Annotated in this window: 59 protein-coding genes and 1 tRNA gene (1 of these 60 only partly in view); 24 read left to right on the top strand and 36 right to left on the bottom strand. The window is 69.3% G+C overall.

The genetic code is table 11. The features are described 5' to 3' along the window. The 8 genes in view from ccoO to AAIL17_RS13035 are tightly spaced (at most 55 nt apart) and all read left to right on the top strand, a layout consistent with a single transcriptional unit that may run on beyond the window. Positions 1-19: the final stretch of a cytochrome-c oxidase, cbb3-type subunit II gene (gene ccoO, locus AAIL17_RS13070; protein WP_424683285.1), read on the top strand. It extends 635 nt beyond the left edge of the window; 19 of the gene's 654 nt are visible here — the last part of the coding sequence; its start codon lies beyond the left edge, outside the window; it ends in the stop codon at positions 17-19. Beyond that, positions 16-237, top strand: coding sequence for a cbb3-type cytochrome oxidase subunit 3 (locus AAIL17_RS13065; RefSeq protein ID WP_424683284.1), 222 nt, complete (start codon positions 16-18; stop codon positions 235-237). The genes ccoO and AAIL17_RS13065 overlap by 4 nt, the downstream gene beginning before the upstream one ends. Then, the gene (ccoP, locus tag AAIL17_RS13060; protein ID WP_424683283.1) at positions 234-1151 is read left to right on the top strand and encodes a cytochrome-c oxidase, cbb3-type subunit III; all 918 of its coding nucleotides are present in this window, start codon (positions 234-236) and stop codon (positions 1149-1151) included. Before AAIL17_RS13065 ends, ccoP begins: the two co-directional genes overlap by 4 nt. Then, positions 1126-1398, top strand: coding sequence for a hypothetical protein (locus AAIL17_RS13055; protein ID WP_424683282.1), 273 nt, complete (start codon positions 1126-1128; stop codon positions 1396-1398). Before ccoP ends, AAIL17_RS13055 begins: the two co-directional genes overlap by 26 nt. Beyond that, positions 1395-3620 (top strand): heavy metal translocating P-type ATPase, encoded by a 2226-nt coding sequence (locus tag AAIL17_RS13050; RefSeq protein WP_424683281.1) that lies wholly within the window; start codon positions 1395-1397, stop codon positions 3618-3620. Before AAIL17_RS13055 ends, AAIL17_RS13050 begins: the two co-directional genes overlap by 4 nt. Beyond that, positions 3617-3832: a cbb3-type cytochrome oxidase assembly protein CcoS gene (ccoS, locus tag AAIL17_RS13045; RefSeq protein ID WP_424683280.1), complete on the top strand. Its 216-nt coding sequence runs from the start codon at positions 3617-3619 to the stop codon at positions 3830-3832. The genes AAIL17_RS13050 and ccoS overlap by 4 nt, the downstream gene beginning before the upstream one ends. Beyond that, positions 3832-4281: an azurin gene (azu, locus tag AAIL17_RS13040; RefSeq protein ID WP_424683294.1), complete on the top strand. Its 450-nt coding sequence runs from the start codon at positions 3832-3834 to the stop codon at positions 4279-4281. Before ccoS ends, azu begins: the two co-directional genes overlap by 1 nt. Before the next feature lie 55 nt (positions 4282-4336). Further along, the gene (locus AAIL17_RS13035) at positions 4337-4741 is read left to right on the top strand and encodes a group III truncated hemoglobin (RefSeq protein WP_424683279.1); all 405 of its coding nucleotides are present in this window, start codon (positions 4337-4339) and stop codon (positions 4739-4741) included. Positions 4742-4790: 49 nt separating this feature from the next. Here AAIL17_RS13035 and tpx read toward each other — a convergent pair whose 3' ends face one another. The 6 genes from tpx to AAIL17_RS13005 form a co-directional block, all read right to left on the bottom strand. Continuing rightward, positions 4791-5291 carry a thiol peroxidase gene (gene tpx / locus AAIL17_RS13030; protein WP_424683278.1) on the bottom strand — a complete coding sequence of 167 codons (501 nt, stop codon included), beginning with the start codon at positions 5289-5291 and terminating at the stop codon, positions 4791-4793. Positions 5292-5315: 24 nt separating this feature from the next. Continuing rightward, complete coding sequence (locus tag AAIL17_RS13025) at positions 5316-5753, bottom strand: CopD family copper resistance protein (protein ID WP_424683293.1); 438 nt, start codon at positions 5751-5753, stop codon at positions 5316-5318. Between the two features lie 73 nt (positions 5754-5826). Further along, complete coding sequence (locus AAIL17_RS13020) at positions 5827-6309, bottom strand: endonuclease domain-containing protein (RefSeq protein ID WP_424683277.1); 483 nt, start codon at positions 6307-6309, stop codon at positions 5827-5829. A 199-nt stretch (positions 6310-6508) separates the two neighbouring features. Beyond that, complete coding sequence (locus AAIL17_RS13015; RefSeq protein ID WP_424683276.1) at positions 6509-7066, bottom strand: SCO family protein; 558 nt, start codon at positions 7064-7066, stop codon at positions 6509-6511. A gap of 4 nt (positions 7067-7070) precedes the next feature. Next, entirely contained in the window at positions 7071-7889 is an 819-nt protein-coding gene (locus AAIL17_RS13010; RefSeq protein ID WP_424683275.1) for a formylglycine-generating enzyme family protein, read from the bottom strand. A gap of 128 nt (positions 7890-8017) precedes the next feature. Further along, a complete protein-coding gene (locus AAIL17_RS13005; RefSeq protein WP_424683292.1) occupies positions 8018-9256 on the bottom strand; it encodes an NnrS family protein in 1239 nt (412 codons plus the stop codon). Positions 9257-9426: 170 nt separating this feature from the next. On the opposite strand from AAIL17_RS13005, the gene AAIL17_RS13000 reads away from it, so the two are divergent. The 4 genes from AAIL17_RS13000 to AAIL17_RS12985 all read left to right on the top strand — a co-directional run bounded on the left by AAIL17_RS13000 (position 9427) and on the right by AAIL17_RS12985 (position 14663). Continuing rightward, entirely contained in the window at positions 9427-10188 is a 762-nt protein-coding gene (locus AAIL17_RS13000; protein ID WP_424683274.1) for a glucose 1-dehydrogenase, read from the top strand. A gap of 14 nt (positions 10189-10202) precedes the next feature. Next, positions 10203-10640, top strand: a complete 438-nt coding sequence (locus tag AAIL17_RS12995; protein ID WP_424683273.1) for a universal stress protein — start codon at positions 10203-10205, stop codon at positions 10638-10640. A gap of 4 nt (positions 10641-10644) precedes the next feature. After that, the gene (locus AAIL17_RS12990; RefSeq protein WP_424683272.1) at positions 10645-13179 is read left to right on the top strand and encodes a cation-translocating P-type ATPase; all 2535 of its coding nucleotides are present in this window, start codon (positions 10645-10647) and stop codon (positions 13177-13179) included. A gap of 92 nt (positions 13180-13271) precedes the next feature. Beyond that, complete coding sequence (locus tag AAIL17_RS12985) at positions 13272-14663, top strand: MBL fold metallo-hydrolase (RefSeq protein ID WP_424683271.1); 1392 nt, start codon at positions 13272-13274, stop codon at positions 14661-14663. On the opposite strand, the gene AAIL17_RS12980 is transcribed toward AAIL17_RS12985, so the two are convergent. The 7 genes from AAIL17_RS12980 to hmgA form a co-directional block, all read right to left on the bottom strand. Next, positions 14650-15249 (bottom strand): DUF2238 domain-containing protein, encoded by a 600-nt coding sequence (locus AAIL17_RS12980; protein ID WP_424683270.1) that lies wholly within the window; start codon positions 15247-15249, stop codon positions 14650-14652. The two genes, AAIL17_RS12985 and AAIL17_RS12980, sit on opposite strands and share 14 nt — an antisense overlap. An 8-nt stretch (positions 15250-15257) precedes the next feature. After that, entirely contained in the window at positions 15258-16019 is a 762-nt protein-coding gene (locus tag AAIL17_RS12975; protein WP_424683269.1) for a helix-turn-helix domain-containing protein, read from the bottom strand. 20 nt (positions 16020-16039) lie between these two features. Then, positions 16040-17440: an oxygen-independent coproporphyrinogen III oxidase gene (gene hemN / locus AAIL17_RS12970; RefSeq protein WP_424683268.1), complete on the bottom strand. Its 1401-nt coding sequence runs from the start codon at positions 17438-17440 to the stop codon at positions 16040-16042. 293 nt (positions 17441-17733) lie between these two features. Beyond that, positions 17734-17973: a hypothetical protein gene (locus tag AAIL17_RS12965; protein WP_424683267.1), complete on the bottom strand. Its 240-nt coding sequence runs from the start codon at positions 17971-17973 to the stop codon at positions 17734-17736. A 74-nt stretch (positions 17974-18047) separates the two neighbouring features. Next, positions 18048-19034, bottom strand: coding sequence for a fumarylacetoacetate hydrolase family protein (locus tag AAIL17_RS12960; RefSeq protein ID WP_424683266.1), 987 nt, complete (start codon positions 19032-19034; stop codon positions 18048-18050). A 104-nt stretch (positions 19035-19138) separates the two neighbouring features. After that, positions 19139-19735 (bottom strand): lectin, encoded by a 597-nt coding sequence (locus tag AAIL17_RS12955; RefSeq protein WP_424683265.1) that lies wholly within the window; start codon positions 19733-19735, stop codon positions 19139-19141. Next, complete coding sequence (gene hmgA, locus AAIL17_RS12950; protein ID WP_424683264.1) at positions 19735-21042, bottom strand: homogentisate 1,2-dioxygenase; 1308 nt, start codon at positions 21040-21042, stop codon at positions 19735-19737. The genes AAIL17_RS12955 and hmgA overlap by 1 nt, the downstream gene beginning before the upstream one ends. Before the next feature lie 122 nt (positions 21043-21164). On the opposite strand from hmgA, the gene AAIL17_RS12945 reads away from it, so the two are divergent. Next, positions 21165-21557: a DUF5362 domain-containing protein gene (locus AAIL17_RS12945; protein WP_424683263.1), complete on the top strand. Its 393-nt coding sequence runs from the start codon at positions 21165-21167 to the stop codon at positions 21555-21557. Positions 21558-21576: 19 nt separating this feature from the next. Here the strand turns inward: AAIL17_RS12945 and hppD are convergent, their stop codons facing one another. After that, on the bottom strand, positions 21577-22671 hold the full coding sequence (gene hppD, locus AAIL17_RS12940) for a 4-hydroxyphenylpyruvate dioxygenase (protein WP_424683262.1): 1095 nt from the start codon (positions 22669-22671) through the stop codon (positions 21577-21579). Positions 22672-22808: 137 nt separating this feature from the next. Between hppD and AAIL17_RS12935 the strand changes: the two genes are divergently transcribed. After that, the gene (locus AAIL17_RS12935; protein ID WP_424683261.1) at positions 22809-23288 is read left to right on the top strand and encodes a MarR family winged helix-turn-helix transcriptional regulator; all 480 of its coding nucleotides are present in this window, start codon (positions 22809-22811) and stop codon (positions 23286-23288) included. A gap of 81 nt (positions 23289-23369) precedes the next feature. Here AAIL17_RS12935 and AAIL17_RS12930 read toward each other — a convergent pair whose 3' ends face one another. From AAIL17_RS12930 to AAIL17_RS12920, 3 genes are all read right to left on the bottom strand, one after another. Further along, a complete protein-coding gene (locus tag AAIL17_RS12930; protein WP_424683260.1) occupies positions 23370-25514 on the bottom strand; it encodes a choice-of-anchor tandem repeat GloVer-containing protein in 2145 nt (714 codons plus the stop codon). Positions 25515-25590: 76 nt separating this feature from the next. Then, positions 25591-27096: a peptide MFS transporter gene (locus tag AAIL17_RS12925; RefSeq protein WP_424683259.1), complete on the bottom strand. Its 1506-nt coding sequence runs from the start codon at positions 27094-27096 to the stop codon at positions 25591-25593. A 102-nt stretch (positions 27097-27198) separates the two neighbouring features. After that, positions 27199-28041, bottom strand: coding sequence for a tryptophan 2,3-dioxygenase (locus AAIL17_RS12920; RefSeq protein ID WP_424683258.1), 843 nt, complete (start codon positions 28039-28041; stop codon positions 27199-27201). A gap of 282 nt (positions 28042-28323) precedes the next feature. Here AAIL17_RS12920 and pdhA point away from each other — a divergent pair, with 282 nt between their 5' ends. From pdhA to AAIL17_RS12900, 4 genes are all read left to right on the top strand, one after another. Continuing rightward, positions 28324-29424, top strand: coding sequence for a pyruvate dehydrogenase (acetyl-transferring) E1 component subunit alpha (pdhA, locus tag AAIL17_RS12915; protein WP_424683257.1), 1101 nt, complete (start codon positions 28324-28326; stop codon positions 29422-29424). A 3-nt stretch (positions 29425-29427) separates the two neighbouring features. Beyond that, on the top strand, positions 29428-30408 hold the full coding sequence (locus AAIL17_RS12910) for an alpha-ketoacid dehydrogenase subunit beta (protein ID WP_424683256.1): 981 nt from the start codon (positions 29428-29430) through the stop codon (positions 30406-30408). 181 nt (positions 30409-30589) lie between these two features. Continuing rightward, positions 30590-31978: a dihydrolipoamide acetyltransferase family protein gene (locus tag AAIL17_RS12905; RefSeq protein WP_424683255.1), complete on the top strand. Its 1389-nt coding sequence runs from the start codon at positions 30590-30592 to the stop codon at positions 31976-31978. Between the two features lie 128 nt (positions 31979-32106). Then, positions 32107-32490 (top strand): VOC family protein, encoded by a 384-nt coding sequence (locus tag AAIL17_RS12900; RefSeq protein ID WP_424683254.1) that lies wholly within the window; start codon positions 32107-32109, stop codon positions 32488-32490. Here the strand turns inward: AAIL17_RS12900 and AAIL17_RS12895 are convergent. From AAIL17_RS12895 to AAIL17_RS12830, 14 genes are all read right to left on the bottom strand, one after another. Continuing rightward, complete coding sequence (locus AAIL17_RS12895; RefSeq protein ID WP_424683253.1) at positions 32487-34049, bottom strand: hypothetical protein; 1563 nt, start codon at positions 34047-34049, stop codon at positions 32487-32489. The two genes, AAIL17_RS12900 and AAIL17_RS12895, sit on opposite strands and share 4 nt — an antisense overlap. A gap of 4 nt (positions 34050-34053) precedes the next feature. Next, on the bottom strand, positions 34054-34410 hold the full coding sequence (locus tag AAIL17_RS12890) for a hypothetical protein (RefSeq protein WP_424683252.1): 357 nt from the start codon (positions 34408-34410) through the stop codon (positions 34054-34056). Beyond that, positions 34407-35108 (bottom strand): WbqC family protein, encoded by a 702-nt coding sequence (locus tag AAIL17_RS12885; RefSeq protein WP_424683251.1) that lies wholly within the window; start codon positions 35106-35108, stop codon positions 34407-34409. The genes AAIL17_RS12890 and AAIL17_RS12885 overlap by 4 nt, the downstream gene beginning before the upstream one ends. Positions 35109-35115: 7 nt before the next feature. Beyond that, complete coding sequence (locus tag AAIL17_RS12880) at positions 35116-36756, bottom strand: HAD-IA family hydrolase (RefSeq protein WP_424683250.1); 1641 nt, start codon at positions 36754-36756, stop codon at positions 35116-35118. Continuing rightward, positions 36747-37487 carry a class I SAM-dependent methyltransferase gene (locus tag AAIL17_RS12875; protein WP_424683249.1) on the bottom strand — a complete coding sequence of 247 codons (741 nt, stop codon included), beginning with the start codon at positions 37485-37487 and terminating at the stop codon, positions 36747-36749. Before AAIL17_RS12875 ends, AAIL17_RS12880 begins: the two co-directional genes overlap by 10 nt. After that, complete coding sequence (locus AAIL17_RS12870; RefSeq protein WP_424683248.1) at positions 37477-38463, bottom strand: glycosyltransferase family 2 protein; 987 nt, start codon at positions 38461-38463, stop codon at positions 37477-37479. Before AAIL17_RS12870 ends, AAIL17_RS12875 begins: the two co-directional genes overlap by 11 nt. A gap of 122 nt (positions 38464-38585) precedes the next feature. Continuing rightward, positions 38586-39212 carry a DUF6348 family protein gene (locus AAIL17_RS12865; RefSeq protein WP_424683247.1) on the bottom strand — a complete coding sequence of 209 codons (627 nt, stop codon included), beginning with the start codon at positions 39210-39212 and terminating at the stop codon, positions 38586-38588. Between the two features lie 4 nt (positions 39213-39216). Beyond that, complete coding sequence (locus tag AAIL17_RS12860; RefSeq protein ID WP_424683246.1) at positions 39217-39546, bottom strand: hypothetical protein; 330 nt, start codon at positions 39544-39546, stop codon at positions 39217-39219. A 12-nt stretch (positions 39547-39558) separates the two neighbouring features. Then, entirely contained in the window at positions 39559-40920 is a 1362-nt protein-coding gene (locus AAIL17_RS12855; RefSeq protein ID WP_424683245.1) for a tryptophan--tRNA ligase, read from the bottom strand. Between the two features lie 118 nt (positions 40921-41038). Then, the gene (gene rocF, locus AAIL17_RS12850; protein ID WP_424683244.1) at positions 41039-41953 is read right to left on the bottom strand and encodes an arginase; all 915 of its coding nucleotides are present in this window, start codon (positions 41951-41953) and stop codon (positions 41039-41041) included. 41 nt (positions 41954-41994) lie between these two features. After that, a tRNA-Thr gene (locus AAIL17_RS12845) sits at positions 41995-42070 on the bottom strand. Between the two features lie 66 nt (positions 42071-42136). Next, positions 42137-42811, bottom strand: coding sequence for an SPOR domain-containing protein (locus AAIL17_RS12840; RefSeq protein WP_424683243.1), 675 nt, complete (start codon positions 42809-42811; stop codon positions 42137-42139). A 27-nt stretch (positions 42812-42838) separates the two neighbouring features. Further along, positions 42839-43594, bottom strand: a complete 756-nt coding sequence (locus tag AAIL17_RS12835; protein WP_424683242.1) for a type III pantothenate kinase — start codon at positions 43592-43594, stop codon at positions 42839-42841. Then, a complete protein-coding gene (locus AAIL17_RS12830) occupies positions 43591-44562 on the bottom strand; it encodes a biotin--[acetyl-CoA-carboxylase] ligase (protein ID WP_424683241.1) in 972 nt (323 codons plus the stop codon). The genes AAIL17_RS12835 and AAIL17_RS12830 overlap by 4 nt, the downstream gene beginning before the upstream one ends. Before the next feature lie 191 nt (positions 44563-44753). On the opposite strand from AAIL17_RS12830, the gene AAIL17_RS12825 reads away from it, so the two are divergent. Continuing rightward, positions 44754-45071 carry a hypothetical protein gene (locus AAIL17_RS12825; RefSeq protein WP_424683240.1) on the top strand — a complete coding sequence of 106 codons (318 nt, stop codon included), beginning with the start codon at positions 44754-44756 and terminating at the stop codon, positions 45069-45071. Positions 45072-45116: 45 nt separating this feature from the next. Here the strand turns inward: AAIL17_RS12825 and AAIL17_RS12820 are convergent, their stop codons facing one another. The 5 genes from AAIL17_RS12820 to AAIL17_RS12800 form a co-directional block, all read right to left on the bottom strand. Beyond that, entirely contained in the window at positions 45117-46493 is a 1377-nt protein-coding gene (locus AAIL17_RS12820) for an ATP-binding protein (RefSeq protein ID WP_424683239.1), read from the bottom strand. Positions 46494-46571: 78 nt separating this feature from the next. Next, positions 46572-47264, bottom strand: a complete 693-nt coding sequence (locus tag AAIL17_RS12815) for a response regulator transcription factor (RefSeq protein WP_424683238.1) — start codon at positions 47262-47264, stop codon at positions 46572-46574. After that, a complete protein-coding gene (locus AAIL17_RS12810) occupies positions 47264-47644 on the bottom strand; it encodes a PepSY domain-containing protein (protein WP_424683237.1) in 381 nt (126 codons plus the stop codon). Before AAIL17_RS12810 ends, AAIL17_RS12815 begins: the two co-directional genes overlap by 1 nt. Beyond that, positions 47641-48624: a tRNA dihydrouridine(20/20a) synthase DusA gene (gene dusA / locus AAIL17_RS12805; protein WP_424683236.1), complete on the bottom strand. Its 984-nt coding sequence runs from the start codon at positions 48622-48624 to the stop codon at positions 47641-47643. Before dusA ends, AAIL17_RS12810 begins: the two co-directional genes overlap by 4 nt. Before the next feature lie 66 nt (positions 48625-48690). After that, a complete protein-coding gene (locus AAIL17_RS12800; RefSeq protein WP_424683235.1) occupies positions 48691-49311 on the bottom strand; it encodes a TMEM175 family protein in 621 nt (206 codons plus the stop codon). Between the two features lie 228 nt (positions 49312-49539). Between AAIL17_RS12800 and AAIL17_RS12795 the strand changes: the two genes are divergently transcribed. The 5 genes from AAIL17_RS12795 to AAIL17_RS12775 all read left to right on the top strand — a co-directional run bounded on the left by AAIL17_RS12795 (position 49540) and on the right by AAIL17_RS12775 (position 54770). Then, the gene (locus AAIL17_RS12795; RefSeq protein WP_424683234.1) at positions 49540-50316 is read left to right on the top strand and encodes a ferredoxin--NADP reductase; all 777 of its coding nucleotides are present in this window, start codon (positions 49540-49542) and stop codon (positions 50314-50316) included. Between the two features lie 100 nt (positions 50317-50416). Next, positions 50417-51559: a DUF3182 family protein gene (locus tag AAIL17_RS12790; protein ID WP_424683233.1), complete on the top strand. Its 1143-nt coding sequence runs from the start codon at positions 50417-50419 to the stop codon at positions 51557-51559. Then, positions 51546-52319, top strand: a complete 774-nt coding sequence (locus AAIL17_RS12785) for an alpha/beta hydrolase family protein (RefSeq protein ID WP_424683232.1) — start codon at positions 51546-51548, stop codon at positions 52317-52319. The genes AAIL17_RS12790 and AAIL17_RS12785 overlap by 14 nt, the downstream gene beginning before the upstream one ends. A gap of 127 nt (positions 52320-52446) precedes the next feature. Continuing rightward, positions 52447-52926, top strand: coding sequence for a DUF456 domain-containing protein (locus AAIL17_RS12780; protein ID WP_424683231.1), 480 nt, complete (start codon positions 52447-52449; stop codon positions 52924-52926). A gap of 68 nt (positions 52927-52994) precedes the next feature. Beyond that, entirely contained in the window at positions 52995-54770 is a 1776-nt protein-coding gene (locus AAIL17_RS12775) for a DUF885 domain-containing protein (RefSeq protein ID WP_424683230.1), read from the top strand. Positions 54771-55386 lie beyond the last annotated feature (616 nt).

Genomic DNA, 55386 nt, shown 5'->3' with positions numbered 1-55386 from the left:
ACACGGAGGCATGCCATGAGCCATCCCATGATGGGCTCCTTCTGGGGCCACCTCACCGGAGTCGTCACCGTGGTGCTGATGCTGGTCTTCATCGGCATCTGGATCTGGGCGTGGCGCAAGCGCCACCGCGCCACCTTCAAGCGGATGAGCGAGCTTCCCATGGAAGACAAGCCCGAGGGCCCGGTGCCCGGCCAGCCGCGCGCCGCCGACAAAAACAACAAAGGTGAACAGCCGTGAGTCCGGGTTGGTCGTTGTGGGTGATGTTCCTGGTGGTGCTCAACCTGGGCATCACGCTGTTCCTTTTCCTGTGGGGCCCGCGCGCCAAGATCCCCACGCAGCCGGACCAGACCTCCGGCCACGTGTGGGCGCACGGCACCATCCGCGAGGGCGTGCGCAACCTGCCGCTGTGGTGGCTGCTGATGTCCGGCGCGATGTTCGTCGCCGGCTTCGCCTACCTGGTGCTCTACCCGGGCTTCGGCAGCCACAAGGGCATCCTGGGCTGGACCGCGCACGGCGAGCTGGCCGCGGCCGAAGCGGTGAACGACGCCAAGCTCGACGAGCTGGTGCTGCGCTTCCGGCAGTACCCGATCGAGCAGCTGGCCGACGACCCGGCCGCCCAGCAGATGGGCGAGCGCCTGTTCGTGGACAACTGCGCCGCCTGCCACGGCCGCGGCGCCTACGGCAACGTCAAGCTCGGCGCGCCGAGCCTGATCGACGACGACTGGCTCTACGGCGGCAGCGGCAAGGATATCCTCTCCTCCATCCACGACGGCCGCAGCGGCCTGATGCCGCCGTGGGCGAGCCTGGGCGAGGACAACGTCAAGAACCTGGCCAACTACGTGCTGAGCCTGTCCGGCTCGCCGCACGACGAAGGCCGCGCCGCCGCGGGCAAGCCACTGTTCACCACCTGCGCGGCCTGCCACGGCCCCGAGGGCAAGGGCAATCCCGCGCTGGGCGCGCCCAACCTGACCGACCACATCTGGCTGCACGGCGGCAAGTTCGAGGACGTGGTGCGCACCATCGGCGGCGGCCGCCAGGGCCACATGCCGGCGTGGAACAAGCGCCTGACCGAGGACCAGATCCGCGTGCTGGCCGCCTATGTCTACCACCTCTCGCACCAGGGCGATGCAGCAGCACAGGCTTCCCGCTGACGTGGCGCCGGCAGGCACCGGCGCCTGGTACCGCCAGCCCGTGCTGTGGCTGGGCGCGGCGATTTTCGTCGCTTCGCTGGCGGGCTGCATCGCCACCATCGTGGTGAGCTCGCGCCACGTCGACGCTCCAGTGCAGGACGCCCATCCGCACACGCTGCTGGACATGCCGGTGCACGCGCACGAGAAGCCCGCCGCACGGGACAAGCCCGCCACGCAGGACGCACGCGCCGCGGACCGCACGCCGTGAACGCCGTGGGCGCGCATGCCGCCTGGCTGAATCCGCGCCTGGCGGCGCAGGTGATCCGGCCGCGCCGCGATGGCCGCGCCGAGATCGCCCTGCGCGTGGAAGGCCTCACCGACGCGCGCCAGGTGCTGCGCCTGGACGAACGCCTGCATGCGCTGCCCGGCGTGACCCGCGTGGCGGTCGACGCCCGCGCGCAACGCGCGCGCATCGTGTGGCATCCCGAGCGGCTCGCCCTGCCGCAACTGCTCGACGCCTTCGCCGCCGCCGGCTGCAGCGCGCGGCCGCTGCGCCGCGAGCACGTCGACGACACCCGCAGCGCCGAGGCCAACGACGCGCTCAAGCGCCTGCTGGTGGCCGGCATGTGCGCGATGCAGGTGATGACCTATGCCTTCGTCATGTACATCGGCGTGGTCGACTTCGTCGACTTCACCACGCGCGGGCTGTTCCGCTGGTTGAGCCTGCTCACCACCGCGCCGGTGGTCGCCTACTCGGCGCAGCCGTTCCTGGCCGGCGCCTGGCGCGAACTGCGCACCCGCCGGCCGGGCCTGAACCTGACCGTGTCGCTCGCCGTCGTGCTGACCTTCGGCGCCAGCGTATGGGGCACCGTGCGCGGCGAGGGCGAGGTCTATTTCGATTCGGTCAGCATGTTCGTGTTCCTGCTGCTCGCCGCGCGCCACGTCGAGCTGCGTGCACGCCACGCCAGCGGCGCGCTGGGCGAAGCGGCGCAGGACGCCACCCCGCTGCTGGCCGAGCGCCGCTGCGCCGACGGCAGCCTGGAGACCGTGCCGGCGCTTGAGCTGTTACCCGGCGACCACGTACGCGTCGCCGAAGGCGGCACGGTGCCGGCCGACGGCGTGCTGGAGAGCGAGGCGGTCGAGGTGGACGAGGCGCTGCTTTCGGGCGAATCACGCCCGCGCCGGCGCCAACGCGGCGAACGACTGATCGCCGGCAGCGTGGTGCTCGGCAGCCCGGCCGAACTGCGCGTGGAGCACAGCGGCGAGGACACCGCCGCTGCGCGGCTGGGCCGGCTGGCCGGACGCGCACGGCAGGCCCGTGCGGGCGACGACCCGGCCGACCGCGAGGCGACCCGCTTCGTGCTGCGCGTGCTGGCGCTCACCGTGCTGACCGCGCTGGCCTGGCTGTGGCTCGACCGCACGCGCGCCTTCGACGCCGCGGTCGCCGTGCTGGTGGTCGCCTGCCCCTGCGCCTTCGCGCTGACCCGCCCGGCCGCGCTCACCCGCGCGCTGGCTGTGCTCGCCGGCCGCGGCGTGCTGGTGGCCGAGCCGCGCGCGCTCGATGCGCTCGCCCGCGTCGACTACGCACTGTTCGACAAGACCGGCACCCTGGCCACGCCGTGGCTGGAAGCCGACGCGATCGAGCCGCTGCGCGACGGACTGGAGCCTGCCGACGCGCTGCGCCTGGCCGCCGCGCTGGCACGCGAAAGCACGCATCCCTTGGCGCTCGCGCTGGCCGCCGCCTGGCCGGGCGCCACGCCGCGCGCGCACGGCCTCAGGGTCACCGCCACCGCCGGCATCGAAGCGGTGGTGGACGGACGCGCGCTGCGCCTGGGCCGACCCGAATTCGCGCTGGCGCCGAGCGGCCGCAGCGCGCCGGCCAGCGTCGCAGGCACGCTGCTGCTGGCCGACGCCGACGGTCCACTGGCTGCTTTCCACGTCAGCGAGGCGCCGCGCGCAGAAGCCGCCGCCACGCTGCAGGCGTTGCGCGCCGACGGCATCGCCACCGTGCTCGCCAGCGGCGACACCCGCGCCCGCGTGGCGGCCATCGCCGGCGCGCTGGGCATCACGCGCTGGGCCGGCCGGCAGTCGCCGGCGGACAAGCTCGCCCTGCTGGAGGCGGCACGCGCGCAGGGCCACGTCACGCTGGCCGTCGGCGACGGCAGCAACGACGCCCCGGCGCTGGCCGGCGCGGACGTCTCCGCGGCGCTCGCCTCCGGCACCGACCTGGCCCAGGCACACGCCGACCTGCTGCTCGCGCGCGGACGCCTGGACGGTCTGTGGCAGGCACGCCGGATCGCCCGCGAACTCGCACACGTGGTGCGCCAGGGACGGCGCTGGTCGCTCGGCTACAACCTGCTGGCCGTGCCGTTCGCCGCCGCCGGCCTGGTGCCGCCGTGGCTCGCCGCGATCGGCATGTCGGCCAGCTCGCTGGTGGTGGTGCTCAACGGCCTGCGCGTGGGCCGCACCGCGCCGGGACTGCGCGCATGAACATCCTGCTGGTGCTGATCCCGGTCACCGGGCTGATCGTAGTGGTCGCCGTGGCGCTGTTCTTCTGGGCCGCCAACCACCAGCAGTTCGACGACCTGGACAGCCCCGCCGTGCTGCCGCTGATGGAGGACGAAACCGTCGCCGCGCCGGCCGCCGACGAGGCGCCTGCCTCGCAAGAGATTCCCCCCGAAAGCAAAGGAGACACCCCGTGATCCGCCGTCTTTCCGCGTTCGCCCTGCTCGCCCTGGTCGCCGCCCCCACCTGGGCCGCGTCCAACTGCTCGACCACCGTCGAGGGCAACGACGCGATGCAGTTCAACCAGAAGTCGATCGTGGTGCCCAGCACCTGCAAGCAGTTCACCGTGACGCTCAAGCACGTGGGCAAGCTGCCCAAGGCCGCGATGGGCCACAACTTCGTGGTGTCCTCGACCGCCGACGAGCCCGGCATCGTCGCCGACGGCGCCAAGGCCGGCATCGGCGACAACTACATCAAGCCCGGCGACAGCCGCGTCATCGCGCATACGAAAATCATCGGCGGCGGCGAGAGCGATTCGACCACCTTCAAGGCCGACGCGCTCAAGCCCGGCCAGGACTATGAATTCTTCTGCTCGTTCCCGGGCCACGCCGCGCTGATGAAGGGCACGATCAGCCGCGCCAAGTAAGATGAGAACCGCCGCGCTGCGGAACCCACCGCGGCGCGGCCACCGACCTGAAGACATGCGCGATACCACGCTTACCGAATCCGCGATCGCCCGCCTGGTCGATCGTTTCTACGACAAGGTCACCGCCGAGCCGTTGATCGGCCCGGTGTTCAACGCCGTCGTGCACGACTGGCCCGAACACAAGCGCCTGCTCACCCGCTTCTGGTGCTCGGTGGCGCTGGGCGCGGCCAGCTACCGCGGCAACCCGATGGCCGTGCACCGGCCGCTGCCGGTCCGCGCCGAGCATTTCGACCGCTGGCTGGCACTGTGGCGCGCCACCTGTGCCGAGGAACTGGACGAGGCCGGCGCGGCGCAGATGGTGGAGTACGCCGAACGCATCGGCCGCAGCCTGAAGTACGGCCTGGGATTGAACCCGGATGCACGCGGCATCGGCGTGCCGCTGATTTCGGTCAGGCGTTGAAAACGTAGAAGCGCACATACGGTGCGCTTCTACCGGAACCCGCACGATTTCAGCCCAGCGCAGCCAGTGCCGCGTCGTAGTCCGGCTCGTTCGTCAGCTCGTCCACCAGCTGCGCGTGCAGCACGCGGTTGTCCGCGTCCAGCACCACCACCGCCCGCGCGGCCAGCCCGGCCAGCGGCCCGGTGGCCAGCGCCACGCCGTAGTCGGCGAGGAACTCGCGCCCGCGCATGGTCGAAAGCGTGACCACCCGCTCCAGCCCCTCGGCGCCGCAGAAGCGCGACTGCGCGAACGGCAGGTCGGCCGAGATGCAAAGCACCACCGTGTCGGTGAGCTTCCCCGCCAGTTCGTTGAAACGGCGCACCGAGGTGGCGCACACGCCGGTGTCGATGCTGGGGAAGATGTTGAGCACCTTGCGCTGGCCCGCGTAGCTCGACAGCGCCACGTCGGCCAGGCTCTTGCCGACCAGCGTGAACGCCGGCGCCTGCGCGCCCCGGGCCGGGAACGTCCCCTTGACCTCGACCGGTTCGCCCTTGAACTTCACTTGCGACATGACGCTTCCTCCTGGTGATGAGACCTACAAGTAGAACATGGTCTTGGCCAGGAACACGATGCCGACCATCAACGCCAGCACCACGCGGTGGGTATGGCGGAAGCGGCACACGCTCATGCGCCCGCGCGCACCGGCCCGGACCGCGCTGACGAACACGCCCAGCACGGCGAAGGCCAGCGTCACCTTGAGCAGCAGGAACGTGCCGAAGCGCGTGCCCACGCAGGCCAGCCCGTCGCAACGCAGATCGAACAGCATGCCGCCGCTGACGAACAGCAGCAGCACCACGACCGGCATGAAGCGGCGCACGCGCGCCATCACCGCCTGCTCGATGGCCGCCATGGCGGCCGCATCGAATCGCTTGTGCAGGCCTTCCAGCACCAGCACCTCGAAGGCCACCGCACCGACGAACACGATGGCGCAGGACAGGTGCAGCAGCACGATCCAGGGGTACCAGGCGGCCATGCGCAGGGCCCTCGCGGACATTCTCGGAAGCCTGCAGCTTGCGCCCGCAGCGCGGGTGGGGCCATGACCTGCATCAGTGCGGGCTCGTCGCAAGGTTGCCCCCATCCGCCCTTCGGGCACCTTCCCCCGCAAGCGGGGGAAGGACTCGGTCGCGCAGCCGCAAGCTCGAGCCTTCCCACGTTCCACGGGGGAAGGTGCCCGAAGGGCGGATGGGGGCGGCATTGCCCAGCGCCTCGAGAATCGCCGCCAGCACCTGCTCCGTACGCTCCGGCACATCGTGATTCCAGCACCGAAGCATGTGAAAGCCACGCCGCTGCAACCATGCATCACGCATCAGGTCGGTGGCCGATTCCAGATGCTGCGCGCCATCCACCTCCACGACCAACCGTCGCTCGATGCAAATGAAATCCACCACGAACGGTCCCACTGGATGCTGCCGCCGAAATCGGAACCCACCCAGTTGCCGCCTGCGCAGATGGAACCAGAGCCGCTGCTCGGACTCGGTCATGCCCTGGCGCAGCGCCCTCGCTGCTGAACGTTTCGCATCTCGACGCATACACCCTCCATGGTGGCCAGATCGTCGCAGCTTGCAGCACCCGTCTACCCAAGGCTGCCGGCTTGGCAGCCGACGCGACCGCGCCGGAGTCTGCACTCTCCGTAAGCCGATGCCTGCAAGGACCTTCGACCGGCAACGTGCCTCCCACGTTCCAGGCAGAAGGTGGCAAGGGTGGATCCGGGGTACTCCAGGTGAAGGCTCAACCGCCGATGGCCTTGCGCACCGCGGCGACGAATTCCGGATCGGTGCGCCCGATCACGCTGGTGCGCGCCACGATCCGCCCTTCCCCATCCAGCAGCAGCAGCGCGCTGGAGTGGTTGAACTCGCCATCGGGCAGCTTGCGGTACTGCACGCCGAGCAGTGCGGCGAGCGAGCGGGTGTCCTGCGGCGCGGTGCGCGCGAGGGTCCACCAGCGCTGGTCGAGCTTGTGCACAGCAGCGTAGCGGCGCAGCGCGGCGACGCTGTCGCGCTCGGGGTCGAAGCTCACCGCGAGCAGCGCCAGGTCGGCCGGCTCGCCGGCGGCGCGGCGGGTCGCCTTCATGGTGTCGATGATCATCGGGCAGACCATCGTGCACGAGGTGTAGAACATGCTCACGATCTGCGGCGTGCCGCGGCGCGCGGCGAACGGCGCGGTGCGGCCGTCCTGGCCGGTCAGCGGCACGGACAACTGGTAGAGCGAATCGGACGGCAACGGTGAGGCCGCATGGGCAGCGCCGGCGCACAGCAGGACGGACAGGATCAGCAGCAATCGTTTCATGGCGTTACTCCGGCCGGGCGCAGCGGAAGCCCAGGTTGGCGGTGGTATCGGTGGCCTTGAGCGAGGAGAGCATGGCGACGCGCATCAGCGTGGCGTAGTTCTCCTTCTGCTCCATGGAGATGGCGCCGGCGCCGCAGAACTTCAGCTTGTCGGCGCCGTCCTGCTCGCGGCTGTCGGCGCTGGTCATCATCGCGTTGAAGTCCTCCACCCATTCCCACACCAGGCCGTTGAGGTCGCGCACGCCGTGGATGTCCGGCTTGCCGCCGACCGGTGGCAGCGCCTGGCTGGAGGGACGCGCGTACCAGGACAGCACGCGCTCGCGCCAGGCCGGGTCGCTGCGCGCGTCGGCACGGGTGGCATCGGCCGCGGCGGCGTATTCCCACTCGTACCAGGTCGGCAGGCGCGCCTGCTCGCTTTCGCAGTACGCCTGCGCGGCGAACCAGCTCACCCGCGTCACCGGCTGGCGCGGCAGGGCGTCAGGGCCGAGCCGGTCCGGCGCGGTCCACTGCGACAGGTAGCGGCCGTCGGCGAATATCGACGGCACGCGGTCGCGCCGCCACTCGGGATGGCGTTTGACGAACAACAGGAACTCGGCGTTGGTGACTGGCTCGGCGCGCAGGCGGAAGGGCTTGAGCACCGCCGACGCTGCCTTGCCATCGGCCGGCAGCACGCTGGCGAAGCGGCCGCCCGGCAGCGGCCGGTAGGACGGCGATACCAGCTTCGACGGCGCATCGCTGGACGGCGCGCCCTTTGCCGCCAGGGCCGGTCCGGCCAGCAGCAGACAAGTGGCAGCCGCGAGCACGAGGGACAGCCTGCGGGACATGGATCTCTCCTGTGGTTCCGCGGTCAGGCTAAGTCCAGCGCCGCCGGCGCGTTTGACCTGCGTCATGTCTGCGGCCGGAACCGGCCCGTTGCGTCACCCTGCCACAGAGCTGGCGCCGCGGTGCCGACCTAGCCGGGTCTGCCATCCACGCGCGGGGTCAGGTAGATCCAGGCCGAGCGGGCCACCCATGGCAGGAACGCCACCAGCCAGCCGCAGGCGGCCACGATCAGCCACAGGTAGCTGTCGCGCGCGAGCTCCGCCCACACGCGCAGCAGCACCACGCCCTGCAGCAGCGCGAAGCAGGTCCACGGCACCGCGCCCATCTGCAGCGGCCGGCCGGAGTGGCCCTGGGTGACGCGGGTGACCATCGCCACCAGCATGGAGCCGAAGTAGCCGATGGTCAGCACGTGCAGCGGCGCCAGCCCCAGCACCGGACCATGGCCTGCGAACAGGCACAGGCTCTGCACCGCGTACATCGCGAACGCCAGCGGCAGCCAGGCGAAGGCCAGGTGCAACACCGCCAGCAGGCCAGGACGCATCGCCTTCCACGGCTGCCACGCGATCGCATGCCAGCCGAACAGCACGGCCAGCGGCGCATCGGCCACCCACAGCCACGCCTGCGCGTGGGCGAGGTCCAGCGCCAGGTGCGCGAGCAGCAGGAGCCACATCAGCGGCAGGCTCCAGGCCGGCCGGCGCACCACGTAGCCCGCCACCACGTTGCCGCTGAAGAACGCCACCATGCGGTGTGCCACCGTGAAGTACACCGGCACCAGCAGCCCGAACGTGCCCAGCTTGATCGCGAAGCGCGCGCAATGCGCCGGCGCGCCGAACAGGAAGCCGAGGAACGCTGCCAGGCCGAGCGTGCCCAGGCCCAACCCCGCCAGGCACGACCAGGCGTGCTGGTTGCCCTCGCTGGCCGCGCGCAGCACGCCGGCGAGCGTCGCCACACCGACCAGGTAGCCGGCGAGCATCAGCGCGATGCCGGCGCGCAACACCCACGGCAGGCCCAGCAGCCCGATGTGCGAGAGCAGGTAGCCGACGAACACGGCACCGGCCACCACCACGTAGCGCCGCGGCCGTATGGACGGCCGACCGAGCCACTTGGGAAACGTGGTCAGCAGGAAGCCGAACATGAACATCGGCAGCATGCCGTATTGGGTCAGCATCGCGTGCGCCCATCCCGGCGGCACCGGTGGCTGCGGCCAGCCCTGCCAGCCGAAGCGCATCGACGCCAGCTCCAGCGCCCACCAGGCCATGCTGGTCAGCACCGCCAGCGCGCCGGCCAGGAACAGCGGCCGGTGCGGTGCCGCGGCAAGCAGCGCGGCGATGGGCGGAAACGTTTGGGTGGAAGACGGCGACTCGCGCATGCGTGGCTCGCGGCTGGAAATGCGAGCCATTCTCCGTCGCGCCCGGCGCGAGGGCCGTGATCTGAATCAGTCCTGCGTCAATCGGCCCCGCCGGCGGTTGACGCAGGTCAGCATCGCCTGGAAACGCCCGATCCATGCTCGCTGCAAAGCCAGCAGAGGAGGATCCGGTCATGGGCAGGCTCGACGGCAAGAGCGCACTGGTCACCGGCGGCGCCGTGGGCATCGGCGCGGCCTGCGCGCGGCGCATGGTGGAGGCGGGCGCGCGGGTGGCGATCGTGGACGTGCACGACGAGGCCGGCCGCCGGCTGGCCGGCGAGCTCGGCGACCACGCCCGCTACCTGCACGCCGACGTGTCGGTGGAAGCGGAGGTGGCCGCCGCCATCGCCGCCGCGGTGGACGCCTTCGGCCGGCTGGACGTGCTGGTCAACAATGCAGGCATCGCCGGCGCGAACAAGCCCACCCACGAGCTGACCGAGGCCGAGTGGGACCGCGTGCAGGCGGTCAACGTGAAAGGCGTATTCTTCGGCACCAAGCACGCGATCGCGCCGCTGCGTGCGGCCGGCGGCGGCAGCATCATCAACCTGTCGTCGATCTACGGCCTGGTCGGCGCGCCCGACGTGCCGCCGTACCACGCCTCCAAGGGGGCCGTGCGGCTGATGAGCAAGACCGATGCGCTGCTCTACGCGGCCGACGGCATCCGGGTGAACTCGATCCACCCTGGTTTCATCTGGACGCCGATGGTCGAGCAGCACGTCGCCTCGATGGGCGGCGACGCGCAGCAGCACCGGCGCGAGGTCGCCGCGCTGCATCCGCTGGGCCACCTGGGGGAGCCTGACGACATCGCCTGGGGCGTGGTCTACCTGGCCTCGGACGAAGCCCGCTTCGTCACCGGCAGCGAGCTGGTGATCGACGGCGGCTACACCTGCCGCTGAACCTGGAGAACGCCATGTACAAGCACGTCCTGCTTCCCGTCGACGGCTCGGACCTCTCGCTGCGCGCGGCCGACGCCGGCATCGCGCTGGCGCGCCAGCTCGGCGCGCGCGTGCACGCGCTGCACGTGGTGGTGCCGCTGCCGGCGGTACCCTTCCTCAACGAGATCATCGCCACCAGCGACGGCGAGTACGCCGACAGCGCCGAGGAAGCCGGCGCCCGCTATCTCGCCGCCGTGCGCGAGCGCGCCGATGCCGCCGGCGTGCCCTGCCAGTGCAGCCTGGAAACCGATCCGCGACCGCACCACGCGATCGCCGCGGTGGCCAAGCGCGAAGGCTGCGACCTGATCGTGATGGGCAGCCACGGCTGGCGCGGGCTGGATCGCCTGCTGCTGGGCAGCGAAACCCAGCGGGTGATCCTGGAAGCGGACGTGCCCGTGCTGGTCAACCGCTGAAGGCATGGCCACCGCCGAACGCGTGCAGGCAAGCTCGCGCCGCGGCCTGGATCTGGCCGAGGCTGCGCGCCGGCTCACGGAACACGGCCCCAACCTGCTGCCCGGCAGCACGCCCCGCCGCCTGGGCGCCATCGTGCTGGGCGTGCTGGCCGAGCCGATGTTCCTGATGCTGCTCGGCGCCGGCGGCCTGTACCTGGCGCTGGGCGACCGCGCCGAGGCGGCGTTCCTGCTGTCGTTCGTGTGCGTGGTCATCGGCATCACGCTGGCGCAGGAGCGCAAGACGCAGCGCGCGCTGGAGTCGCTGCGCGAGCTGTCGGCGCCGCGCGCGCTGGTGATCCGTGGCGGCGAGGAAACCCGCGTGGCCGGCGCCGAGGTGGTGCCGGGCGACCTGCTGGTGTTGCGCGAGGGCGACCGCATCGCCGCCGACGCCACGCTGCTGGAGGGCCGGCTGGAAGTCGACGAATCGCTGCTTACCGGCGAATCGGTACCAGTCGCGCGCCTGCCCACCAGCGAGGCCACGCTGCACGCGAGCACGGTGGTCACGCGCGGCGTGGGCATCGCGCAGGTGCACGCCACCGGCGCGGCCACCGCGGTCGGCCGGATCGGCAAGGCGCTGGCCAGCACGCAGCAACCGCCGAGCGGCCTGCAGCTCGCCTCGCGCAGGCTGATCCGCAACCTCACCATCGGCGGACTGGTGCTGGCCGCGGCCTACGCCTTGCTGGGCTGGCTGTGGGACGGCCGCGGCGCGCTGGAAAGCCTGCTCGGCGGCATCGCGCTCGCGATGGCGATCCTGCCGGAGGAAATCCCGGTGATCCTCACCGTGTTCCTGGCGCTGGGTGCCTGGCGCATCGCGCGGCGCAAGGTGCTCACCCGCCGCGTGCCGGCGGTGGAAGCACTGGGCGCGGTCTCGGTGCTGGCGGTGGACAAGACCGGCACGCTCACGCAGAACCGCATGCAGGTGGCCGAGCTGGCCGTCGACGGCGGGCACTTCGCCGACGCCGACGCCGACGAGCTGCCGGAAGTCTTCCACGCGCTGGTCGAGTTCGCGATGCTGGCCACGCCCAGCGATCCGTTCGATCCGATGGAGAAGGCGATCCAGCGCTTCGGCCTGCGCTGGCTGGTGCACACCGAGCACGTGCACGCGGACTGGTCGGCGGAAACCGAGTACCCGCTCTCGCCGCAGATCCTGGCGATGACGCGGGTGTTCCCCTGCGATGCCTGCAGGCACCACCTGCTGGCCACCAAGGGCGCACCCGAAGCGGTGATCGACTTGTGCCATCTTCCCCCGGAACGGGCCGCCGCAATCCTCGGGGAGGTCGAGGCGATGGCCGCGCGCGGCTTGCGCGTGCTGGGCGTGGCGCGCGGGCACTGGACCGGCGAAGCCTGGCCCGCCAACCAGCACGATTTCGATTTCGAGTTCCTCGGGCTGGTCGGTTTCGCCGATCCGCCGCGGCCCGAAGTGCCCGCGGCGATCGCCGAATGCCGCGCGGCCGGCGTGCGCATCCTGATGATGACCGGCGACCATCCCGCCACCGCGCGCGCGATCGCCCGGCAGGTCGGCTTCGGCGAGCACGCCGACGTGCTCACCGGCGCCGACATGGCCGCGCTGGACGACGATGCGCTGCGCGCGCGCCTGCGCCGCGTCGACCTGTGCGCGCGCCTAAAACCCGACCAGAAGCTGCGTCTGGTGCAGTTGCTGCGCGAGGACGGCCAGGTCGTGGCGATGACCGGCGACGGCGTCAACGATGCGCCGGCGCTGAAAGCCGCCGACGTCGGCATCGCGATGGGCGAGCGCGGCACCGACGTGGCGCGCGAGGCCGCCGCGCTGGTGCTGCTGGACGACAGTTTCGCCAGCATCGTGGCGGCGATCGCCCAGGGCAGGCGCATCTACGACAACATCGCCAAGGCCACCGGCTTCGTGTTCGCCGTGCACATGCCGATCATCGCGCTGGCGCTGGTGCCTGCGCTGCTGCATTGGCCGGTGCTGCTGATGCCGGTGCACATCGTGCTGCTGGAGCTGCTGATCGACCCGGCATGCTCGATCGTGTTCGAGGCGGAGCCGGCGGCGGCGGACGTGATGGCCCGGCCACCGCGCGCCGCGGGCGAGTCGCCGTTCGCCACGCGACGGCTCGGCCGCGCCGTGGTGCAGGGGCTCGGCGTCGCGGCGATGCTGCTGCTCGGCTTCGGCCTGCTGCTCGGCCACGGCACGGAGCCCGCGCAGGCGCGTGGCGCGGTGTTCGCGGCGCTGCTCGGCGGCCTGTTCCTGCTGATCCTGGCCAATCGCCATCCGACCCGCGCGGTGCTCGCGCGCCCGGCGCGGCGCAACCCCTGGACCGGGCGCATGGGCGGTGCGTTGATCCTCGCGCTGGCCGCCGCGTTCGGCCTGCCGTTCCTGCGGCGGGTGATGGACATCGCGCTGCCCGGCCCGGCGGCCGCCGCCGCGATGCTGGCCATGCTCGGCGGCATCCTCGTCTGGCTCGAACTCCTGCGCCGCATGCCCGCGTCGCCGACCCTGCACAGTCCGGCCAGTCCGCGGTAGCCGCCCGTACGGAAGCGTGCCTCGGCTTGACGATGGTCAAGCGCGCCGGCGCGCATCCTGCGACAGTCCCCCTGCCACCATGGAGCGACGCGATGCTCGTCTATAGCTGCCACGGCGCCGCCAGACAGGTGACCGGTTCCTGCCACCTGGTAGAGCTCGATGGCCGGCGCGTCTTGATCGACTGCGGCCTGTTCCAGGGCGATCGCGCTACCGAGCAGGCCAACGCCGAGGCGTTCGGCTTCGACCCGGCATCGATCGACGCGCTGCTGCTCACCCATGCGCACCTGGATCATTGCGGACGCATCCCGCGGCTGGTGCGGCAGGGTTTCCGCGGGCGCATCCTCGCCACCTCGGCCACGCGCGAGCTGGCGCGGCTGGTGCTGCTGGACGCCGCCGGCCTGCAGGAGGAGGACGCCCGCCGCGCCGCGCGCAGCGACCGGCGCGGCGAGGAAGCGATCGAGCCGCTGTACACGCTGGACGATGCGCTGCACGCGATCGATTTCTTCGAACCGGGCCTCGGCTACGACCACGATATCGACGTGCTTCCGGGCATCCGTGCGCGCTTTCTCGACGCCGGGCACATCCTGGGTTCGGCGCAGATCCTGCTCACGTTTGGCGATGGCGCAATGCGGCGCACGATGCTGTTCTCCGGCGACCTGGGCAACCCGGGACGGCCGCTGCTGCGCGATCCCATGCCCGCCCCGCCGGCGGACTACGTCGCCATGGAGTGCACTTACGGCGACCGCCCGCACCGCTCGGTGCCCGATTCGGTGGTCGAGCTCTACCAGGCCATCCGCGAGACGGTGGGACGGCGCGGCAACGTGGTGATTCCCACCTTCGCGCTGGAACGCACGCAGGAGATCCTCTACTACCTGCACCAGGGCCTGCGCGAAGGCCAGCTCCCGCCGCACCTGCGGGTTTTCCTGGACTCGCCGATGGCGATCTCGGCCACGGAGATCTTCCGACGCCACCCGGAGTGCTTCGACAGGCAATTCCTCGACGTGCTGCAGCACGGCGATCCGTTCGCCATGCCGGGGCTGCATTTCACCCGCAGCACGCAGGAGTCGATGGCGATCAATGCGATCGACGGCGGCGCGGTCATCCTGGCCGGGTCGGGCATGTGCACCGGCGGGCGCGTGCGCCATCACCTGAAGCACAACCTGTGGCGCGAGCGCAGCAGCGTGGTGTTCGTCGGCTACGCGGCGCAGGGCACGCTGGCGCGGCGGATCATCGACGGCGCCGCCAGCGTGCGCGTGTTCAACGAGGAGATCCCGGTGCGCGCGCAGGTGTGGACGATCAACGGCTTCTCCGCCCACGCCGACCGTCCTGCCCTGCTGGACTGGCTGGGCAAGGCGCCGCGCCGGCGGGTATTCCTGGTGCACGGCGAGTACGACCGCGGCATGCGTGGCATGGGCGAGGCGCTGACCGGCCTGGGCGTGGACTGGCAGATGCCGGCGATGGGCGAGCCGGTCAGGCTCGACTGAGCCGGCGCGGCAGCAGCGCCCACAGCAGGCTGCCCGCGAGCGCGAGCGCCATGTCCTTCTGCGCGTCCCACTCGTCGCCCTGGGTGCCGAGGTAGGCCGTGCCCAGCTCGCCGCCGAACGCCTCGGCGGCGACCCATTCGATCATCTCGTACAGCGCCGAGCCCGCGGTGAGCAGCGCCACCACGACCACGCGCAGCGCACGGCCGCGCAGCGGCGTGCGCGCGGCCGTCCAGTCGGACACCGCGGGCGCCAGCAGCAGGCCATAGGCAAAGTGCACCGCGCGGTCGAACGGGTTGCGCGCGGGCGATGGCGCGATCCCGCACAGCGCCTGCCACCACTGCGCCCACGGCACCTTCGAATAGGTGTAGTGCGCACCCACCTCGTGCAGCAGCAGGAAGGCGAACAGGGCGACATAGGCCACGCCGGAGAGCGGCCGGTGCCGGTGGCCGGCCAGCACGACGGCCAGCACCAGCACCACCAGCGCGTTTTCCAGCAGCCAGTCGCTGCGGTCGTAGGGATCGATGCCCAGCACCACCGCCACGGCCAGGAACAGGCACAGCAGCACGACGGGCAGCCGGCCGGACACGGCAGGCGTCAGTCCGGCAGCAGGCTGCGGCCGATGTGGTGCAGGCCGGGCGGATCGAGGATCAGCAGCTGGCGGCCTTCCACCTGGATCAGCCCCTGGCTGCGGAAGCGGCTCAGCACGCGGCTTACCGTCTCGGCGGCCAGCCGCAGGTAGTTGGCGATGTCGCCGCGCGACATGCTGAGCTGGAACTGCGTGCCGGAGAAGCCGCGCGCCGCGTAGCGCTGGCCCAGGTCGGTGAGGAACGCGGCCATGCGCTCGTCGGCGCTGTGGTCGCCGGCGAGCAGGCTGGCCGACCCCAGCTCCTTGCTGAGCAGCCGGAACAGGTGGCTCTGCACCGCCGGCATGCGCGCGGCCAGTGCACTCATCGCCGGGAACGAGAAGCGGCAGAAGTAGGAGGTTTCCAGCGCGATCGCATCGCACGGGAAGTGCTCGGGGTAGATCGCGTTCAGGCCGATCACCTCGCCGGGCAGGTAGAAGCCGAGCACCTGCTCGCGGCCCTCCTTGTCGACCATGCTGGTCTTCACCGTGCCCGAGCGCACCGCGAAGATCGCGCGGAACGGGTTGCCGGTGCGGAACACGTACTCGCCTGCGCGGAACGGCCCGACGTGCTCGACCAGGCAATGCAGCTCGCGCAGTTCGGGCTTGCCGTAGCCCACCGCCTGGCACGCGCTGGCGAACGCGCAGGTGCGGCAGAAGTGGCTCTCGTCGCCGTCGTCGGCGATCGGGCTGGGTGGCTCGGGCAGGCGGCCTGCCTGGTTTTCGGAACGCATCAGCAAGACCTTGTGGCCGATCAGATCGTGCGCGAGAAGCGCTTCGGCGCTTCGTCCGCATGCAGATAGGCATCGAAGCACATGGCGATGCTACGGAGCAACAGCCGCCCGCGCGGGGTGACCCGGATCATGCGCCCGTCCAGCGTCACCAGGCCGTCGTCGGCGAGCACGCGCAGGTGCGCCAGCGAGCTGGCGAAATACTCCTCGAACAGCAACCGGTGGCGTGCCCCGAACAGGCGGGTGTCGACTTCGCAGTGGCACATCAGCTCGCCGATCAGCGCGCGGCGGATCAGGTCGTCCTCGTCCAGTTCCAGGCCGCGTGCGATCGGCAGCCGGCCGGCATCCAGCGCGGCGTAGTAGCCGGTGAGGTCGCGCGCGTTCTGGCTGTAGGTGTCGCCGACGCGGCCGATCGCGCTGACACCCAGGCCGACGATGTCGCACTCGCCGTGGGTGGAATAGCCCTGGAAGTTGCGTTGCAGCGTGCCCTCGCGCTGGGCGCGCGCCAGTTCGTCGTCGGCGCGGGCGAAATGGTCCATGCCGATGTAGACGTAGCCCGCGGCACAGAGCCGCTCCAGCGCGCGGCCGAACAGCGCCAGGCGCGTGGCCGGATCGGGCAGGTCCTTCGCATCGATGTGCTTCTGCGCCTTGAACAGGTCCGGCAGGTGCGCATAGCCGTAGACCGCCACGCGGTCGGGCGCGAGTCCAATCACTTCGGTGAGCGTACGGTCGAAACCTTCCAGCGTCTGCTTCGGCAGGCCGTAGATCAGATCGACGCTGGCCGAGGCGAAGCCGGCGGCGCGGCCGGCCTCGATCACCTCACGCGTTTCGGCCACGCTCTGGATGCGGTTGACCGCCTGCTGCACCGCCGGGTCGAAGTCCTGGATGCCGACCGACAGGCGGTTGAAACCCAGCTCCCCCAGACCGCGCACATAGGCGCCGTCGGCGAAGCGCGGGTCGATCTCGATGCCGAACTCGCGCGCGCCGTCGCGGCTGAAGCCGAAATGCCGTGCCAGCGATTCCATCAGCTCACGCATGCGCGGCATGTCGAGGAAGTTTGGCGTGCCGCCGCCGAAGTGCAGCTGGCGCACCGGGCGGTCGCGGTCGAACAGCGGCGCGATCAGCTCGATCTCGCGGTACAGCCGCTCGAGGTAGCGGTCGGCCTTGGACGTATCGCGGGTGATCACGCGGTTGCAGCCGCAGTAGAAGCACGGGCTCATGCAGAAGGGCACGTGCACGTACAGCGAGAGCGGGCGCGGGATCGGCTCCTCGTTGGAGGCACGGATCGCCTCGCACAGCGCCGTTTCGCCGAAGCCCGCGTGGAACTGCGGGGCGGTCGGGTAGCTGGTGTAGCGGGGACCGGCGGTGTCGTAGCGCGCGATCAGCGCCGGATCGAAGGCGGGGGCGGCAAGGATGTGGCTCATGGAGCCAGTGTGCCGGGGGGCGACCGGCCGGTCTTGACCGAGGTCAAGGCGCCGCGGGACCGGAGTGGACAGAAGGTCGCGGCGTGGAGCCCCGCGCGAGGCTTCCCCCATCCGCCCTTCGGGCACCTTCCCCCGTAAACGGGGGAAGGAACAACATGCGCGTTTGTTGCCTAGCGAGCCTTCCCCCGCCTGGCGAGGGAAGGAACGACATGCGCGTTGTCGCCGAGCGAGCCTTCCCCCGCTCGGCGGGGGAAGGTGCCCGAAGGGCGGATGGGGGGAGCTTCGCGGAAACCTCAACCCTGCGGCATGGCCTGCAGGTAGGTTCTCGCGGCCACCAGATCACGCGCATCGAGTGCGTCGGCACCAAGGGAAACCACCCGCCTGCCTCCATGGCACGACGCGCACAGGTTGTTCGGCAAGGCGGCCGCGGCGCGGGTCACCGGGCCGGCGGCATGCGTCGTCCCGGCGTGCATCGACAGACCGAGCAACGGCGCGGCGGCGGCAACAACGAGGACGTGCAACGGGTGCGGCATCGACAGGCTCCTTCTGTGAACGACGGCCGGCAGGCCGGGAACGCCCGGGCGCCTGCGCGCCCGGAGCGTATCGATCATGCCTTCGGCGACGTGATGGTTTGTTCGATGGCGCCGAAGATCGAGGCACCCTGCGCATCGGTGATCTCGATGCGCAGGCGATCGCCGAATTTCATGAACGGCGTGCTCGGCTTGCCGTCGCGCAGGGTCTCCACCGTACGCTGCTCGGCCAGGCACGAGGCACCCTTGCCGGTGTCCTGGTTGGCGATGGTGCCCGAACCGACGATCGTGCCGGCGGTGAGCGGCCGGGTCCTGGCCACGTGCGCCACCAGCTGCGCGAAGCTGAACTGCATGTCCACGCCGCACTCGGCCTCGCCGAACCACTGGCCGTTGAGCCAGGTGCGCATCGGCAGGTGCAACTTGTCGTCATGCCACGCGTCGCCCAGCTCGTCGGGCGTGACCAGCACCGGCGAGAGCGCCGAGCGCGGCTTGCTCTGCAGGAAGCCGAAACCCTTGGCCAGCTCGCCCGGGATCAGCCCGCGCAGCGAGACGTCGTTGACCAGGCCGACCAGCTGGATGTGCTGCGACGCCTGCGCCGGCGTGGCGCCCATCGGCACGTCGTCGGTGACCACGATCACCTCGGCCTCCAGGTCGATGCCGAATTCCTCGCTGGGCACCACCACCGGGTCGCGCGGCCCGAGAAAGCCGGCGCTGGTGGCCTGGTACATCAGCGGGTCGGTGTAGAAGCTTGCCGGCACCTCGGCGCCGCGCGCGCGGCGCACGCGCTCGACGTGCGGCAGGTAGGCCGAGCCGTCGACGAACTCGTAGGCGCGCGGCAGCGGCGCGGCCAGGTCGGTCATGTCCAGCGCGAACGCGCCGACCACTTCGCCGGCGTTCAACGACTCCGACAGCGCGTTCAGGCGCGGCGCCGTGTTCGACCAGTCGTCCAGCGCCGCCTGCAGCGTGCGGGCGATGTGGATCGCGGTCACCGCCTGCTTGAGATCGCGGCTGACCACGATCAGCGTGCCGTCGCGGCCGCCTTCCTTGAGACTTGCCAGTTTCATTGCGTGCTCCAGCGTTCGGAATGGAGTAATTCGTTATTCGGCTCTTCTTCGGAACCGCCACGGACGGCGGTTCGTCGTTTGCCGCCAAGGAGGGCGGCATTGATTCATCCACAACCTTCCACGTAATCGACCTGCGGCGGCATGCCGGCGCGCCAGCGCGTCACCCTGCCCTGCGCGTCGGTCTCGAACACCAGCACGCCCGCGCCCTGCGGCGCGGTCACGCGCAGCACCCTGGCGCCGGGCACGTACTTGTGCGGCCCCTCGCTGACCCGCGCGCCGTAGAGCGCACGCACCTGCGCCGTGTCCATGCCGACCCTGCCGCCGCCCGGTGCGGTTTCCCTCGCCGTGCCGACGTCGTAGCGCACGAAACGGCCGCCCTCGAACATGAAGGCGAAGTGCGACGGCGTCTTCACCCACTTGGGCGTCTGGTAGAAGCAGGCGTCGCCGGGCGACCCCAAGTGCTTGAGCTCGCCCTGCCAGGCCTCGGCGAAGGCCTTTTGGTCCATGCCGAAGCGCAGGTCGCCGTAGCCGTCGTAGCGCGCCAGCGTCGCGGAGGCCTGCGCCTCGGGCGAGGTGGCGCTGCTCGCCGCGACGGGCTGGCCTGCTGCCGTGGTCGCGGATGCCGGCGCGTTCGCCGGCGGCTCGCCGTGGCCGCAGGCAGCGAGCAGCAGCGTGCAGGCGAGCGGCGCCAGTGGGCGCATCAGCTGCGCTCCAGGCTGAAGTGCCGCGCGATGCCCTGCCAGCACTCGTAGTAGTTCTTCTGCAGCTGCGGTGATTCGAGCGCCTGGCGGGTCGGGCGGATCACCTTGCGCGTCTCGAACATGAAGGCCATCGTGCCGCTGATGACGTCGGCCCTGGACAGGTCCGCGTTCGAGGCCTTCTCGAACGTCGCCGCATCCGGCCCGTGCCCGCTCATGCAGTTGTGCAGGCTGGCGCCGCCGGGCACGAAGCCCTCGGCCTTGGCGTCGTACACGCCGGTGATCAGGCCCATGAATTCGCTCGCCACGTTGCGGTGGAACCACGGCGGGCGGAAGGTGTGCTGCGCGACCAGCCAGCGCGGCGGGAAGATCGCGAAATCCATGTTGGCCGTGCCGGGCGTGTCGCTGCCGGAGGTCAGTACGGTGAAGATCGACGGGTCCGGATGGTCGTAGCTGATCGAGCCGATCGTGTTGAAGCGGCGCAGGTCGTACTTGTACGGCGCGTAGTTGCCGTGCCAGCCGACCACGTCCAGCGGCGAGTGGCCGATCTTCGCCTGCCACAGACTGCCCTGGAACTTGGCGACAAGGCGGAAGTCGCCCTCGACGTCTTCGTAGGCGGCGCAGGGGGTGAGGAAGTCGCGCGCGTTGGCCAGGCAGTTGGAGCCGATCGGGCCCAGGTCCGGCAGGCGCAGGAGTGCGCCGAAGTTCTCGCAGACGTAGCCGCGCGCCTCGCCGTCGGGCAGCTCCACGCGGAAGCGCACGCCGCGCGGGACCACCGCGATCTCCTGCGGCTCCAGGTCGATGACGCCCAACTCGGTGGCGATACGCAGGCGGCCCTGCTGCGGCACGATCAGCAGCTCGCCGTCGGCGTCGTAGAAGAAGCGGCCCTGCATCGACCGGTTGGCGGCGTACAGGTGGATGCCGATGCCCGCTTGCTCGGCCGGGCCGCCGTTGCCGGCGAGGGTGACCAGGCCGTCGAGGAAATCGGCCGGCTGCGGCGGCATCGGCAGCGGATCCCAGCGCAACTGGTTGGGTGTGGCCGGGGCCTCGTCGAAGCGGTTGTGGAAGCGCTCGTGCGCCAGCGGCTCGAACGGCTCGTGCACCGCCGCCGGGCGGATGCGGTAGAGCCAGCTGCGGCGGTTGGCGTGGCGCGGTGCGGTGAAGGCGGTGCCGGAGAGCTGCTCGGCGTAGAGGCCGTGCGCCACCCGCTGGGGCGAGTTCTGGCCCTCGGGCAGGACGCCTGCGATCGCCTCGGTGGCGAACTCGTTGCCGAAGCCGGATTGGTAACCCGCTGCGTTGCCAGCCTTCATGAGCATGCTCCGGTGGTCTGCGCGGCCCGGTGCGGCCCCGCCATTTTGCGTCTAATCTTGCCCGGCCGGGCGCCAAGGGGGATGCCCGGCCCAGGAACTGCATTCAAACCAAGGGGAAAAACATGTCCTACGTACCTACCGCACCCGGTGCGGGCATGAACGCGCGCGCGACGCGGGAGATCGGGCAACCGCTGGCTTCGGCGGCCGGCTGGATGAAGTTCATCGGCATCATGTTCATCATCCAGGGCGCACTCACCGCCATCACCCTCATCGGCATCATCATCGCGTGGCTGCCCATCTGGATCGGCGTGCTGCTGCTCCAGTCGGCCGGTGCGGCCCAGCGCTCGCACATCCAGGACGACGCCAATGCGCTGATCGAGGCGCTGACCCGGCTGAAGACGTACTTCATCATCCAGGGCGTGCTGTACCTGGTCGGCATCGCCCTGATGATCATCTACTTCATGTTCTTCGGTGCGATGGTCGCGGCGGCGCTGCACGGCAACCTCGGCCACTGACCTCTGCCCGCGGCGTGCCTTACAGCACGCCGCGCTTCATCTGGTCGCGTTCGATCGACTCGAACAGCGCCTGGAAGTTGCCCTCGCCGAAGCCTTCGTTGCCCTTGCGCTGGATGATTTCGAAGAAGATCGGCCCGATGTTGTTCTGCGTGAAGATCTGCAACAGCTTGCGCTGCTTGGTCTCCGGGTCGGCGTCGATGAGGATCTTGTTTCTGGCCAGCCGCGGTACGTCCTCGCCGTGGTTGGGGATGCGCATGTCGATCACGTCGAAATAGGTGTCGGGCGTGTCCAGGAATTCCACGCCCCGCGCGCGCATCGCCTCGACCGTCGCGTAGATGTCGTCGGTGAAGCAGGCGATGTGCTGGATGCCCTCGCCGTGGTACGCGTCCAGGTATTCGTTGATCTGGCTCTTCGGATCGCTCGACTCGTTGAGCGGGATGCGCACGATGCCATCCGGCGCGGTCATCGCCTTGGATACCAGGCCGGTCTTGGCGCCCTTGATGTCGAAGTAGCGGATCTCGCGGAAGTTGAACAGCCGCTCGTAGTAGTCCGACCACTTCTGCATGTTGCCGAAGTAGAGGTTGTGCGTGAGGTGGTCGATGAAAGTCAGGCCGAAACCCTTCGGGTTCTGTTCGGCGCCCGGCACCGCCTCGTAGTCGCCGTCATAGGCGTCGCCCTTGGCGCCGTAGCGGTCGACCAGATAGAGCATGCAGTCGCCGATGCCCTTGACCACCGGCGCGTCCACCGCCTTGCTCGGAGCCTTGTGATCGACCGCCTCGCCGCCGTTGGCCAGCACCTTCCGGCACACCTCGTCCGCCGGCATCTTGAAGCGGATCGCGAAGCCGCAGGCGCAGGGGCCGTGTTTGGCGGCGAAGTCGGCGGCGAAGGAATCCGGATCCTCGTTGACCAGGAAGTTCACGCCGTTCTGGCGGTACACGGTGATTGCGCGGCGCTTGTGCCTGAGCACCGCAGTGAAACCCATCTTGCGGAAGAGCTCGTGCAGCTCGCCGCCGCGACCGGCAGGCGCGGCGAACTCGACGAATTCGAAGCCATCGATGCCCATCGGGTTCTCGAAGGTGGTGACCTGCATGCCGAGGTTCGGTTGGGCGTTCATGGCGCTCTCCTCAAAGACTGGAAGACGTAGAGTGGGCGGTGCGGCCACGTCCACGAGCATGCGCGGGGGCCACGAAGAATCCGGCTAGATCTCCGTTATAGTTACATATGAAACCATTTGCAAGGAGCCGCGCTGCCGTGCCAGCCAAGCACCAACCTGCCGGGCCCACCGCCGAACATGCCCCTCTCGAACTGGAGCGGTTTCTGCCTTATCGGCTGTCGATCCTCTCCAACACGATCAGCCAGGCGATCGCAGACGACTACCAGCGGCGCTTCGACCTCTCGGTGACCGAATGGCGCGTGATGGCCGTGCTCGGGCGCTTCGAAGGCCTTTCCGCGCGCGAGGTCGCCGAGCGCACGGCGATGGACAAGGTGGCGGTAAGCCGCGCGCTGGCGAGGCTGGTCGGGACCGGCCGTGTGAGTCGTGCGGTGCACGACGGCGATCGCCGCCGTTCGGTGCTCAACCTCACAGACTCCGGCTGGGCGATCCACGACGAGATCGCCCCGACGGCGCGCAGGCGCGAGCGCGAATTGCTGGCCAAGCTCAATGCCGAGGAGCAGGCCTGGCTCGGCCGCATCCTGGACAAGCTGATGCCCGACCGGGACGCCGCTCCCTAGTACGGATCCGGGTGTGGTCTATGGACTTCAACCCACAGATGTCCCGCCAACAGGCCCGCCGCAGCTAGCATGCCGAATGGCTCAAGGCGAAATGCTGTTGTTGAAAACCGATTCCGTTGCAGGCAAGAGCGAAGGCGTCCCGAACAACGAAAAATCGCAGATCCCTTGCAAGGAACAGCCGCCGTTGATGCCCAGTCGGACCTCGTTCCCGTCCGACCAAAGGACGTCAACCATGCCATTTCCGTCGTAGTCCGCGACACCGGCGATCCCATAGCTCGCCCCGGCGGAATCGGTCGCTACCCGAACGCTGCGAACGGTCGATCCGGACATCAGCCAGTAACCCCATTGAGAACGGTCGACCTTTGCCCAGATCAGGTCGTCACTTCCGTCGCCGTCCACATCACCATGGCCCGAAATCTGCCATCCGGCGGGATAGGTAGCTACATACTTCGACCTGAAACCAGCGCCGCTTGCCAACCAGAAATAGAGGTCATGCCTGGCACTGGTCCAGGCCACATCCAGCTTGCCGTCCCCATTGAAGTCGCCGAAGGTCGCCGGGTGGTAGCCGCTGGTCACGTTGATGGTTCGGTAACCGGAGCGGCTAGCTCCGTTCATGAGCCAATAGGCGAATGTGTGCGTTTGCTCGTTCATCCACAACAAATCATCCTTGCCATCACCGTTGACGTCGCCAGAACCGACGACCTTCCATCCGGCGGGATAGGTCGAAACGAACTTGGACGAAAAAGTGCCGTCTTGGCCGAACCAGACGTAGAGATCCTTCGCGGCGCTCGTCCACAGGATGTCGGCGTGACCGTCGCCATTGAAATCGGCCACGGCCGCCGGGTAGTAGCCCGCGGCAATGGCCCCGCCAGCCTGCCTCTCCAGGCTCGTCGCGCCCACCTTGAAAGCCGAGAAGCTGCCGTCTGCAAACGTTATTGCCGATGCGCCGCCCCTGCCGAAAAGATCGTCGCGCACCCTCATGGTCATGCTGATCGTCTGCTCCGGGGCGCCCGCATCATCTCCCCCGCCTTCCACGCCTGCCAAGGTCACCGGGCCTGGCCCGGGCACTTGGGCAAGGGTACGCAGCGGTCCCGCAAGCCCGTCAGTGAATCGGTGAACCACTGTCATCGTGCCGCTGGGCGTCAACCGATAGACGAGCCCGAACAACCCGTCAGTCCCAGTAGTGGTTGAACCGTAGATGTTGCCATCGGTACCCACGACCAGCGCTCCGGGATCGAACCCGTCCTTGGCCGGGTCGAATGCGTGCAGCACCGTGTACGTTCCATCCTTGTCGAGCCTGAACACCAGGCCTGACCCGTAGGTTCCGCCCACGGCGGTTGTGCCGTACAGGGCGCCATCTGCGCCTTCCACGATCTGGTTGGCGTGATAGGTGTCGTTCCCTTCACCCGTGTGCAGAACGGTCAGCTGCCCGTCGGGGCTCAGCTTGAAAATCACAGCGGCCGGCAACCTCGCGCCGCAATCGGGCGCCGAAGAGGCGGGAAGGGAGCCGTAGAAGTTGCCATCGCTCGCAAGCGTCATGGCGACGGGAGGACCACCCGTACAGAACGTGTGGATGATGGACTCGGTTCCATTCGAGTCGATCTTGACCAGGACGCCTTGGGGCACACCGAAGTCCTCGGGGCCACCCTCTGCAGTCAGCACGTAATAGCTTCCTGCCTCAGGCCCCGGCCAGACCCCGAGCGGATAGGCGCCGTCGTCGACGTTGCTTCCGTAGAAGGTATGGCGCGTCGAAAACCCGTCCATTGCCGAGTAGGTGAACAACGTACCCGCTGGTTCGGCATTTACGCTCCCATCGAACGGGCCGCCGCTCGCGGTGACACCGTAGATGGTGCCGTCCGCAAGCATACCGAACGTCGGCATGGTCCCCTCGAAGTTCCGAGGTGGAGCGCCATTGGCGGCACCATCGTAGAGACCGAAGGCGTACAGTTCTGCGAAGGAACCTTGCGGGCTTATCGTGTAGATCGCCCCTCCAACAGTCGACCCGGTCACATCCAGCCCATATATGCGCCCATCGTTCTTCGCCACGATGTTGCTGGCTGCCGCCTTCGATTCGTAGATCGACGGCGTCGTGAATGGTCCCTGCGGAAAAGCGCTGACCACCCGCCAGCTTACGTCCGTGGCACGCGCGTTGCCCCAGCCACAAATTGCAAGGAAAAGAACTGCCAGGCAGCGCGCTGCGCCACCGCTCCCGGAATGGATGCCCACTGGTTTATCCCCCTGACCTGCCAGCTACTGGCATTTGCCAATCTTATCGCAAACCCTTCCCAGTCCAGGTCTGCAATCAACGGACGCCGTGCATCAGCTTGTTGATCAACGGCGAGATCACCAGCAGCAGCACGCCCGAGCCAACCAGCACCCAGAAGCAGAAGTTGAAACCCGACAGCGCGGAGGCCACCGTCATGCCGGTCTCGCCGCTGATCGAACGCGCCACCAGGCCGGAGAAATCGCCGCCGGCGGCCAGCGACAGGAACCAGCCGCCCATCGCCAGGCCGACCAGCCGCGGCGGCGCGAGCTTGGTCACCATCGACAGGCCGATCGGCGAGAGGCACAGCTCGCCCAGCGTCTGCATCACGTAGCACAGCACCAGCGGCCAGAACGGGATCAGGCCGGTGGGCCCGAGCAGTTCCTTGAGCGCATACACCAGCACGATGAAGCCCAGGCCGTTGAAGATCAGGCCGAAGCTGAACTTGCGCGGGATCGACGGCTCGGCGTTGCGGCGCGAAAGCAGCGCCCACACCAGCGTCAGCAGCGGCGCGAACGTGAGGATCGCCAGCGGCGTCACCGACTGGAACCAGCCGACCGGGAAGATCCAGCCGCCGAACATCTCGCGGTCCACCCAGTTCTCGGCCAGGAAGTTGAGCGAGGTGCCGAACTGGAAATAGAAGGTCCAGAACACCACGCTGAAGACGAACACGATCAGCATGGCGATCACGCGGTGCAGCTGCACCCGGTCGTGCCGCAGCGCCTCGATGATCAGCGCCGCCGCCACGCCGATGAACAGCACACCGAGCAGCCACTGCAGGCCCTCGGCGCCGACGTAGGCCAGCAGCGCGTAGATCACCGGCACCGCGATCGCCGCGCCGATGAGCACCCACAGCACGCGCAGGCGGTTCTCCATGCCCGGTAGCGGGCGGCCCACGCCCTTCAGGCCGCGGCGGCCGAACCAGAACCACAGGAAGCTCAGCAGCATGCCCACGCCGGCGGCGCCGAACACGATGCGGTAGTTCTGCTGCATCGGCGTATCGGTGAAATAGGCCGCCATCCAGCCGGTCAGCAGCGGCGCCACGAAGGCGCCGGCGTTGATGCCCATGTAGAACAGGGTGAAGCCGCGGTCGCGGCGCGGGTCGTCGCGGCCGTAGAGCTGGCCCACCATGGTGGAGATGTTCGGCTTGAACAGGCCGTCGCCGGCGATCACCAGCGCCAGGCCCAGCATCATCAGCGGCTTGCTCGGCACCAGCAGGGTGAACAGGCCCGCGGCCATCACCGCGGCACCGAGCAGGATCGAGCGCTGGTAGCCGATCACCCGGTCAGCCACGTAGCCGCCGAAGATCGACGCCGCGTAGATCAGCGCGGTGTAGGCGCCGTAGATGCCGGCAGCCCAGCCCTGCCCGGACGGATCGCCATGGAAGAACTGCGCCACGATGTAGAGCACCAGCGCCCAGCTCACGCTGTAGTAGGCGAAGCGTTCCCAGAACTCGGTCATGAACAGCATCCACAGCGGACGCGGATGGCCGAGCAGTTGCGGGTAGTCGGGTACGGCCGGTGCGGCGTCGGCGGTCTGGCTCATGGGTTCCCCTTGGGCTGGAGAGCGCGCCTGGCGCGCGCCATCGCCGACGTGTAACCGGCGCAGGGGCGTCGCGTCAATGGCGATCGCGTTGCGAAAGGCCGGTCAGGTGCCCAACACCGTGCGCACGTCCAGCAGTTCGGGGAAGAACTCCAGCTCCAGCGCCTTCTTCAGGAACGACACGCCGGAGGAGCCCCCCGTGCCGCGGCGATGGCCGATGATCCGCTCGACCGTCTTCATGTGGCGGAAGCGCCAGAGCTGAAAGCTCTCCTCTACATCCACCAGTTGCTCGCACAGGTGGTATTCCGGCCAGAAGTCGCCGCGCCCCTCGTAGATGCGCTTGAGCACCGGCAGCAACGCCGCATTGCGCCGGTAGGGCTGCGTCCAGTCGCGCTCGATCAGTTCGGCCGGCACCGCGTGGCCACGCCGCGCGAGGTAGCGCAGGAACTCGTCGTACAGGCTGGGCGCCTCCAGCACCTCGCGCAGTTGCGCCTGCGCGGCCGGGTCGTAGGCGAATACCGCCAGCATGTCGGCATGCTTGTTGCCCAGCATGAACTCGATCATGCGGTACTGCAGCGACTGGAAGCCCGACGAGGGGCCCAGCATGTCGCGAAACTCCAGGTATTCGGCGGGCGTGAGGGTTTCCAGCACAGCCCATTGCTCGAACAACTGGCGCTGCACCTGCTTCACGCGGGCCAGCACCTTCAGGCAGGCATCGACGTCGTCGCGGCGCAGGTGGTCGATCGCCGCCTTCAGCTCGTGGATCACCAGCTTCATCCACAGCTCCGAAACGTGGTGCTGCACGATGAACAGCATCTCGTCGTGGTGGCCGCTGAGCGGCCGCTGCGCGGACAGCAGCGTGCCCAACTGCAGGTAGCCGCCGTAGGTCATCTTGCCGTTCAGGTCGGTCTCGATGCCGGTCTCGAGGTCGCGCTGGTTCTCGCCCATGGAATGCGTCCGTTCTAGCTTCGATCGAAGCGGACATGGTAGCGGGCGCGCTTCGCAGCGGTTCCTGATCCAGGACAGGGACAGCCCGCCGCCGCCGTGTCAACAGGCTGCCACACCGCCTCCACACGCCCGCGCATGTTGCACCGTACCTTGCAGCGCAACATGCCGGCCTGCTATCAAACGCGGTCTTTCCGGGACGAAAAGCGCGCGCCGGGCCCCACTGGATGGGCCGCCGCCTCCCCATCCAGATCACCCCACTCCACTTTTCCATGGGAGCGAGTCGTGTCCATCGCCGCCAAGTTTGAGATCGAGTACCTGCAATACCTCGACGCCGAGGGCAAGCAGGTGCGTGACGACCTGCCTGCCTTCGCGCAGGACCTGAACCAGATGGTCGAGCTGTACAAGCTGATGCTCTCCACCCGCGTGTTCGACGCCAAGTCGATCGCGCTGCAGCGCACCGGCAAGCTCGGCACCTACGCCAGCTGCCTGGGCCACGAGGCCGCGCACGTGGGCATCGGCAGCGCCATGAAGCCCGAAGACGTGCTGGCGCCGAGCTACCGCGAGTACGGCGCGCAGCTCTACCGCGGCGTGCAGCCGCGCGAGGTCTACATGTACTGGGGCGGCGACGAGCGCGGCAACGACTACCAGAACGAGCCGGCCCGCCACGACTTCGCCTGGTCGGTGCCGATCGCCACGCAGTGCCTGCATGCGGCCGGTTCCGCGTTGGCGTTCAAGATCCGCGGCGAGAAGCGCGTGGCGGTGTGCACCATCGGCGACGGCGGCTCGTCCAAGGGCGACTTCTACGGCGCCATCAACATCGCCGGCGCGCAGAACCTTCCGCTGGTCGCGGTGATCGTGAACAACCAGTGGGCCATCTCGGTGCCGCGCAAGATCCAGTCCGGTGCGCCGACGCTCGCGCAGAAGGGCATCGCCGCGGGCCTGTACTCCATCCAGGTCGACGGCAACGACATCATCGCCGTGCGCAAGGCGATGGAGGACGCGCTCGAGCGCGCCCGCAACGGCGAGGGCGGCACGGTCATCGAGGCCGTCACCTATCGCCTGGGCGACCACACCACCGCCGACGACGCGCGCCGCTACCGCGGCGAGCAGGAGGTCAAGGACGCCTGGGCGAAGGACCCGGTCAAGCGCCTGAAGAACTGGCTGGTGGCCAAGAAGGTATGGGACGACACGAAGGAAGAGGCCTGGAAGGCCGAGTGCGACGACTGGATGGACAACGAGGTGAACGCCTACCTCGAGACCAAGACCCAGCCGGTCACCGCGATGTTCGACTACACCTTCGCGGAAGTTCCCGCCGACCTGGAAAAGCAGCGCGACCTCGCGCTCTCGCTCGAGAACTCGCCCAATAACAGCAGGGCCCACTAAGTCATGGCACAGATCACCCTTATCGAAGCAGTCACCCAGGCGCTCGCCTATGAGATGGCGCACGACGAATCGGTCGTGGTGCTGGGTGAGGACGTAGGCGTCAACGGCGGCGTGTTCCGCGCCACCCAGGGCCTGCAGGAGAAGTTCGGCGAACTGCGCGTGCTCGACACGCCGCTGGACGAGACGACCATTGCTGGTGTGACGGTTGGCTTGGCCGCCCAGGGCATGAAGCCGGTCGCCGAGGCGCAGTTCGAAGGCTTCATCTACCCGATGATGGAGCAGATCGCCTGCCACGCCGCGCGCCTGCGCAACCGCACCCGCGGCCGCATCACGGTGCCGGCCGTGTGGCGCGCCCCGTGGGGCGGCGGCATCCGCGCGCCGGAGCATCACTCCGAAGCGAACGAGCACCTGTTCACCAACATCCCCGGCCTGCGCGTGGTGATGCCCTCCTCGCCAGCGCGCGCCTACGGCCTGCTGCTGGCGGCGATTCGCGATCCGGATCCGGTGATGTTCTTCGAGCCCAAGCGCATCTACCGCCAGTACAAGGAAGAGGTGCCGGACGACGGCGAGGCGCTGCCGCTGGACGTGTGCTTCGTGCTGCGCGACGGCACCGACGTGACCCTGGTGACCTGGGGCGCACAGGTGAAGGAAACGCTGGAGGCGGCCGATGCGCTCGCCGCCGAAGGCATCAGCGCCGAGGTGATCGACGTCGCCACGCTGACCCCGCTGGATTTCGACACGATTGCCGAGTCGGTGGCCAAGACCGGCCGTTGTGTGATCGTGCACGAAGCCCCCAAGACCGCGGGCTTCGGCGCCGAGATCGCCGCGCGCCTGGCCGAGGAATGCATGTACGACCTGCTCGCGCCGGTCGAGCGCGTGACCGGCTTCGACACGCACATTCCGCTGTTCCGCCTGGAAATGAAATACCTGCCCAGCACCGAGCGCGTGGTCGAGGCGGCCAAGCGCACGCTGGCCGCTTCTTGATCCTTCTCCCCCATCCCTTATCAAAAATGGGGGAGAAGGTGCCCGGAGGGCGGATGAGGGGCCAAGGCTTGCGGTTGGGCACATCGAAAGCAGTTCGATGAAGTCCTAGGCGAGCCCCGCCCCTCACCCCAACCCTCTCCCCGAAGGGGAGAGGGAGCAAATTCAACTTGGAAGCTCACTCATGGCTGACATCAAGACGTTCCACCTCCCCGACCTCGGCGAAGGCCTGCCCGACGCGACCATCGTCGAATGGCACGTGAAGGTCGGCGACACGATCAAGCTCGACGCCCCGCTGGCCTCGATGGAAACCGCCAAGGCGGTGGTCGAGGTGCCCTCGCCCTATACCGGCAAGGTGACCAAGCTGTACGGCGCCGCCGGCGACGTGATCGAGACCGGCGCCGCGCTGGCCGATTTCGAGCCGGATCCGAACGCCAAGCAGCGCGCCGAGGCCGAATCCACCGGCCACCACCACGGCCCGAAGAAGGGTGCCGGCAGTCCCGCACCGAACGACGGCGGCAAGGTCGTCGCATCCGACGAGGGCGGTGAAGTCGAGACCGGCGGTAAGGATCGCGAGGACGAAGGCACCGTGGTCGGCGCCATGGTCAGCGGCAACACCGTGCACGTCGAGCAGGCCGCGAGCATCGGCGGCGTCAAGGCGGTGCCCGCCGTGCGCGCGCTGGCCAAGAAGCTCAAGGTCGACATCGCCAAGGTGCGTCCGACCGGCGCCGAGGGCGTGGTCACCATGAAGGACGTCAAGGACGCCGCCGCCAACGGCAGCGCCCCGCTCGGCGGCGCGCCGTCGCGCGCGATGCCGGCTTCGGCCGGTCGCCACCTTGCGCCGGAGCTGCCCGAACCCGGCCCGGCCCCGCAGCGCGGCCCGGTCTCGCTGGCCGGCAAGCCGGTGCGCACCGCGCCGCCGTCGCAGGCCGTCACCGGCCAGCCCGAGCAGTTGAAGGGCGTGCGCCGCAACATGGCCCGCGTGATGGCCGAGGCCCACGCCCAGGTCGTACCGACGACGCTGGTGGACGACGCCGACCTGCACGCCTGGCTGGGCAAGCAGGACATCACCGCGCGCCTGATCCGCGCCATCGTGACCGCCTGCAAGACGGTGCCGGCGCTCAACGCCTGGTTCGACGGCAAGAACCTCACGCGCACCATGCACCGCCACGTCGACATCGGCATCGCGGTGGACACCGATGACGGCCTGTTCGTGCCGGCCCTGCGCAATGCCGACGTGCTCGACGGCGCCGGCGTGCGCGCCGGTATCCAGCGCCTGCGCGCGCAGGTGGAAGACCGCTCGATTCCGTCGTCGGAACTGTCCGGCTACACCATCAGCCTGTCGAACTTCGGCATGTTCGCCGGCCGCTACGCCACCCCGGTGGTGGTGCCGCCCTGCGTGGCGATCATCGGCGCCGGCAAGCTCAGCCACGACGTGGTGGCGGTGATGGGCGGCATCGAAGTGCACCGGCGCATGCCGATCAGCCTGACCTTCGACCACCGCGCCGCGACCGGCGGCGAAGCCGCGCGCTTCCTCAAGGCGCTGCTGGACGACCTGGCCTTGCCGCAGTAACACGGCAGCCTCGGTCGGCGACATCCGTCCCGACCGTGCCGATCAGAAAGAAACGGAGCGCCCGGCGCTCCGTTTTCTTTTCACGCCGCCGGGCGCAGGCTTGGGTCTCCCTCGCCCCGGAGCGCCCCATGCACCACAGCCGCCTGAGCACCATCGTGCTCGACTGCCAGCTCGACGACCTTGAACCGGCGATCCGCTTCTGGAGCGCCGCGCTCGGCAAGCCGGTCGAGGATGCCGACCAGGATGGCGACGGCCGCTATGCCTCACTCGCCACGGACGACGACGAGCCGATCATCCTGCTGCAGAAGGTCGATCACGAAAGCCGCGTGCACCTGGACATCGAGACCGACGACCTCGACGCCGAAGTCGCCCGCCTGCAAGATCTCGGCGCCCGCGCGATCGCCTTCGTCAAGGAGCGCTGGTGGGTGATGCAGGCGCCCACCGGGCACCGCTTCTGCGTGATACGGAAACAGCGCGACCGCTTCGGCCCGCACCTCAACAGCTGGGATTAGCGGACGGGAGGCGTCGCCGTACCGGTGCCGGTCCTGGCCTCGTAGGCTTCCAGACCCTTCACCGGACTCGGGATGCGGTCGAAGTGGTCGACCACGTACCGGTAGGTCAGCGGATGCGTTGCCGGATAGGCAAGGTCGGGCCGGCGGTCCACGCCACCCTGCGCGACGAGCACCAGGGCCGGCGGATCGGCTTCGATACGTGCGATCTCCTGGCGCTCGAAATCCGGCTTGCGCGGAAACAGCGGGAATATGCCCCAGGTCGGTGAGCGCATCCCGAACGCCGCATCCAGGCCCGGGTAGACCGGCACGGCCAGGACGGGGCGACCCTCTCCCTGGCTTGCAGCCAGCGCCAGCACCGATGCCGCGCGACGCGAGACCATGACCTTGTCGCCGAGCACCTCCACCTGTTGCAGATCAGCTTGCGCCGTCAGCGCGGCATGGCGCGGCTGCAACACCAAAGCGACCGGCAGCGAAACGAGCAGGAGCAGCACGGGAACAGCCAGCCGCCGTATGCCGCTTCGGCTGGCCGGCGCAAAGAGCGCCAACCCCAGCAGCAGGAAGGGAAGCAGCGCCTGAGCGAGATGGGAAATATCCGCCCGCGAAAAAGCCACGTTGGCATACGGCAGTGCGATCACCCACGCAGCAGCAGCCAGGGGGGAACCTGCGCGGTCACCGCGCCGCCACAGCCGCAGGCCCGCAGCCGCCAGCGCGACGGGCAGGCCGACGAAGAACAGCGAACCGAGCGCTTGCGTCCAGCCGATCGCTGGCCAACGCGGCCAGGTAAGCCAGGGCCACGGCACGGGCAACGGCAGGTTGGTGCCCTTGTACTCGACCAGCAGGTAATGCAGCGCGCTCCATTCGGCTTGCGCGAACCCGTGCACGAACAGCGCGAAGCCCAGCACCGGAAGGTAGCCCACGACCACGCCTGCGGCGCACGCCGCCAGCCAGGACAGCCGCGGCGCCGCACGTTCCGCGCGCCAAAGCCAGGCGAACGCCAGCACGCTGGCAAGCAGCCCGTAGAAGCCATGGTTCTGACCGATCACGGCCGCGATGCCCACCGCCAGGCCCCACTGGAAGCACCGGCTCGCGCCCGGCCGCAGGAACAGCCGGTAGACGGCGAGAACCAGGACCGCGCAAATCGCAATGTCGAACACCTTGTGCCGCGGCACCAGCCAGAGCGCGAACAGCACCGCCACGGGGATCAGCCGCGATACCCGCGACTCCCTCCAGTGGTAGCCGACCACGCCCGTGCACAGCGCCAGACTCAGGCCGGCGAACACCGCCAGCGCCGCCCGCAGGGCCAGCAACCCGTTCGCCCCGAATGGCGCCAGCAGCGCGGCGACCAGGTAGTAGCGTCCGATCTCGTAGGACATGAAATCGCGCAGCGGCACCTCGCCGGCCAGCACGCGTTGGACGCCGTACCAGAGGTAACCCTCGTCGGCAAAGAAATCGCCGAAGGCGCGGTTGGCCCGGTAAAGCAGCCAGGCCAGGCCTGCGCCGAGCAGCACGCTGGCGAGCAGCAGCTTGCGCAGCGAGAACGATGCCACAGCCGCGGACATCGGCTTAACCATGGCTGGTCACGATCAGCCCGACGACTACCAGCACCAGCCCGACCAGCTTCGGCGTGGACAGAGGCTCGCCGAACAACGGCGCGGCAAGCACGGCGACGCCGACGAAATTGAGCGCCATGAACGGATAGATCTTGCTCAACTCGAACCGCGAAACGGCAGCGATCCAGCAGGCGGACGCGAGGAACGCGGCGGCCAGTCCGCTGAGTACCCAGGGCCGCAGCAGCATGCCCACCACGTAGGCCGCCAGGTGACCTTCGCCGGGGGGCGGCACCAGGCTGGTCTGCCACTTCAGCACGAGCTGGCCGTAGACGGTGAACAGAATGGTCAAGGCGACGAAGAGGTAGCTCATCGATTCGTTCCTTCGCGCCAGCCCCACAAATAGTGCGGGGCATCGGGGCCGACGTTGAACAGGACATCGAGCACCGATACCGCGTGCTCGAACGGTGGATACAGCTGCGGGTATTCCGGATAGCCCGAGTAATCCTTGTACGCCAGTGCGATGCCGGCCTCCTCGAAGCGCGCGTCGTCGATGTAGTCGCGCGCCGAGGGACCGGACAGGTAATGGGTGGCGCCGGTCTGCCTGACCAGGTCGAGCAGGCGATCCAGCTTGCGGCCCTGCACCTCGAATTCGCGCGAGTCCCGGAACGCCGTGGTGATGCCCAGGCACTCGCGCGCGATCCGCTGCGTGAGGTACTGGTTCATCGCCGACAGGTTGGTCCAACGGTGGCCGAGGTAGAAATCCTCGAACAACTCACGGTAGTGGCCGAAGAACGGCGCCCTGCCGTAGTTCTGCTCGATGATCCGCCAATGGTCGCGCTGCCAGCTGTCGCCGGGTATCGCCACCTCGTGGATCAGCCGCCGGGTATCCGAACCGACCGGCACCGTCAGCCATTTCAGGCCATCCTTGGTCTTGACGCGGTTGCGCGAGCGCCAATCGCGCACGGTGAACTGCACGTCATCCAGGAACACGAACGTGTCGACGTCGCGGACGATGTCGAAGTAACCCTTCCAGGGGATGTAGTTGGACTGGATGATGGCGACGCGCATGGGAGACTCAGGTCGCGGCCAGTCGCATGGCCAGCGGCAGCACCCGCAGGTCGGGCGCAGCCCAGGTGCGGGCAGCCACGTCGGGGGCACAACGCGCGAACAGCTCCTCGTGGATCTGGAAGCGGCCGCCTCCGCGCTGGACCAGCAGGCACGAAGCGAAGCCGGCGGCAATCGCCCCCATCGCATCGCGCGCGGGATTGTCGCCGACCATGACCAGTTCGTCAGGTGCCAGGCCCATGCCCGCGGCCGCCATGTCGAACGCGGCCCTGGCCGGCTTCTCTGCGCCGTGCTCGCGGGTGAAGACCACCACGTCGAAGGCCTCGGCGAGGCCTGGCGCGGCAGCGATCTTGGCGCGCTGCGAGGCTGGCGGATTGTCCGTCAGCAGCGCCAGGCGCAAGCCCTGCCGACGCAGGTTGCCCAGCACGTCCAGCACGTCCGGGTACAACACGGCTTGCGCCGGAACCGACGCCCGATAGGCGGCAAGCAGCTGGTCGCGCAGGTCCACGCGACCGACGCCCGCGGCAACCACGTCGATCAGCCGCGCATGCTCGCCCTCTTCCAGCGCCACGTAGGTCTGTGCCAGCAAGACATCGGGCGCGACCTGGTCGGCGAGTTGGCGCGAGGCCAGTGCCATCCGGTCCAGCATCCATTGCTTGTGGTCCAGCAACGTGTCGTCCAGGTCGAACACCAGGCCGCGAACGGTGCCCGGCAGCAGCGGCACGGCCTGCTGGCGCAGCGGCCTGAACGTGCGCACCGCACGACGAGCGCGCGCGCCGGGCTGGCCCAACAGGAATGCGACCAGGTTGTTGCCTTCGGCCAGCGCATGGCCCCCGGAGGTGCCGTGGCGCGGGTTGATGTCCGACAGCCACACCTGGTTATCGGGCGTGCGCAGGAGTTGGACGTTGAACAGGCCGCACGCGTCCTGTTGGCACAGCCAGTCGCCCAGGCGTTGCACCACCGCCAGGGCGTCCGCATCGTCGACACTCTGGCTGACCACCGCAAACCCGCCCGAGGTGCGCACGCGCCGGCGCAGGGTCACCGGCGAGAACCGTCCTTCGAAGTCGATCGCGAAATCCGCCGAGAACTCATCGAAGTGTTCGAGAAAACGTACCCAGGCATGCGAGTGCGCCAACGCCTCGCTGCCAGCGGCATGCAGTTGCTCGGGCGCATCGAGCCGCAGGTTGCCCCGCCCGCCCCAGCCGGAACGCGGACGGCCGAACAGCGGAAAGGGCGCCGCAGGGCCAAGCTCGACGAGCGCCTGCACGGGCAGCCCTGCCTGCGCCAGCGCGCCATACAACGCTTGCTTGTCGAGCAGCACGTCCAGCAGCGCCGGCGGGCACACCGCCACGCGGGCGCCGGACTGCCGCAGGCGCGCGGCGCCCAGCGCCAAGCGCCGGAGTTCGCGCTGGGTGGCCGGCACTACCAGATCGATGCGCTCGGCGCTTACCAGCTCGAGCAGGAACTCGTCGAACGGCTCGGGCGGCTCCAGCGGAGGCGCCTGCACGTAATGATCGGCGAGCAGCTCGCCGATCGCATCGGCCGTGCTGTCGACGATGATCGCGCGCGCCTCCGGAATGGCGTGGATCGCCTCCACAATGCCCTGTCCCTGAAAGCCGCCGCCGGCGACGACGGCGACGTTCAATCGCATGGCCTGGCTTCGACGAAGATCGCGTTGCAGATTTCCGGCAGCCCGAAACCGACCTCGTCCATCGCGTCGACGACCTTCGCGTCGAGTCCCAGCGAGGCGAGCTGGGCGGTGGTCAGCGGCTTGAGCATCAGCCCGGCGAGACCGACCACCTCGAGGCCGCAGGCAGCCAGCAGTGCCTCCAGCGAGCGCGGATCGAAATAGCGCCGGTGGCCCAGCGCCACGTCTGCAGCACTGAGGTCGTGCACGTCCGGCAGCAACCCCGCGGCGTGCCCTATGAGGCGATGCAGCGAATCGGCGTTGGGTACGGCCACCATCATGCGGCCGCCGGGCGCCAGGAAGCGGCGGAAGCGCCGCAGCACGAGTTCCGGATCGTTGACGTGTTCCAGCACGAAACCCATCTCGATGACGTCGAAGCGTTCGCCGGTCTCGAACTCCTCGAAGTAGGCCTGCTCCATCCGCACCTGTGGCGGCAACGTCACTTCCCGGCACAACAGTTCGATGATGTCAGACGAGCCCTCGACGATGACGTAGCGCGCGAGGCGATCACCCAGGCCCTCGATCAGGCCCTTGACGGTGTAGCGGTGGCCGACGCCGAGACTGAGCAGCGAGAACCCGTCCAGATGCGCGGTACGCCGCAGCATCTGGGCGAGCCCCGCGCGCAACAGCCGGATGTTGTCCTCGTAGTACTGGAAGCCCGGCACGTAGGCGGCGTTGTCCTGGTCAATCAACATGGTCGTTCGGCTTGTAGTGCTCGATGTTCTTCACGATGAAAAGCGGGCGCTGCTGGCCCTGTACGAAAATCTTGGCCACGTATACGCCGACGATGCCCAGCCCCAGCATCATGATGCCGAAGAACGCGGTGAGCAGCGCCACCATCGTGGGAAAGCCCATCAGCGTCGAGGCCGGATCCAGCAGCTTGCGCAGGATCACATAGCCGGCGTTGGCCAAGGATACGAGCAAGGCGAGCGCGCCCACCCACAGGCTTGCATACAGCGGCTTGGCCGAGAACGAGGTCACCGCGTGGGCCAGCAGCGCCAGGCGCTTTGCCAGGGTGTAGGAGGAGGGACCGTGGCGATGCTGCTTCTCGACCGCAACGCCCAGTTGTACGAAGCCCGCCCAGTACATCATGCCGGCCAGGAACACGTTGCGGTCGCCGAGCGTCAGCAGGGCCTGCACGTAGCGGCGCGTCATCAGTCGCTCGGTGACCACGCTGGGCGGCACCACGGTATCGCTCAACCGGTTGAACGCTGCCCAGAAGAGCTGTCCGCCGCGGCGCTCGATCCAGCCACCCTTGCGCGTTTCCTGGTAGCCGTAGACCACGTCGGCGTCGCTCGCCTGCATCTTCGCCCACAGTTCGCCGAGGAAAGCCGGCGGCACCTCCAGGTCGCAGTCGATGAGGAACACACGCTCGCCGCGTGCATGCGCCAGGCCCGCGAGCGCGGCCTGATGGTGGCCGAAGTTGCGTGACAGTTCCACCAGCCGGATGCGCGGCTGCCGGCGGCACTGCTCGCGTACCCACGCAGCCGAATCATCCGGCGAACCGTCGTCGACGAACACCAGTTCGTAGTCGGCAATACCCAACTCGGCGAGTATGGAGAGGCACTGCGCCAAGAAGTCCGGCAGGAAGGCGCGCGACCGATACAAGGTAGTGACGATGCTCAGCGCGGGCGCCGCCGGATGCGGGGCGCGCGCGTCTGCCGCTGGCATGGAATGGCTGGTTGGCAACACGCTGTTTCCGTCCGGGCCGGCGTCGGCGTACCCGCGCCTGTGCATCGATGCATCCTAATCGAAACCGGCGGCAGGAACCCTGCGGCTGGGACGACGTGAGCTCAGTAGTCGCGCACGTCCAGCAGGACCAGCGCGCGTACGTCGTAGGCCTGCGTGTGCGCCGGCCAGGCCAGCGAAGCCAGTGCGCGGTCGCCGGCCGGCCAGGGTTCGTTGTCCAGCAGCACCTCGCTGGCCAGCGCGCCGTCGGCTTCGCGCCGCAGGAACAGCCGGATCCAGTGCATCCGCGGCGCGAGCGATTCGTTCTTCAGCGCCTCGGCCACCGCCGGCAACGCAGCCGGCGGCGCGGCAACCTCGGCACCCTCCACCGTGACGCGCCCGATGAACGCGTCCCACTGGCGCAGCCCGATCTCCCATTGCGCCAGGTCGAGTTTGCGATCGTCGGTGACGTACCAGCAGGCGGCCAGCAGCACCGGCAGGTCGGTGCGCGCGAAACGGTCGAGCGCGTCCCGGCCGGGATCCTCGCCGGTGCCGGCATAGCTCAGCTCGATCTGGCGTTCCTCGTCCAGCACGATGTCGACGTCGAGCCGGCCCGGCGTACCATCCTGCCAGCTGGCGCGCACGGCAGGAAAATCGCCGTCGGTCAGCAACCAGTCCTCGTCCGGTTCGAGTTCCACCTCGTGGCGTTCGAACAGGCGCAGCAGCCGCTTTTGCAGATCGGTCGGGGACATGGCTTCACCGGCGCCGCGGGCGCCACAGGAAATGGCGCAACAGCAGCGCTGCCAGCAGCACGGCGACGCAGGTGCCGTAACCGACCAGCACCGGCAGCACCTGCTGCCAGATCGCGCCGCTGGAACGGCCGAACTGGTCGATCGCCGGCGGTGGCGCCGCGTCGAAGCCGAGCATGGCGCACCAGACCGCGACGGTCACCGCCAGCAGCAGCGCCACCCAGTCGAACACCCGCCGCACGGCCGTGCGCGGCAGGCTCTTGGGATAGGTGAAATACGCCCAGCCCAGGATCAGCAGCCAGGGAGCAAGCAGCAGCAGCGCAAGGTAACGGAGCATCGGCGTCCCCGTTCAGACCGCGCTGGCCAGCTGGTCGAGCGCCTCGCGCAGGCGGCCCAGCGCCTGGTCGCGCGCCTGCTCGTCGGCATATTCCGGCGTGCTGCCGACCGCATCGCCGTCCAGCTCCAGCAGCAGGCTGGCGGGCTTGAGCTGCACCACGGCGGCGGCCGCGCCCAGTTGCTTCAGGCGCTTCTGCGCCACGCCTGCGGCCTTGGGATCGTCGAAGGCGCGCGAGAGCAGCAGTTCCTCGCCGTCGCCGGCGAACAGGCGGAAGCGGAAGCGGCCTTCGTCGTCGCGGAAGCTGGCCAGGCGCGGCGGCTTGTCGCCGCGGGGCTTGGCCGCATCCGCCACGCCGGCGATGGCCGCGTGGCTGCCCAGACCGACCGCGTCGCGCAGCCGCGCCATCTTCGGCGTGGCGATAGCGCGTGCCTTGCGCGCGCCTTCGCGCAGGATCTCCTCGATGTGCGCCGGCTGGGCGATCAGCGCCTCGTAGCGCTCGCGCATCGGCGCGATCTGGCCTTCCAGCAGTTCGAACAAAGCCTGCTTCGCCTCGCCCCAGGACAGCCCCGACTCCAGCGCGCTGCGGAACGAAGCGGTCTCGGCCTCGCCGGCGAAGGCGCGGAACAGCGTGAACAGCGAGGCCTCGTCCGGGTCCTTCGGCTCGCCCGGAAGGCGCGAGTCGGTGACGATGCGCATCACCGCTTCGCGCAAGGCCTTCTTGCCGCCACTGAAAAGCGGGATGGTGTTGTCGTAGCTCTTGGACATCTTGCGCCCGTCCAGGCCAGGCAACGTCGCCACCTGCTCCTCGATCTGCACTTCCGGCAGCACGAAGAAGTCCTGCCCATAGATGTGGTTGAAGCGCTGCGCGATGTCGCGCGCCATCTCCAGGTGCTGGATCTGGTCGCGGCCGACCGGCACCTTGTGCGCGTCGAACGCGAGGATGTCGGCGGCCATCAGCACCGGGTACATGTACAGGCCTGCGGTGACGCCGGCATCGGGGTCCTCGCCGGTTTCCACGTTGCGATCGACCGCCGCCTTGTACGCATGCGCGCGGTTGAGCAGGCCCTTGGCGGTGACGCAGGTGAGCAGCCAGGTGAGCTCGGGGATCTCGGGGATGTCGGACTGGCGGTAGAAGGTGACCCGCTCCGGGTCCAGCCCGCAGGCCAGCCAGCTCGCCGCGATCTCCAGCCGCGAGCGGGCGATGCGCGCAGGATCGTCGCTCTTGATCAGCGCGTGGTAGTCGGCCATGAAGAAGAACGCATCGACGTCCTCGCGCCGGCTCGCGGCGATCGCCGGGCGGATGGCGCCGGCGTAGTTGCCCAGATGCGGGGTACCGGTGGTGGTGATGCCGGTGAGGACGCGGGTTCGATTCATGACGGGCGTTCGACTGGGAGGGAATGCGGCTGGCGGCGCCGCGCCGCCAGCCGACCGATGATAGGCGCTTGCAGGCCGCGCGGGTATGCGCGGTTCTGCCGCAGTCCGGCGCGTGGGCTCAGCGGATCAGCGTGGACTTGCCGAACAGCGACTCGACCAGGTCCACCGCCAGCTCGGCGGTCTGGTTGTGCACGTCGTAGGCCGGGTTGAGCTCGACGATGTCCAGCGAGGCGAGCCGGCCGGTGTCGGCGATCATCTCCATGCACAGCTGCGCCTCGCGGTAGGTCGGGCCGCCGCGCACGGTGGTCCCCACGCCAGGAGCATCGGGCGGATCGAGGAAGTCGACGTCGAAGCTCACGTGCAGGTGGGTGTCCTCGTCGATGTCGGCGAGCACCTCCTCCATCGCGCGCTTCATGCCGACCTCGTCGATGTGGCGCATGTCCACGATCTTCATGCCGGCCTCGCGCACCAGCTTCTTCTCGCCCTCGTCGACCGAACGGATGCCGACCTGGCGGAACACGTGCGGCGAGGTGGACGGCCGGTGGCTGCCGATGCCGGTGAGCACGTCCGGGCCGTTGCCGCACAGGCAGGCCACCGGCATGCCGTGGATGTTGCCCGAGGGGGTGACGTTGGCGGTGTTGAAGTCGGCGTGCGCGTCGAGCCAGAGCACGCGCAGCTTCTTGCCGGTATCGCGGCAGTGGTCGGCCACCGCCGAGATCGAGCCAATCGCCAGGCAGTGGTCGCCGCCGAGCATCACCGGAATGCGGCCGGCCTGCAGCTCCTGCCGCACGGCGGTGTGCACGGCCATGTTCCAGGTGGCCACTTCATCCAGGTGGCGGTAACCGTTGTCCGGCGGCAGCCAGGGATTGAGCGGGCCCTGCAGGTTGCCGCGGTCGATCACCTTCAGGCCGCGCGCGGCGAGCTTCTCCCCCAGCCCGGCGACGCGCAGCGCCTCGGGCCCCATCGAGGCGCCGCGGTGGCCTGCGCCGATGTCGGTCGGTGCGCCGATCAAGCTGACTGTCTGCTGGGTCATGGGGGCCTCGTCCGGTGGGTGCCTCCGCGCGCTCGCGTGGCTGGTGCCGGCAGCAGGAGTCGAACCCGCGACCTACTGATTACAAATCAGTTGCTCTACCAACTGAGCTATGCCGGCCTTGAGAGGCTCAGGAGTCTAGCAGGGCGTGGCGGCGCTGTTGTGGAGGGCGCCTGCCCGGCCTCGCTAGAAGCAGGTGGTGCTGTGAGAGCCGATGCCGGCCGTGCGCACGCGGCCGCGCCAGTCGAAGCGCGCGCCGTCGGCCACGACCAGGTCCAGCCAATATTCGGGCACCTGCTCGGTGCGCTCCTGGATCTGCGCGGCGAAGCCGGCCGCGGAGACCTCGTCGCGGCGCTTGCGCGCGTTCGCCGGATCCTTGAACAGGCCCAGCGAGATGGCGTTGGACTGGTCGCCGGAACTCATCACGAAGTAGTCGCCCACGCGCGCGGCCTCCAGCCGACGCGCCAGCGCGAGCGCCTGGGCGCGGGTGCCGGGCGCGGGCAGGTAGACCCACCAGCCGCGCGTCTCGGTGGCCTGCTCCTGCCGCGAGCGCATGCGCACGCCCGGGCCCGTGAGGGCGCCGCGGGCGTTGCGCAGGTCCTGCGGGGTGTCGAACGGCCCGATCGCCAGGCAGCGGGTTTCCAGTGCGATCGGCGCGCTGGCGGCCGGTGCCGGGACCGTAGCCGCCACCGGCGGTCGGCTTGCTGCCGGCGGCGTGCTCTGTTCGGAGAGCAGGTGCAGCATCGGCACGCCCGGGTCGGTGACACTGCGGCCGTGCGCGTCGTCCTGGCCGAGCAGCAGCCAGGCACCCACCGCGATATTGAGCGCGACCAGCAGGACGAACAGCAGGCGCAGGAACATCGGTATCCCCCTTGTAGCCGGACCATTCTAGTGGCCGGCGACGGGCCCCTGCTGTGTCTGCGCCCACACCGCCAGGCCGTGCAGCACGCCATGCTCGACCATGCTGGCGGGCAGGCCCAGCAGCGACGCCAGGTTTGCCGCGTCGCCGCCATCCAGCCGCACGGATGGTGCCGTGGCCAGCCGCGGCGCCATGCGCGCGACGAAACGCTCGACCAGGGCCGCCGCCGCGTGCCAGCAACCGGACACCACCGCGTCGGAGGTGTTGTCGGCCGCGTCCACCAGCACGCCGTCGTTGCGCGGGCGCACCTGCACGGTGGCGCCGAGCAGGGACTGCTGCATCAGCCGGGGGCCGGGGGCGATCAGGCCGCCCAGGTGCCGGCCATCGGCAGTGAGCGCATCCAGCGTGAGCGCGGTGCCGACGCCGACCAGCACGCAGTCGCCCACGCCGGCGGCATGCGCCGCGACCATGGCGAGGAAGCGATCCACGCCCAGCCGTCCGGGCTCGGGATAGGCGTTGCGCACGCCGCATGCGCTAGCCGGCGTACGCAGCCAATCGATCGACAGCCCGAACAACGCCTGCACCTGCGCGGCGATGGCCTGCTCACGCGCGGCATCGACCACCGAAGCGCCGAACGCCGCCGTCGGGCCCGGCAATGCCTGCCAGGTGGAGGCAAGCAGCTCCATGCCGTCGTTCCAGGCCGCCGCGCCCTGCGCGTGCCAGCGGCCCTCGTCCTCCAGCGCCCACTTCAGGCGGGTGTTGCCCAGGTCCAGCAACAGCCTCATGCGCGGCGTACCGTGATGTCGGCGCTGTCGACCGAACGCAGCTCGCCGTCGGCCAGACGCACCTGCAGTGCGCCACGCACGTCGACGCCCTCGCCGATGCCTTCGAAGTGGCCCTGTGCGCCGCTGAGCTTGAGCGTGCGCCCGGCGAGCAGATCGTGGCGCGCATAGTCCTGTGCGAAGGGTGCGAAGCCGTGCCGTTCGAATTCGCGCAGGCCCTCGACCAGCGCGGTGATCAGCCGGGCAGCCACCAGGTTGCGGTCCGGCGGCTCGCCGGCCAGCGTGGCCAGGTCGCAGGCCGGCTGCCCGGCCTGGGCGCGCAGCGCCTCGGTCAGGCGCAGGTTGAGCCCCACACCGATCACCGCCGCGCAGGGCCCCTGGTACTCGCCGCTCAGTTCCACCAGCACCCCGGCCAGCTTGCCGCCGGCGGCCAACACGTCGTTGGGCCACTTGAGCCCGGCGCCCTCGATGCCGAGCGAGTCGATCGCCCGCAGCACCATCGTGCCCACGGCCAGCGACAGGCCCGACAGCGCGGCGAAACCGCGGTCGAAACGCTTGAGGCACGAAAGGTAGAGATTGAGCCCCGGCGGCGACAGCCAGCCGCGCCCGCGCCGGCCGCGGCCGGCGGTCTGCGTTTCGGCCAGCACCATGCTGAGGTCCGCCAGCTCGCCCAGGCGGCGCTGCAGTTCGCTGGAGGTGGAGTCCAGCTCCCAGTGCACCTCGAGCGCGCCCAGCCGCGAGGCGCAGGCGCGCGGCAGCGCTGCGCGGATGCGCGAGGCATCCAGCAGTTGCACCGGCCACGGCAGCCGGTAGCCGGCGGCGCCGCGCGCCTCGACCGGCACGCCGCGCGAACGCAGCGCCTCGACCTGCTTCCAGATCGCCGCGCGGGTGACGCCGGCGCGGTCGGCGAGCTGGGCGCCCGAGACCGCCTCGCCCGAGGCCAGCGCGGCCAGCAGTTGTCGTGCCTGCATCAGGCGCGCACTCCAGGGTCGGGCCCGGCAATCCGGGCGGAGATCGGAAAGGTCGCATGCATCGCCGGGATTCTAGCCGTTCCGCACTGCGTCACGCCTCGCGCGGGTTACGCCACGACGGACACTGGCAACACCCCCGGGTTTCTGCGACGATCCGGCCCTTGGCCGGTGGATCAAGGGGTTTGGTCGCCATGGAACTGAAACGCTGCCTGTTCGGATGCCTGCTCGCGCTTGCCAGCGTGGGCACCGCTACGGCCATGGGCGTGACCACCCAGGACCCCACCGCCCCGCACGCCACCCTCGTCGACAGCAGCAGCCACGATGGCGGAGCCAGCAGCGACGCATCCAGTTCCGGCCGCGACTGCACCCTGCCCGGTCCGGCCGGCGACAGTGCGGACGAAAGCGACGGCGGCAGCAGTGGTGGCGGCGGTGTCGCCACCCCACACCCGCGCGCGGGCCATCACAGCAGCCTGGGTTGGCAGTCGCTGTTGCCGGGGGCGATCCAGTAACGGATCTGCTGTCTTTCCCCTTCCGGGGAGAGGACTCAAGCTTGGTTAGCTCGCGGGCAGGTTCACGCTGAAGCGCGCGCCGCCCAGCTCGGGCGAACGGTCGACCACCAGCTCGCCCCGGTACGCCTTGATGATGTCCTGCACGATCGACAGGCCGATGCCGTGGCCCTTGACGCGCTCGTCGCCGCGCACGCCGCGCTGTAGCACTTTCTCGATCTTGTCCTCGGCGATGCCGGGGCCATCGTCCTCCACGCTCAGCCACAGGCCCGGACGCTGGCGGCCTGCCTGCGGCTGCCCCCTGACCACCAGCAGCACGCGGTGGCCGGCCCACTTGAAGGCGTTCTCCAGCAGGTTGCCCATCAGCTCCAGCAGGTCGCCCTGCTCACCGTAGAACGCCGCGCCCTCGTCCATCTCGAATTCGCACAGCACGTTCTTGGCCGCGTAGACCTTTTCCAGGCTGCGCACCAGGTCCTCGGCATGGCCGGCAATCGGCACCGCGCTGGCGAAGGTTTGCCGTCCGGAGGTGGCCGCCCGGGCGAGCTGATAGGCCACCAGCTCGTCCATGCGGCGCACCTGGTCGAGCACGTCGCCACGCAGGGTCGGCTCGTTGCCGGCCGACTCCAGCCGCGAGCGGATCACCGCCAGCGGCGTCTTCAGGCTGTGCGCGAGGTCGGCCAGGGTGTTGCGGGTGCGCGTGCGCTGCTCGCGCTCCGAATCGATGAACGCGTTGATGCGATCGGTCAGCGCGGTCAGCTCCAGCGGGTACTGGCTGTCCAGGTGGTCGCTCTTGCCGCGCTCCACGCGCGCCATGTCGGTTGCCACCTTGCGAAGTGGCGTCAGGCTCCAGCGCAGCAGCAGCAACTGCAGCACGATCAGCATCACGCCCAGGATCGAGAGCATGCCGACCAGCGTGCGCCGGTACACGGCGTTCTCGCCCTCGAACTGGTCTTCGGTCTGCGCCACCATGAAGGTCAACCGCAGCGGCTTCTTGTCGGGCACGTCCCAGGCCACGCCGAAGGCGTAGTAGTAGAGCCGACCCATGCGCGTTTCGACCGGACCGGCGAAACGGTTCTCGCCGGGGTCCAGCGTCTTGAGGAAGGTGAAGTCGCGGCCGATCGCCGAGGACGATTCCCAGCGGAAACCCTGGTCGCCCAGCACCACCGCGTAGAGGCCCGAACCCGGCCGCGAGAAGCTCGGGTCCGGCGGTGCGTCGGGCAGCAGCACCTTGCCGTAGCGCGACACCTCGGTGCCGGCCAGGTAGGCGATCACGTAGTTCTGCAGCCGGTCGTGCAGGTTGTTGAGCGCGGTCTCGTGATTGGCGCGCGAGAGCGTGAGGCCCACGAGGCCGAGGAAGCCGGCCAGCACCAGGCCGGTGGCGATGGCCGCGCGCGCCGCCAGCGAGAACGGGCGGGGCGCGCTCACCATTCAGCGACCGCCCGCGTGCCGCGGCCGGTGCGAACATGCCTGTTCAGTGGCCGCCGCAGGACCATGGGAGAGTACTCAGTCGTCGTCGCCGTCGCTGCGGGGAATGGCGAAGCGGTAGCCGCGCCCGCGCACGGTCTCGATCGGCTTGAGCGTGCTCTCCGGATCCAGCTTGCGCCGCAGGCGGCCGATGAAGACTTCCAGCACGTTCGAGTCGCGATCGAAATCCTGCTGGTAGATGTGCTCGGTGAGGTCGGCCTTGGAGACCAGCTCGCCGGCATGCAGCATCAGGTACTCGAGCACCTTGTACTCGTAGCTGGTGAGGTCGACCGGCTTGCCCTCGACGGTGACCGTCTGCGCGGTGGTGTCGAGCTTGATCGGCCCGCACGCCAGCACCGGCTTGGACCAGCCGCTGGCGCGGCGTACCAGCGCGTTGATGCGCGCCAGCAGTTCCTCGACGTGGAACGGCTTGACCAGGTAGTCGTCGGCGCCGTGCTTGAGGCCTTCGACCTTGTCCTGCCAGGAGCCGCGCGCGGTGAGGATCAGGATGGGATAGCGCTGGCCGGCCTCGCGCAGCGCCTTGACCAGTTCCATGCCGGACATCTTGGGCAGGCCGAGATCGATGATCGCCAGGTCGAACGGAACCTCGCGGCCCAGGTAGATGCCTTCCTCGCCGTCCTGCGCGGCGTCGACCGCGAAGCCGTCGCGCTTCAGGCGCGCGGCGAGGGTTTCGCGCAAGGGTGCCTCGTCCTCGACCAAAAGGATGCGCATCAGTGTTTCTCCTTCTTGCCTGCGCCGTTGCCGGCCGGGTGCTTGCCCGTGCCCGCACGCGGGGCATCGGACGAAATCGAGATGGTCCGCACGTGGCCTTCCGGGGTGAGCACCTTGATCCGGTACTCGGTCCGCCGGCCGAACTGGCGCGGATCAGCCGACAATATCTTACCGCCGGTGTCCTGCTGCACCTTGGCCACCGCCTCCTCCAGGGTCATCGGCGCCTTGGCCTGCGGCGCGGCATGCGCAAGGGCCGGCAGGCACAGGGCCGGCAGGCAGGCGAGAAGCAGTCGTCGGAACATGGTCGGCAAGGCGGTGGCGGGTACCCAAATGGCTGCCAGCCTAGGCAAACGGGGCTGAACGATGGCCGGCCGGATCATGCCGCATCCCGGCGGCCGCTGGCGGCCCGCTCGAGCAGGCTCCAGCCCGCCCCAGGCAGATGTGCGCCTTCGCTCAGCACGCGCCGGAAACTGCGCGCGCCAGGCTCGCCCTGGTACAGGCCCAGCAGGTGCCGGCTGATGTGCTTGAGCGCGGTACCGCGCTTGAGCTCCGCCTCGACGTAGGGGCGCAGGTGCGCGAGCACATCCTCGCGCGACGGCATCGGGATGCCGTACAGCGCCGCTTCGAGCTGCGCCAGCAGATAGGGATCGTGGTAGGCCGCGCGGCCCAGCATCACGCCGTCGACCTGCGCCAGGTGAGCCTGCACGGCCTCGACCGTGGTGATGCCGCCGTTGATCACCACGACCAGTTGCGGGAACTCGCGCTTGAGCCGGTACACACGCTCGTAGTCCAGCGGCGGGATCTCGCGGTTCTCCTTCGGGCTGAGGCCCTTGAGCCAGGCCTTGCGGGCGTGCACGACCAGCACCTCGACGCCCGCCGCGATCATCGTTTCGGTGAAGTGCTGCAGGTCGGCGTAGTCGTCCTGGTCGTCCACGCCGATGCGGCACTTGACCGTCACCGGCACGTCCACGGCGTCGCGCATCGCGCGCACGCATTCGCCGACCAGTGCCGGCTCGCGCATCAGGCAGGCGCCGAAGCGGCCGGACTGCACGCGGTCGGACGGGCAGCCGACGTTGAGGTTGATCTCGTCATAGCCGGCCTGCGCGCCCAGCCGCGCCGCCTGCGCCAGCTCGGCCGGCTCGCTGCCGCCCAGTTGCAGCGCCACCGGATGCTCCTGCTGGCTGTGCTCGAGCAGGCGCAGCTGCCCGCCGCGCACCAGCGCGGCGCTGGTCACCATCTCGGTGTACAGGCGCGCGTTGGGCGACAGCAGGCGGTGGAAATAGCGGCAGTGCCGGTCCGTCCAGTCCATCATCGGGGCGACGGTCAGGCGGAAATCGGCGGGGGCGATGGAAGGAGCCATCCGGCCATTGTAGAAGGCGAGCCGTCCGACTGCCCGCAACGGGAGCCCGATCGCCTCGCCGGCGGGCTATGACGCGCGACGCTCCAGGCGCGCGGCCCAGGCCAGCGCGGCCAGGATGACCACTACGCTGCACAGGGCCGCCCATGGGTGCGCATCGTAAAGCACCACCGTCAGCGCACCGAGCGCGGGAAACGCGATCTCCAGCAGCCAGCGCACTGCTCTCGCGCGTGGAACGTCGGGCGCCAACCGCGCGACCAGCGCCAGGTAGGCCCATAGCGCAGCCATGCAACCGAAGGTCACCAGTACCGCCGCGAGGTAGACGACGATGCCCTTGCCGTGCGTCACCTCGATCACGTAGCGGGTCACCATGGGCATCAGCGCCACGACGCTGAGCAGGGCCAGGTTGATCCCCGTGCCGATGCCGTCGATGTCGCGCAGGTGTGCCACGACCCGCCGGTGATGGAGCCAGATGATGCCGATCAGCAGGAAACTCAGGAAATAGACCAGCAGCGGTGCCGACCAGGCTTCCCACAACGATGCCGTCCCGGTCGTCTCGGGCGGCCGGATCTCGAGCGCGGACAAGGTGATCGCGATGGCGAACACGCCGTCGGACAGCATCACCATCCGGTCCAGGTGGCGCTGGCCGACGTGGTGGTCGGAAATCGGTTCCTGTACGCGACTGCCCACGGCTTTCTCCTTCGGCTTCCGTCCGGCGCGCCATGATGCCGCAGACGGCAGGCAGCGTCATGACGGGCAGCCGACGGCCGGATCACGTATCCTGTGCAGTTGCCGCCGCACCCTGCGCGGCGTCCGCCAGGCGCAGCGATCCCGCCGCCCAGCACACTCCCCACAACCCCGGCTTGGCCGGCGCATGGCTGATCGCCGCGCGACGGCTCTGGATGAGATACGACGACCATGGTGGCATTGGCGACCGAGCACGTGATCGACGTGCGGCACTGGAACGACAGCCTGTTCAGCTTCCGCGCCACGCGCGACCCCGGCTTCCGCTTCGAGAGCGGGCAATTCGTGATGATCGGCCTGGAAGTGGACGGCCGTCCGCTGATGCGTGCCTACTCCATCGCCAGCGCCAGCTGGGAGGAACACCTGGAGTTCTTCTCGATCAAGGTGCCCAACGGTCCGCTCACCTCGCGCCTGCAGCACCTCAGGCCCGGCGACCCGCTGGTGGTCAGCCGCAAGTCCACCGGCACGCTGGTGCTGGACGACCTCAAGCCCGGCCGGCACCTGTACCTGCTCGGCACCGGCACGGGCCTGGCGCCGTTCATGAGCATCATCCGCGACCCGGCCACCTACGAGCGCTACGAGAAGATCGTGCTGGCCCATGGCGTGCGCCACGTCAGCGACCTGGCCTACGCGGACTACATCGAGCACGAGCTGCCACAGCACGAATACCTGGGCGAGCTGGTGCGCGAGAAGCTGATCTACTACCCCACCGTCACCCGCGAGCCGTACCGCAACCGCGGGCGCATCACCGACGCGATCGTCGACGGCGTGATGAGCCAGGCCACGGGCCTGCCGCCGCTCAGCCCGGCCACCGACCGCGTGATGCTGTGCGGCAGCCCGGCCATGCTGGACGATCTGTGCGCGCTGCTCGACGGCCGTGGTTTCCAGGCTTCGCCGCGCACGCGCGAGCCAGGCGACTACGTGATCGAGCGGGCATTCGTCGAGAAGTAAGTCCGGTCGGCGGGGCGCTTCAACAGCCCATCCACACCACCGCCACTAGCCTCCTTGCGATCAGGCGTCGATACCGCCGACGCACGTGCCGGAGACTCCCGTGGCATCCAGCGTCCCGCCCCATCCGCAGGCACAGCCGGCACGTGGCAGCGTGGTGCTTGGCGTGGGCCACGAGGCTGCCCGTTCGACCCACGAGGCGGCCACGCATGCCGCTATCGCGGGACAGCTGGCCGACCTGCTCGGCTACGACTTCGCCGGCGCCTGGGTGCCCGGCCAGCCTTATCCCGGCCCCGTCTACTTCGTGCCGGGCGACGTGCTGGTCGGCCTGGAGGCAGCCGCGCAACGTGGCATCCACAGCGCCGGCGACCTGTTCGGCGGTGTGGTGCCCGACCGCGTGGTGGCCTCCAAGGCGATCACCCATCCGCTGGTCGATTCGCCTTCGCGCGTACCGGAAGGCTGGTGCGGCGCCTTTGCCGAGCGGGTGCGCACGGTGGTGCTGCCCGGCTACAGCGCGTACACGCCCGCCGATGCGCGCCGCGCCGGCCGCGCGCTGCTGCACCTGGGTCCCGTGCGGATCAAGCCGGCGCACGGCAATGCCGGCCGCGGCCAGCGCGTGGCCAGCGACATCGGCGAACTGGATGCGCTCGTCGAGGCGTTCGACGAGGACGCGTTGGCCCGCGACGGCCTGGTGCTGGAAGCCGACCTGCTCGACCTGACCACCTGGAGCGTGGGCCAGGTGCGCGTGGACCACCACACCATCGCCTACTACGGCACCCAGTGGCTGACCCGCGACAACACCGGCGACGTGGCCTACGGCGGTTCCAGCCTGCGCGTGCACCGCGGCGGCTTCGACGCCCTGCTGCGCGAGCCGCTGCCGCCGCCGGTGCGCGCGGCGGTGGCCCAGGCGCAGCTCTACGACGAGGTCGCACGGCAGTGCTTCCCGGACATGTTCGCCTCGCGGCGCAACTACGACGTGGTGCAGGGCAAGGACCATCGCGGCCAGCCGCACGCGGGCGTGCTCGAGTCGTCCTGGCGCATCGGCGGCGCCAGCGGCGCGGAGGCCACCGCGCTGCTGCGTTTTCGCGACGAGCCCCGCCGCCGCTGGCTCGGCGTGCGCACGGAGGAGCGCTACGGCGCCGACGCCCAGCCGCCGCAGGGCGCGACGGTGCTGTTCCACGGCACCGATCCGGCCTGCGGTCCCCTGCTCAAATGCACCGTGGTGGAGGACGATGACCACACGTAGCCAGGACACCGACATCGCCGTCGACGGCACCCACCTGGCCGGCACCGTGCTGGCGCCCGGCTCGACCATCCCCGGCGTGCTGTTCGTGCACGGCTGGGGCGGCTGCCGGGAGCGCGACCTGGGCCGCGCCCAGCAGATCGCCGCGCTGGGCTGCATCTGCCTGACCTTCGACATGCGCGGCCACGTGCGCACCGAGGCGATGCGACAGACCGTCACGCGGGAGCAGAACCTCGCCGATGTCGTGGCCGCCTACGACCACTTGCGCATGCAGCCGCACGTCGATCCGGATTCCATCCTGGTGATCGGCGCCAGCTACGGCGGCTACCTGGCCGCGATCCTCACCTCGCTGCGCCCGGTGAAATGGCTCGGGCTGCGCGTGCCGGCGCTGTACCGGGATGCGGACTGGGACCAGCCCAAGCGCTCGCTGCCGCGCAAGGACCTGGACGCCTACCGCAACCGCGTGCTCGACCCGGCCGACAATCGCGCGCTGCGCGCCTGCCGCGATTTCCGCGGCGACGTGCTGATCGTCGAGTCGGGCCGCGACCATCTGGTGCCGCATCCGGCCATCGTCAGCTACCGCAACGCCTTCCGAAGCACCCATTCGGTCACCTACCGGATCATCGACGAGGCCGACCACGCGCTGTCCAGTCCCGACTGTCAGCGCGCCTACACCTCGATGCTGCTGGGCTGGACCTCCGAGATGGTGTTCGGCGCGCGTGCCGGCGGCGCCCCGGGCCAGGCCCCGCCACGCACGCCGTAGGGTGGGCTTCAGCCCACTGCCCTTCGCGGCAGGATGCCCGGTGGGCTGAAGCCCACCCTACGAGCCGGTGCTTGTCCGCGCCGGCGAACGCCTGCACATTGGCAACGACCACCCGGGAAACCCTCCGATGGAAATCGCGCTCTACCTGCTCGCCGCCCTGCTCATCCTCGGCGGCCTCGCCGGCACGGTGCTGCCGATCCTGCCGGGTATCCCGATGATCTTCGGTGGCATCTGGCTGGTTGCCGCGGTCGACGGCTACCGGCACCTGGGCCTGGCCTGGCTGCTGGTGATCGGTGCACTTGGCGCGCTCGGCGTGCTGGTCGACTTCGTCGCCGGGGCGATGGGGGCCAAGCGGGTCGGCGCCAGTCCGCGCGCGTTGTGGGGCGCGACGATCGGCACCGTGATCGGCATGTTCCTGGGCATCCCCGGGCTGATCCTGGGACCGTTCATCGGCGCGCTGCTGGGCGAGCTCTGTGCCGGCACCAGCGTGCTGCGCTCGGCCCACGTCGGCGCCGGCACCTGGATCGGGCTGCTCGCCGGCACGCTGGTCAAGCTGGTGATTTCGTTCCTGATGGTCGGCCTGTTCGGCCTGGCCATGCTGCTCTAGACCTTAGGCACAGGCAGGCGGGCCTGGCCTGCGCGTACGCTGCGCCGGTCATCCAAGGAGGAAACCCCATGCGCAAGCCCCTCGCCCTCGCCCTGGCCGCCACGCTGGCGGTCGCCGGATCGCTGCACGCGCAGGCGGCCCCCGCCTCGTGGGTCGAACGCAGCAACGCCGACGCCAAGGTGCTGCTGGACACGATCGCCCGCTTCAGCCCGGAGTTCGCCACCCAGGTCGGCCTGCCCGGCTACGACACCAAGGTCTCCGACCTCAAGCCCGGCATCGACGAGCGCTCGCGTGCCGCGCTGGTGGAAGCGAAGGGCAAGCTTCAGAAGCTGCTCGCCACGGAGAAGGACCCGAACGTGCGCGAGGACCTCAAGATCATGATCGAGGCCACTGCCCAGCAGATCGAGGGCATCGACCTCAACCACAAATACCTGCTGCCCTACAACGACATCGGCTCGCTGATCTTCAGCGGCGAGTTCGCCCTGCTCAAGGACGACGTCGACGCCAAACGCCGCCCGGCCGCGCTCGCGCGCCTGCAGTGCTACGTCGGCAGGGCGCCCGGCTGCACGCCGATCACCGAGGAAGCCAAGGCGCTGATGACGGCGCGGCTCGGCGACAAGGCGCTGCTGGGTCCCTACAAGGGCGATGTCGAACAGAAACTCGCCAACACGTCGCGCTACGTCGAGGGCATCCGCAAGCTGTTCGCCAAGTACAAGCTCGACACACCCGCAGGCAAGGCCGCGCTGGACACGCTCGACAGCCAGATGAAGGACTACGACGCCTGGGTGCGCAGCACCGTGCTGCCGCGCGCACGCGCCGACTTCCGCCTGCCCGAGCCGCTGTACGCGTACAACCTCAAGCAGGTCGGCATCGACATCCCGCCCGAGCAGTTGATGAAGCAGGCGGAGCTCGAGTTCATGGAACTGCGCGGCATGATGCAGGCGATGGCGCCGGTGGTAGCCAAGGCCGAGGGCATCGACGCCACCGACTACCGCGACGTGCTCAAGGCGCTGAAGAAGCAGCAGCTCACCCGCGACCAGGTCGAGCCCTGGTACCACGAGGTGCTGGGCCACATCGAGGCCACCATCCGCGACAAGGCCATCGTCACGCTGCCCAAGCGCAAGATGCAGATGCGCCTGGCCTCCGAGGCCGAGGCCGCGCAGGTGCCCGCGCCGCACATGGATCCGCCGCCGTTCCTCAACAACCACGGCGAACGCGGCACCTTCGTGCTGACCATGGGCAACCCCGGCAACGGCAAGGACAACAGCCAGGCCTATGACGACTTCACCTTCAAGGCCGCCGCCTGGACGCTGACCGCGCACGAAGGCCGTCCCGGCCACGAGCTGCAGTTCGCCGCGATGGTCGAGCGTGGCGTCTCGCTGGCGCGCAGCCTGTTCGCCTTCAACAGCGTCAACGTGGAAGGCTGGGCGCTCTACGCCGAATCGGAAATGCTCCCCTACGAGCCGCCGGCCGGCCAGTTCGCCGCGCTGCAGGCGCGCCTGATGCGCGCCGCCCGCGCCTACCTCGACCCGATGCTCAACCTGGGCCTGATCACCCGCGAACGCGCGCACGACGTGCTCACCCACGACGTCGGCCTGTCCGAGGCGATGGCGCGGCAGGAACTGGATCGCTACACGTTCAACAGCCCCGGCCAGGCCACCGCCTACTTCTACGGCTACTTGCGCCTGCAGCAGCTGCGCCTGCAGACCGAGCTGGCGCTCGGCGACAGCTTCGACCGCAAGGCCTTCAACGATTTCGTGATCGGCCAGGGCCTGCTGCCGCCGGCACAACTGGCCGAAGCGGTGAAGACGCAATTCATCCCGCAGCAGAAGCAGAAGAAGTAATCACACGCTGATCACCCTCCCCGCTTGCGGGGAGGGTTGGAGGGCGCGCCCGCACCGTCGGCGCAGGAAGTGCGCACGGGAAGCGCGCCGCTCTACCCCAAGGCGCGGTGGCGGATCGTGGATCAGTCCTCACGGCGCGCCATCGGGACGCGCTTTTCTCTGGGTACCTTCCGATGGGCAGCAGGCAAGAAAGTGACTCGGGCGCCGACAGACGGCCGAAAGCCCTGGCCCTACAACAGCAAAGTTTCAGGCGAGCTCCGGCCCCTCACCCCAACCCTCTCCCCGAAGGGGAGAGGGAGCCGAACGTGGCGCGCCTGCAGGCATCGGCCTCTGCACGTCCCAGCGCCCGCCGCTCGCACACGAGCCCATATGCCTCCCTTGCCTCAACTCCCGAGCGCCCGCGGTATAGCGGCGGCAGCTCCTCTAAGAGCAAGAGACCCACCCGGCAAGGCGCAGGGGCACCTAGCTCTTATCTCACCCCGGGCTGAGCAGGCCGTTTCTTTTGGTTACTTTTCTTTACTCCGGGCATCCTGCCCTCCGCCCTTCGGGCCAGCTTCGCTGTTCGCCCGCGCTCCCGGCGCGGGCGTGGGCCAGCAAAGAAAAGTGACCCGAGCGC

It is taken from the genome of Frateuria sp. YIM B11624 (assembly GCF_049727805.1).
In the GTDB taxonomy this organism is placed as follows: Bacteria; Pseudomonadota; Gammaproteobacteria; order Xanthomonadales; family Rhodanobacteraceae; genus Frateuria_A.
This window is presented reverse-complemented; position numbering and strand designations above follow the sequence as displayed.

Coding starts and splice junctions, on each gene's coding strand:
- AAIL17_RS12920 (WP_424683258.1), bottom strand. CDS start 28,041: ATGGGCGAGAACCAGCGCGACCTCGAGACCGGCATCGAGACCGACCTG.
- AAIL17_RS13055 (WP_424683282.1), top strand. CDS start 1,126: ATGCAGCAGCACAGGCTTCCCGCTGACGTGGCGCCGGCAGGCACCGGC.
- AAIL17_RS12880 (WP_424683250.1), bottom strand. CDS start 36,756: ATGCGATTGAACGTCGCCGTCGTCGCCGGCGGCGGCTTTCAGGGACAG.
- AAIL17_RS13015 (WP_424683276.1), bottom strand. CDS start 7,066: ATGAAACGATTGCTGCTGATCCTGTCCGTCCTGCTGTGCGCCGGCGCT.
- AAIL17_RS13035 (WP_424683279.1), top strand. CDS start 4,337: ATGCGCGATACCACGCTTACCGAATCCGCGATCGCCCGCCTGGTCGAT.
- AAIL17_RS12865 (WP_424683247.1), bottom strand. CDS start 39,212: ATGTCCCCGACCGATCTGCAAAAGCGGCTGCTGCGCCTGTTCGAACGC.
- AAIL17_RS12830 (WP_424683241.1), bottom strand. CDS start 44,562: ATGCAGGCACGACAACTGCTGGCCGCGCTGGCCTCGGGCGAGGCGGTC.
- AAIL17_RS12945 (WP_424683263.1), top strand. CDS start 21,165: ATGTCCTACGTACCTACCGCACCCGGTGCGGGCATGAACGCGCGCGCG.
- AAIL17_RS12810 (WP_424683237.1), bottom strand. CDS start 47,644: ATGATCCGGCCGGCCATCGTTCAGCCCCGTTTGCCTAGGCTGGCAGCC.
- AAIL17_RS12925 (WP_424683259.1), bottom strand. CDS start 27,096: ATGAGCCAGACCGCCGACGCCGCACCGGCCGTACCCGACTACCCGCAA.
- tpx (WP_424683278.1), bottom strand. CDS start 5,291: ATGTCGCAAGTGAAGTTCAAGGGCGAACCGGTCGAGGTCAAGGGGACG.
- AAIL17_RS12885 (WP_424683251.1), bottom strand. CDS start 35,108: ATGCGCGTCGCCATCATCCAGTCCAACTACATCCCCTGGAAGGGTTAC.
- AAIL17_RS12825 (WP_424683240.1), top strand. CDS start 44,754: ATGGAACTGAAACGCTGCCTGTTCGGATGCCTGCTCGCGCTTGCCAGC.
- AAIL17_RS12780 (WP_424683231.1), top strand. CDS start 52,447: ATGGAAATCGCGCTCTACCTGCTCGCCGCCCTGCTCATCCTCGGCGGC.
- AAIL17_RS13025 (WP_424683293.1), bottom strand. CDS start 5,753: ATGGCCGCCTGGTACCCCTGGATCGTGCTGCTGCACCTGTCCTGCGCC.
- AAIL17_RS12860 (WP_424683246.1), bottom strand. CDS start 39,546: ATGCTCCGTTACCTTGCGCTGCTGCTGCTTGCTCCCTGGCTGCTGATC.
- AAIL17_RS12840 (WP_424683243.1), bottom strand. CDS start 42,811: ATGTTCCTGCGCCTGCTGTTCGTCCTGCTGGTCGCGCTCAATATCGCG.
- AAIL17_RS12890 (WP_424683252.1), bottom strand. CDS start 34,410: ATGAGCTACCTCTTCGTCGCCTTGACCATTCTGTTCACCGTCTACGGC.
- AAIL17_RS13065 (WP_424683284.1), top strand. CDS start 16: ATGAGCCATCCCATGATGGGCTCCTTCTGGGGCCACCTCACCGGAGTC.
- AAIL17_RS12955 (WP_424683265.1), bottom strand. CDS start 19,735: ATGCGCCCACTGGCGCCGCTCGCCTGCACGCTGCTGCTCGCTGCCTGC.
- AAIL17_RS13005 (WP_424683292.1), bottom strand. CDS start 9,256: ATGCGCGAGTCGCCGTCTTCCACCCAAACGTTTCCGCCCATCGCCGCG.
- AAIL17_RS12990 (WP_424683272.1), top strand. CDS start 10,645: ATGGCCACCGCCGAACGCGTGCAGGCAAGCTCGCGCCGCGGCCTGGAT.
- AAIL17_RS12900 (WP_424683254.1), top strand. CDS start 32,107: ATGCACCACAGCCGCCTGAGCACCATCGTGCTCGACTGCCAGCTCGAC.
- ccoS (WP_424683280.1), top strand. CDS start 3,617: ATGAACATCCTGCTGGTGCTGATCCCGGTCACCGGGCTGATCGTAGTG.
- hppD (WP_424683262.1), bottom strand. CDS start 22,671: ATGAACGCCCAACCGAACCTCGGCATGCAGGTCACCACCTTCGAGAAC.
- AAIL17_RS12835 (WP_424683242.1), bottom strand. CDS start 43,594: ATGAGGCTGTTGCTGGACCTGGGCAACACCCGCCTGAAGTGGGCGCTG.
- AAIL17_RS12910 (WP_424683256.1), top strand. CDS start 29,428: ATGGCACAGATCACCCTTATCGAAGCAGTCACCCAGGCGCTCGCCTAT.
- AAIL17_RS13010 (WP_424683275.1), bottom strand. CDS start 7,889: ATGTCCCGCAGGCTGTCCCTCGTGCTCGCGGCTGCCACTTGTCTGCTG.
- AAIL17_RS13020 (WP_424683277.1), bottom strand. CDS start 6,309: ATGCGTCGAGATGCGAAACGTTCAGCAGCGAGGGCGCTGCGCCAGGGC.
- AAIL17_RS12775 (WP_424683230.1), top strand. CDS start 52,995: ATGCGCAAGCCCCTCGCCCTCGCCCTGGCCGCCACGCTGGCGGTCGCC.
- AAIL17_RS12875 (WP_424683249.1), bottom strand. CDS start 37,487: ATGTTGATTGACCAGGACAACGCCGCCTACGTGCCGGGCTTCCAGTAC.
- AAIL17_RS12795 (WP_424683234.1), top strand. CDS start 49,540: ATGGTGGCATTGGCGACCGAGCACGTGATCGACGTGCGGCACTGGAAC.
- AAIL17_RS12995 (WP_424683273.1), top strand. CDS start 10,203: ATGTACAAGCACGTCCTGCTTCCCGTCGACGGCTCGGACCTCTCGCTG.
- dusA (WP_424683236.1), bottom strand. CDS start 48,624: ATGGCTCCTTCCATCGCCCCCGCCGATTTCCGCCTGACCGTCGCCCCG.
- AAIL17_RS12855 (WP_424683245.1), bottom strand. CDS start 40,920: ATGAATCGAACCCGCGTCCTCACCGGCATCACCACCACCGGTACCCCG.
- AAIL17_RS12960 (WP_424683266.1), bottom strand. CDS start 19,034: ATGAAACTGGCAAGTCTCAAGGAAGGCGGCCGCGACGGCACGCTGATC.
- AAIL17_RS12895 (WP_424683253.1), bottom strand. CDS start 34,049: ATGTCCGCGGCTGTGGCATCGTTCTCGCTGCGCAAGCTGCTGCTCGCC.
- hmgA (WP_424683264.1), bottom strand. CDS start 21,042: ATGAAGGCTGGCAACGCAGCGGGTTACCAATCCGGCTTCGGCAACGAG.
- AAIL17_RS13000 (WP_424683274.1), top strand. CDS start 9,427: ATGGGCAGGCTCGACGGCAAGAGCGCACTGGTCACCGGCGGCGCCGTG.
- AAIL17_RS12870 (WP_424683248.1), bottom strand. CDS start 38,463: ATGCCAGCGGCAGACGCGCGCGCCCCGCATCCGGCGGCGCCCGCGCTG.
- AAIL17_RS12965 (WP_424683267.1), bottom strand. CDS start 17,973: ATGCCGCACCCGTTGCACGTCCTCGTTGTTGCCGCCGCCGCGCCGTTG.
- AAIL17_RS12975 (WP_424683269.1), bottom strand. CDS start 16,019: ATGCGTTCCGAAAACCAGGCAGGCCGCCTGCCCGAGCCACCCAGCCCG.
- AAIL17_RS12815 (WP_424683238.1), bottom strand. CDS start 47,264: ATGCGCATCCTTTTGGTCGAGGACGAGGCACCCTTGCGCGAAACCCTC.
- AAIL17_RS12785 (WP_424683232.1), top strand. CDS start 51,546: ATGACCACACGTAGCCAGGACACCGACATCGCCGTCGACGGCACCCAC.
- AAIL17_RS12905 (WP_424683255.1), top strand. CDS start 30,590: ATGGCTGACATCAAGACGTTCCACCTCCCCGACCTCGGCGAAGGCCTG.
- AAIL17_RS12985 (WP_424683271.1), top strand. CDS start 13,272: ATGCTCGTCTATAGCTGCCACGGCGCCGCCAGACAGGTGACCGGTTCC.
- hemN (WP_424683268.1), bottom strand. CDS start 17,440: ATGAGCCACATCCTTGCCGCCCCCGCCTTCGATCCGGCGCTGATCGCG.
- rocF (WP_424683244.1), bottom strand. CDS start 41,953: ATGACCCAGCAGACAGTCAGCTTGATCGGCGCACCGACCGACATCGGC.